The sequence below is a fragment of the Janthinobacterium sp. UMAB-56 genome (assembly GCF_900095265.1).
Lineage (GTDB): Bacteria > Pseudomonadota > Gammaproteobacteria > Burkholderiales > Burkholderiaceae_D > Janthinobacterium.
This window is the reverse complement of sequence record NZ_LT607660.1, coordinates 113,096-170,766: the sequence shown is the minus strand read 5'-3', so window position 1 is coordinate 170,766 and position 57,671 is coordinate 113,096. Positions and strand designations below refer to the sequence as shown.

Annotated in this window: 44 protein-coding genes (2 of these 44 running past the window's edge); 18 read left to right on the top strand and 26 right to left on the bottom strand. The window is 63.1% G+C overall.

The window, feature by feature from the left end; all coding sequences use genetic code 11:
* Both K0F85_RS18380 and bamE read left to right on the top strand, forming a co-directional pair.
* On the top strand, positions 1-486 hold the 3' portion of the coding sequence (locus K0F85_RS18380) for a hypothetical protein (protein ID WP_219117400.1). The gene continues 315 nt to the left of window position 1, outside the view; 486 of the gene's 801 nt are visible here — the last part of the coding sequence; its start codon lies off the left edge, out of view; it ends in the stop codon at positions 484-486.
* Complete coding sequence (bamE, locus tag K0F85_RS18375; RefSeq protein WP_219117399.1) at positions 483-791, top strand: outer membrane protein assembly factor BamE; 309 nt, start codon at positions 483-485, stop codon at positions 789-791. Before K0F85_RS18380 ends, bamE begins: the two co-directional genes overlap by 4 nt.
* Positions 792-825: 34 nt before the next feature.
* On the opposite strand, the gene K0F85_RS18370 is transcribed toward bamE, so the two are convergent.
* From K0F85_RS18370 to K0F85_RS18360, 3 genes are all read right to left on the bottom strand, one after another.
* On the bottom strand, positions 826-2,487 hold the full coding sequence (locus K0F85_RS18370; protein ID WP_219117398.1) for a PAS domain-containing methyl-accepting chemotaxis protein: 1,662 nt from the start codon (positions 2,485-2,487) through the stop codon (positions 826-828).
* A 437-nt stretch (positions 2,488-2,924) separates the two neighbouring features.
* Positions 2,925-5,078 carry a DEAD/DEAH box helicase gene (locus K0F85_RS18365; protein WP_219117397.1) on the bottom strand — a complete coding sequence of 718 codons (2,154 nt, stop codon included), beginning with the start codon at positions 5,076-5,078 and terminating at the stop codon, positions 2,925-2,927.
* Positions 5,079-5,349: 271 nt separating this feature from the next.
* Positions 5,350-6,195, bottom strand: coding sequence for an alpha/beta fold hydrolase (locus K0F85_RS18360; protein ID WP_219117396.1), 846 nt, complete (start codon positions 6,193-6,195; stop codon positions 5,350-5,352).
* Positions 6,196-6,329: 134 nt separating this feature from the next.
* Between K0F85_RS18360 and K0F85_RS18355 the strand changes: the two genes are divergently transcribed.
* A complete protein-coding gene (locus K0F85_RS18355) occupies positions 6,330-7,946 on the top strand; it encodes a M28 family peptidase (protein ID WP_219117395.1) in 1,617 nt (538 codons plus the stop codon).
* Positions 7,947-7,984: 38 nt separating this feature from the next.
* On the opposite strand, the gene K0F85_RS18350 is transcribed toward K0F85_RS18355, so the two are convergent.
* The 3 genes from K0F85_RS18350 to K0F85_RS18340 all read right to left on the bottom strand — a co-directional run bounded on the left by K0F85_RS18350 (position 7,985) and on the right by K0F85_RS18340 (position 12,527).
* The gene (locus K0F85_RS18350; RefSeq protein WP_070217725.1) at positions 7,985-8,401 is read right to left on the bottom strand and encodes an SRPBCC family protein; all 417 of its coding nucleotides are present in this window, start codon (positions 8,399-8,401) and stop codon (positions 7,985-7,987) included.
* A 152-nt stretch (positions 8,402-8,553) separates the two neighbouring features.
* A complete protein-coding gene (locus tag K0F85_RS18345) occupies positions 8,554-9,252 on the bottom strand; it encodes a dienelactone hydrolase family protein (protein ID WP_219117394.1) in 699 nt (232 codons plus the stop codon).
* A gap of 92 nt (positions 9,253-9,344) precedes the next feature.
* On the bottom strand, positions 9,345-12,527 hold the full coding sequence (locus K0F85_RS18340) for a polymer-forming cytoskeletal protein (protein ID WP_219117393.1): 3,183 nt from the start codon (positions 12,525-12,527) through the stop codon (positions 9,345-9,347).
* Positions 12,528-12,642: 115 nt separating this feature from the next.
* On the opposite strand from K0F85_RS18340, the gene K0F85_RS18335 reads away from it, so the two are divergent.
* The gene (locus K0F85_RS18335) at positions 12,643-13,647 is read left to right on the top strand and encodes a GlxA family transcriptional regulator (protein WP_219117392.1); all 1,005 of its coding nucleotides are present in this window, start codon (positions 12,643-12,645) and stop codon (positions 13,645-13,647) included.
* An 11-nt stretch (positions 13,648-13,658) separates the two neighbouring features.
* Here the strand turns inward: K0F85_RS18335 and K0F85_RS18330 are convergent, their stop codons facing one another.
* Entirely contained in the window at positions 13,659-13,892 is a 234-nt protein-coding gene (locus tag K0F85_RS18330; RefSeq protein ID WP_219117391.1) for a hypothetical protein, read from the bottom strand.
* A gap of 120 nt (positions 13,893-14,012) precedes the next feature.
* The gene (locus tag K0F85_RS18325) at positions 14,013-15,119 is read right to left on the bottom strand and encodes an S-(hydroxymethyl)glutathione dehydrogenase/class III alcohol dehydrogenase (RefSeq protein ID WP_034753481.1); all 1,107 of its coding nucleotides are present in this window, start codon (positions 15,117-15,119) and stop codon (positions 14,013-14,015) included.
* A gap of 282 nt (positions 15,120-15,401) precedes the next feature.
* Here K0F85_RS18325 and K0F85_RS18320 point away from each other — a divergent pair, with 282 nt between their 5' ends.
* Complete coding sequence (locus K0F85_RS18320; protein ID WP_219117390.1) at positions 15,402-16,853, top strand: sorbosone dehydrogenase family protein; 1,452 nt, start codon at positions 15,402-15,404, stop codon at positions 16,851-16,853.
* Positions 16,854-16,998: 145 nt separating this feature from the next.
* Positions 16,999-17,442, top strand: coding sequence for a thioesterase family protein (locus K0F85_RS18315; protein ID WP_219117389.1), 444 nt, complete (start codon positions 16,999-17,001; stop codon positions 17,440-17,442).
* Positions 17,443-17,618: 176 nt separating this feature from the next.
* On the opposite strand, the gene K0F85_RS18310 is transcribed toward K0F85_RS18315, so the two are convergent.
* A complete protein-coding gene (locus tag K0F85_RS18310) occupies positions 17,619-18,122 on the bottom strand; it encodes a DUF3016 domain-containing protein (protein WP_219117388.1) in 504 nt (167 codons plus the stop codon).
* A gap of 433 nt (positions 18,123-18,555) precedes the next feature.
* Between K0F85_RS18310 and K0F85_RS18305 the strand changes: the two genes are divergently transcribed.
* On the top strand, positions 18,556-20,067 hold the full coding sequence (locus K0F85_RS18305; protein WP_219117387.1) for a response regulator: 1,512 nt from the start codon (positions 18,556-18,558) through the stop codon (positions 20,065-20,067).
* 267 nt (positions 20,068-20,334) lie between these two features.
* Here K0F85_RS18305 and K0F85_RS18300 read toward each other — a convergent pair whose 3' ends face one another.
* Positions 20,335-22,281, bottom strand: coding sequence for a GAF domain-containing sensor histidine kinase (locus K0F85_RS18300; RefSeq protein WP_219117386.1), 1,947 nt, complete (start codon positions 22,279-22,281; stop codon positions 20,335-20,337).
* A gap of 185 nt (positions 22,282-22,466) precedes the next feature.
* On the opposite strand from K0F85_RS18300, the gene K0F85_RS18295 reads away from it, so the two are divergent.
* From K0F85_RS18295 to K0F85_RS18275, 5 genes are all read left to right on the top strand, one after another.
* A complete protein-coding gene (locus tag K0F85_RS18295) occupies positions 22,467-24,014 on the top strand; it encodes a C13 family peptidase (protein ID WP_219117385.1) in 1,548 nt (515 codons plus the stop codon).
* Between the two features lie 42 nt (positions 24,015-24,056).
* Positions 24,057-24,425, top strand: a complete 369-nt coding sequence (czcI, locus tag K0F85_RS18290) for a cation efflux protein, CzcI family (RefSeq protein ID WP_219117384.1) — start codon at positions 24,057-24,059, stop codon at positions 24,423-24,425.
* A 105-nt stretch (positions 24,426-24,530) separates the two neighbouring features.
* Entirely contained in the window at positions 24,531-25,763 is a 1,233-nt protein-coding gene (locus K0F85_RS18285; protein ID WP_219117383.1) for a TolC family protein, read from the top strand.
* Between the two features lie 12 nt (positions 25,764-25,775).
* Positions 25,776-26,981, top strand: a complete 1,206-nt coding sequence (locus K0F85_RS18280; RefSeq protein WP_219117382.1) for an efflux RND transporter periplasmic adaptor subunit — start codon at positions 25,776-25,778, stop codon at positions 26,979-26,981.
* 25 nt (positions 26,982-27,006) lie between these two features.
* Positions 27,007-30,189 carry an efflux RND transporter permease subunit gene (locus K0F85_RS18275; protein ID WP_219117381.1) on the top strand — a complete coding sequence of 1,061 codons (3,183 nt, stop codon included), beginning with the start codon at positions 27,007-27,009 and terminating at the stop codon, positions 30,187-30,189.
* A 31-nt stretch (positions 30,190-30,220) separates the two neighbouring features.
* Here the strand turns inward: K0F85_RS18275 and K0F85_RS18270 are convergent, their stop codons facing one another.
* Both K0F85_RS18270 and K0F85_RS18265 read right to left on the bottom strand, forming a co-directional pair.
* Positions 30,221-30,733: a hypothetical protein gene (locus K0F85_RS18270; protein WP_219117380.1), complete on the bottom strand. Its 513-nt coding sequence runs from the start codon at positions 30,731-30,733 to the stop codon at positions 30,221-30,223.
* Positions 30,734-30,855: 122 nt separating this feature from the next.
* Positions 30,856-31,092 carry a hypothetical protein gene (locus tag K0F85_RS18265; RefSeq protein WP_219117379.1) on the bottom strand — a complete coding sequence of 79 codons (237 nt, stop codon included), beginning with the start codon at positions 31,090-31,092 and terminating at the stop codon, positions 30,856-30,858.
* A 211-nt stretch (positions 31,093-31,303) separates the two neighbouring features.
* Here K0F85_RS18265 and K0F85_RS18260 point away from each other — a divergent pair, with 211 nt between their 5' ends.
* Positions 31,304-31,678, top strand: coding sequence for a hypothetical protein (locus K0F85_RS18260; RefSeq protein WP_219117378.1), 375 nt, complete (start codon positions 31,304-31,306; stop codon positions 31,676-31,678).
* Here the strand turns inward: K0F85_RS18260 and K0F85_RS18255 are convergent, their stop codons facing one another.
* Positions 31,679-34,723, bottom strand: coding sequence for a CHASE domain-containing protein (locus K0F85_RS18255; RefSeq protein WP_257572860.1), 3,045 nt, complete (start codon positions 34,721-34,723; stop codon positions 31,679-31,681). It lies immediately after the preceding gene.
* Positions 34,724-34,922: 199 nt separating this feature from the next.
* Between K0F85_RS18255 and K0F85_RS18250 the strand changes: the two genes are divergently transcribed.
* Complete coding sequence (locus tag K0F85_RS18250) at positions 34,923-35,669, top strand: AraC family transcriptional regulator (RefSeq protein ID WP_219117377.1); 747 nt, start codon at positions 34,923-34,925, stop codon at positions 35,667-35,669.
* A gap of 8 nt (positions 35,670-35,677) precedes the next feature.
* Here the strand turns inward: K0F85_RS18250 and K0F85_RS18245 are convergent, their stop codons facing one another.
* Positions 35,678-36,571, bottom strand: a complete 894-nt coding sequence (locus K0F85_RS18245; protein ID WP_219117376.1) for a sterol desaturase family protein — start codon at positions 36,569-36,571, stop codon at positions 35,678-35,680.
* Positions 36,572-36,652: 81 nt separating this feature from the next.
* Positions 36,653-37,366: a 7-cyano-7-deazaguanine synthase QueC gene (gene queC, locus K0F85_RS18240; RefSeq protein WP_219117375.1), complete on the bottom strand. Its 714-nt coding sequence runs from the start codon at positions 37,364-37,366 to the stop codon at positions 36,653-36,655.
* A 223-nt stretch (positions 37,367-37,589) separates the two neighbouring features.
* Here queC and K0F85_RS18235 point away from each other — a divergent pair, with 223 nt between their 5' ends.
* The gene (locus K0F85_RS18235; RefSeq protein WP_219117374.1) at positions 37,590-39,506 is read left to right on the top strand and encodes an autotransporter assembly complex family protein; all 1,917 of its coding nucleotides are present in this window, start codon (positions 37,590-37,592) and stop codon (positions 39,504-39,506) included.
* Positions 39,506-43,930, top strand: a complete 4,425-nt coding sequence (locus K0F85_RS18230; RefSeq protein WP_219117373.1) for a translocation/assembly module TamB domain-containing protein — start codon at positions 39,506-39,508, stop codon at positions 43,928-43,930. Before K0F85_RS18235 ends, K0F85_RS18230 begins: the two co-directional genes overlap by 1 nt.
* Before the next feature lie 192 nt (positions 43,931-44,122).
* Here the strand turns inward: K0F85_RS18230 and K0F85_RS18225 are convergent, their stop codons facing one another.
* From K0F85_RS18225 to K0F85_RS18215, 3 genes are read right to left on the bottom strand one after another with little or no spacing between them, the layout of a single operon-like run.
* Positions 44,123-44,362 (bottom strand): hypothetical protein, encoded by a 240-nt coding sequence (locus K0F85_RS18225; RefSeq protein WP_034753464.1) that lies wholly within the window; start codon positions 44,360-44,362, stop codon positions 44,123-44,125.
* A 24-nt stretch (positions 44,363-44,386) separates the two neighbouring features.
* Positions 44,387-44,539 (bottom strand): hypothetical protein, encoded by a 153-nt coding sequence (locus tag K0F85_RS18220; protein ID WP_219117372.1) that lies wholly within the window; start codon positions 44,537-44,539, stop codon positions 44,387-44,389.
* Positions 44,540-44,595: 56 nt separating this feature from the next.
* A complete protein-coding gene (locus K0F85_RS18215) occupies positions 44,596-47,103 on the bottom strand; it encodes a S9 family peptidase (RefSeq protein WP_257572859.1) in 2,508 nt (835 codons plus the stop codon).
* 189 nt (positions 47,104-47,292) lie between these two features.
* Here K0F85_RS18215 and K0F85_RS18210 point away from each other — a divergent pair, with 189 nt between their 5' ends.
* Positions 47,293-47,811, top strand: coding sequence for a hypothetical protein (locus K0F85_RS18210; RefSeq protein ID WP_219117371.1), 519 nt, complete (start codon positions 47,293-47,295; stop codon positions 47,809-47,811).
* Between the two features lie 6 nt (positions 47,812-47,817).
* Here K0F85_RS18210 and K0F85_RS18205 read toward each other — a convergent pair whose 3' ends face one another.
* From K0F85_RS18205 to K0F85_RS18170, 8 genes are all read right to left on the bottom strand, one after another.
* Positions 47,818-48,627 (bottom strand): hypothetical protein, encoded by an 810-nt coding sequence (locus K0F85_RS18205; RefSeq protein ID WP_219117370.1) that lies wholly within the window; start codon positions 48,625-48,627, stop codon positions 47,818-47,820.
* 88 nt (positions 48,628-48,715) lie between these two features.
* The gene (locus K0F85_RS18200) at positions 48,716-49,294 is read right to left on the bottom strand and encodes a nucleotidyltransferase family protein (RefSeq protein ID WP_257572858.1); all 579 of its coding nucleotides are present in this window, start codon (positions 49,292-49,294) and stop codon (positions 48,716-48,718) included.
* Between the two features lie 4 nt (positions 49,295-49,298).
* Positions 49,299-50,315 (bottom strand): DUF4424 family protein, encoded by a 1,017-nt coding sequence (locus tag K0F85_RS18195; protein ID WP_219117369.1) that lies wholly within the window; start codon positions 50,313-50,315, stop codon positions 49,299-49,301.
* The gene (locus K0F85_RS18190) at positions 50,315-53,146 is read right to left on the bottom strand and encodes an ATP-binding protein (protein ID WP_219117368.1); all 2,832 of its coding nucleotides are present in this window, start codon (positions 53,144-53,146) and stop codon (positions 50,315-50,317) included. The genes K0F85_RS18195 and K0F85_RS18190 overlap by 1 nt, the downstream gene beginning before the upstream one ends.
* 8 nt (positions 53,147-53,154) lie before the next feature.
* Positions 53,155-53,886 carry a hypothetical protein gene (locus tag K0F85_RS18185; protein ID WP_219117367.1) on the bottom strand — a complete coding sequence of 244 codons (732 nt, stop codon included), beginning with the start codon at positions 53,884-53,886 and terminating at the stop codon, positions 53,155-53,157.
* Positions 53,879-55,261 carry a hypothetical protein gene (locus K0F85_RS18180; protein ID WP_257572857.1) on the bottom strand — a complete coding sequence of 461 codons (1,383 nt, stop codon included), beginning with the start codon at positions 55,259-55,261 and terminating at the stop codon, positions 53,879-53,881. The genes K0F85_RS18185 and K0F85_RS18180 overlap by 8 nt, the downstream gene beginning before the upstream one ends.
* A 211-nt stretch (positions 55,262-55,472) precedes the next feature.
* Positions 55,473-56,237, bottom strand: coding sequence for a DUF3108 domain-containing protein (locus K0F85_RS18175; RefSeq protein WP_219117366.1), 765 nt, complete (start codon positions 56,235-56,237; stop codon positions 55,473-55,475).
* A complete protein-coding gene (locus K0F85_RS18170; protein ID WP_219117365.1) occupies positions 56,238-57,350 on the bottom strand; it encodes a DUF3108 domain-containing protein in 1,113 nt (370 codons plus the stop codon). It lies immediately after the preceding gene.
* Positions 57,351-57,499: 149 nt separating this feature from the next.
* Between K0F85_RS18170 and K0F85_RS18165 the strand changes: the two genes are divergently transcribed.
* Positions 57,500-57,671, top strand: the start of a protein-coding gene (locus K0F85_RS18165) for a PhaM family polyhydroxyalkanoate granule multifunctional regulatory protein (protein WP_219117364.1). Its footprint extends 545 nt past the window's final position; 172 of the gene's 717 nt are visible here — the first part of the coding sequence; the start codon lies at positions 57,500-57,502; the stop codon falls past the right edge of the window.

Genomic DNA, 57,671 nt, shown 5'->3' with positions numbered 1-57,671 from the left:
CCCGTGCGCCATGCGCAGGCCGCGCGCGAGGACGCCGTGCTGATCGCCAACCGCAAGGCGACCACCATGAGCTGGCGCGCGCAAGTCATCACGCCTGGCTTGCCGCCCGGCACGCGGCGCCTGGGCGACTTGCGCCTGGAGTGCCGCGCCGGCATGGATTCGGGGCTGATTTCAAATGACCCGCAAATCATCGCCTGGCTGTCCAGCATGCTCTACAACACGGACAAAGTGTGTTCCGAGCCGGACGGCAATTATTTATTTTTCACGGACCGCCCCCTGTTCGGCGTGACACTCGTGCGTGGCGAACGCAGGGTGGCGCTACCGTTCACCATGCTGTACGCGGGCGGCGAGCAAACCCCCGCTTCGCTGCCCTATTGCGATTGCCAGGTCTTGCTTGACCGCACGTATTACGCGCCACTGTGGGATAGCAGCTGGCCCGACGATACCCTGCTGGCATTTACTTACATGGACGAGGTGGCGCCATGAAGCCGCTCTCGCTGATCGTGCTGATGATGCTGGCCGCCTGTTCCGGCACGCGCGCCTTGCAGGCAAGCAAAAACGTACCGTACGCCACCCTGGAACAAACGGTGCAGCCGGGCAGCAGCACGCGCGAGCAAGTGCGCGCCGCGCTGGGAGACAGCACTGCCATCCGCTTCGACAGCGGCAATGAAGTGTGGATGTATACCTATCCGGCCGCGGCAGGCGCGCAGGGCGAATATGTCATTTTGTTCGGCGGGGATGGCGTGGTGAAGAAGGTGCGCAGCGGGGAAGTGTACCGGGTGCAGAAGTAAATCCCGCCAAGCTTACGCTGGCGGGATCCTTGTCTTAGCGTGCTTTCAACAGCGCGCGCGTCGCCATACCGGCGCCCACGCTGGGGCTGCGCCCCACGCCGGCAGCCTTGCGCTTCGGCGACGCCCTCAATTTGAAGATGCCGATCGACTGGGCCACGCTGTCGGTGCGCTGCGCCAGGCTGCTGGCGGCAGCGGCCGCCTGCTCCACCAGCGCCGCATTTTGCTGCGTGATGCCATCCATGTGGATGACGGCCTGGTTGACTTGCCCGATGCCCTGGTTCTGCTCGCGCGTGGTCGAGGAAATCTCGTCCATCACTTCCGTCACGCGGGCCACCGAGGCGATCACTTCCGTCATGGTGGCGCCCGCATTGCTGGTCAGCACGCTGCCCGCATTCACGGTGGCGATCGAATGGTCGATCAGATTCTTGACTTCCTTGGCCGCTGTCGCCGAGCGTTGCGCCAGGCTGCGCACTTCGCCAGCCACGACGGCGAAACCGCGGCCATGCTCGCCCGCACGGGCCGCTTCCACGGCCGCGTTCAAGGCAAGAATGTTGGTCTGGAAGGCGATGCCATCAATCAAGCCGATGATGTCGAGAATCTTGCGCGACGAGGTACTGATCTCGTCCATCGTGGTGACCACTTCGCTGACGATGGTGCCGCCCTTGGCGGCGACGGTCGATGCCTGCACTGCCAGGTCGTTGGCCGTGGCCACGTGGTCGGCGCTGTTTTGCACGGTGGACGTCAGTTCTTCCATGCTGGCCGCCGTCTGCTCGAGGCTGGACGCCTGCGATTCCGTGCGGCTGGACAAGTCCATATTGCCCGTGGCGATTTCCGCCGTGGTGATGCGGATATCCTCGAAGTTGGCGCGCACGTCACCGATGATGCTGTGCAAATTGATATTCGTCTGGCGCAGGGCCGCCATCAATTGCCCCATGTCGTCGTCGCGCACCTTGTCGATGACGCCCGTCAAGTCGCCACCGGCCATCTTGCGCGCCACGCTGATGGCATCGCCCAGGGGCGCGACCAGCGAATTGTGCAGATGGGCCCAGAAATACAGCATCAGCGCCACGGCAGCGGCGGCAGCACCGCTGAGCCAGCTGCGCGTCGCCGTGCTCGTATCGCCGTCGATACTCCACACGGCGCAGCCAAGGATGGCCAGCACCACGCCAAAGACGCTGCAATGCAGGGCCAGGTCTTGCGACAGGCTCAGCTTGCGCCACTCGGCCAGCTTGGCGGCCCAGCCCTGGCGCACGATGCGGCCATTGCGGATCGCCAGCCTGGCGGCGTTGCCCTCTTTGAAACTTTTATACAGGGCTGCCGCTTCGTTGATCTGCTCGCGCGTGGGCTTGGTACGCACGGACATGTAGCCGATCGGGCGGCCGTTTTCAATGACGGGCGTGATATTGGCGAAGACCCAATAAAAATCGCCATTCTTGCAGCGGTTCTTGACCATGCCGGTCCATGGCATGCCCGTCTTGATGGTATCCCACAGGTCGGCAAACGCTTCGGCCGGCATATCGGGATGACGCAGAATATTCTGTGGTGCACCCAGCAGTTCCGTTTCTGTAAAACCGCTGACCTCAATGAAATACTGATTGGCGTAATTGATGTTTCCCTGCAAATCCGTGGTGGAAACAATCGTCATGCCTTCATTTAATACGTATTCATTTTGCGTGATAGGCGTATTGACCCGCATCGTCGCTCCTCTATTTTTTTCAACTAGCATAACAAAAACATAAAAACAATATACCACATCAAGCACCCATGATATATCGCCTCGACGAGGCTGACACTGGTCAAACAATTTAATAAAAACCAATTGATTTATATTTTATAATTTACTTTAACTCAACTTAATTGACTTTATTGAAATATGAATTTCAAATTGCGCGCATACACAATAATTAATAAAAAATTATGTATTGATGCATAAGGCAATAAACACGCCGCTTGCGCCGATAAAAAAATGCCGAGGGCTCCCCGCAATGGCCGGCATATGGCTGAGCTCACCGGCAAGCATGCGGCGGCAATAATAATTATTTCTTGAGGGAAAATAAAAACTGGCGCGAACGCGCCAGCCTGGGAACTGTCTCTAATCCGCGACACAGGCGCCGGAGCGCCCGTGGGGATGGCTTACTTGTACGTCTTGCGCGGGGGCGACTTTGGACGCGCTGGCGCTGGCTTGCGCTCCGTCGTGCCGTCATCAAGGCTGATGCGCAGTTTCTGGCCCGAGACCACGACCGATTTCAGGTGGTCGAGGATTTCTGGCGGCATGCCTTCCGGCAAGTCCAGCACGCTGTAATTGTCAAAGATATCGATACGACCGATATGCTTGGCTTCCAGGTTCGCTTCGTTGGCGATGGCGCCGACGATGTTGCTTGGCGTCACAGCGTGCTCACGGCCCACTTCAATACGGTAAGCCGTCACGCCTGGGCGTGGACGTTCCTTCTTTGGCGCGCGCGGCGCGGGTGCTGCCTCGCCCGCGTCCGCTGGCGCATCCTTGAACGCTGGCGCGGACTTGGCGGCAAACGGCTTGCGCGGCGCGGCTGCTGGCGCCAGGTCCGGTGCCTCGCCGTCGCGGCTGATGCGCAGTTGCTGGCCCGCCACCCACACGGTTTTCAACTGGTCCAGCAATTCTTTCGGCATGCTGTCTGGCAAGTCCAGGACGCTGTAATCGTCATAGATTTCAATCCGTCCGATATTTTTCGAATCGATGCCCGCTTCGTTGGCGATGGCGCCCACGATATTGCCCGGTTTCACGCCATGCTGATGACCGACTTCAATACGGAAGGTCTGCATGCCGGCGTCGGCTGGACGGGAAATGCGTTCCTTTTTCGGGAAGGCCGGACGTTCGCTGCGCTCGTTGCGGTCGAAGCGGTCGCCCCGTTCCGGACGATCGTTGCGTTCGAAGCGGTCTTGGCGCACAGGACGGTCGTCTTGCCACGTGGCTTGCTCGCGCGCCTTGTTCTTGTCCAGCAACAGAGGCACATTGCCACGTGCCATCTTCGCCAGGGCGGCGGCGATTTCGATGGCGGGAATGTTTTGTTCGCGCTCGAAATCTTCGATCAGCGACTGGAACTGCTCCAATTCGCCCAAGGCCAGGGTTTCGCTGATCTGTTCCTTGAACTTGGCGATGCGCACGTCGTTGACGGCCTGGATCGTCGGCAGTTCCAGCATGCCGATCGGCTGGCGGGTCGAACGTTCGATGGCTTTCAACAAGTTCTTTTCACGCGGGGTGATGAACAGAATCGCTTCGCCGCTGCGACCGGCGCGGCCCGTGCGGCCGATGCGGTGGGTATAGCTTTCCGGATCGTGCGGCACGTCATAGTTGACAACGTGGCTGATGCGCTCGACGTCGAGGCCGCGGGCGGCCACGTCGGTTGCCACGAGGATGTCGATCTTGCCGTCTTTCAACTGCTGGATCGTGCGCTCGCGCTGCGCTTGCTGGATGTCGCCATTGATGGCGGCAGCCGAGAAGCCGCGTGCCTGCAGCTTGCCGGCCAGCTCTTCCGTACCCAGCTTGGTGCGGGCGAAGATGATCATGCCGTCAAACACTTCCGCTTCCAGGATGCGGGTCAGCGCGTCGAGCTTGTGCATGCCAGACACCAGCCAGTAGCGCTGGCGGATGTTGTCGGCCGTGCCCGTCTTGGCGGCAACCGTCACTTCGGCCGGGTTCACCAGGTAAGTGGTGGCGATGCGCTTGATGACGGAAGGCATGGTGGCCGAGAACAAAGCCGTTTGATGGCCGTCCGGGGTTTCTTTCAAGATACGTTCGACATCGTCGATAAAGCCCATGCGCAGCATTTCATCGGCTTCGTCCAGTACCAGCGTCTTGAGCTTGGACAGGTCGAGCGAACCCTTGTCCAGGTGATCGATGACGCGGCCAGGGGTGCCGACGATGACGTGCACGCCGCGGCGCAAGGCCGACAGTTGCGGGCCGTAGCTTTGGCCGCCGTAGATCGGCAGCACGTGGAAGCCGGGGATGTGGGCGGCGTACACCTGGAACGCTTCGGCGACCTGGATGGCCAGTTCGCGCGTCGGTGCCAGGACCAGGGCTTGGGGTGAGCTTTGTTTCAGATCGATGCGCGACAGGATAGGCAAGGCGAAGGCGGCGGTCTTACCCGTGCCTGTTTGCGCCTGGCCCAGCACGTCGCGGTTGGCGAGCAATAATGGAATCGTGGCCGCCTGGATAGGCGACGGTGTTTCGTAACCGACATCCTTGAGCGCGCGAATCAGCGGCTCGCTCAGGTTAAGGTCGGAAAATAAGGAAATTGGTGTATCAGACATGAAATCACTCACAAGTTCGCTCGAATCGCCCAATGCGAAAGAGTGTATCTGCTAGTTTACTCTTTACTGGACCTCACCGGGTGGCTGCATGCCGCAGAACGCCGTTTTTTGCGCCATATCTACCGAAAAAAGGCAGAAAAATCGGTGATCCACACGCAATTGGCGCGTGATTTTGCCAACATTAAATGATACACAACAATGTGCTGCCTGCGCCTGTTCTGCGCGGCAGCGGCAGCGGCGGGCGCCTCGACAGCATGGCGCCCGCCCCGTTTCAAGTGCGCAAGAACTCCAGCAAATCTTCATTCAAGCGGTCTTTGTGCGTCGTCGCCAGGCCGTGCGGCGCGCCAGCATACACGAGCAGCTTGCTACCGATAATGAGCTCGGCAGTGCGCCGCGCCGAGGCGGCAATCGGCACGATCTGGTCGTCGTCGCCATGGATCACCAGGGTCGGCACGTCGAAGCTGGCCAGGTCGTCGGTGAAGTCCGTTTCCGAAAACTGCTTGATGCACAGATAGGCGGCCGGCATGCCGGCCTGCATGCCTTGTCGCCAGAAGCTATCGCGCACGCCCTGCGACGGTGTGGCGCCAGGCCGGTTGTAGCCATAGAAAGCCTCGCTCAAGTCGCGGAAGAACTGGCTGCGGTCGGCCTGTACGCCGGCGCGGATGGCGTCGAATGCGCTGATGGGCAAGCCCTGCGGATTGTCCGGCGTCTGCAGCATCATGGGCGGCACGGCGCCCACCAGCACGGCGCCCGCCAGGCAGCGCGTTCCGTAGCGGCCGATATAGCGCGCCACCTCGCCGCCGCCCGTCGAGTGGCCCACCAGGGTGGCACCCTTCAAGTCCAGCACCTCGATCAGCGCGGCCAGGTCGTCGGCATAGGTATCCATGTCATTGCCGTCGAAAGGCTGGCTGGAGCGACCGTGGCCGCGCCGGTCGTGCGCGATGACGCGGTAGCCGTGCGAGGCCAGATAAAACATCTGGTCTTCCCAGGCGTCTGAGGACAGGGGCCAGCCATGGCTGAAGACGACGGGCGGGCCGCTGCCCCAGTCCTTGTAGTAGATCAGGGTGCCGTCGGCGGTACGCAGGGTATTGCTCGATTGCAAATCGGTGGCAGTCATGGAACGCTCCTAGTCGGTGGGCCAGCGGCCATTGTGGCCGCAATGGCGGGCGCACGCCGCGCGCTACGCCAGAGCATTGCGGTAGAGTAAGATTGCTGCTGCTTTACTTTCCCGTATTCACTTTTGGAGTTGTCATGCGCTTTCCCTTCGTCCTCGCCGCCAGCCTGTTCAGCACGGCCGCCCTCGCCCAAGCGCTCGTTGCCGAAGCGCCCCTGCGTGCCCATTTGTCCTTCCTGGCCGACGATTTGCTGGAAGGACGCGGCACGGGCCAGCGCGGCGGCGACCTGGCCGTGCGCTACCTGGAAACCCAGGCGGCCGTGGCCGGCCTGCAGCCATTGAAGGATGGCACGTACCGCCAGGCGCTGACCATCGTCGGCAGCAAGGCCTTGCCATCGAGCAAGGTGACCTTCAGCGCGGGCGGCAAGACGCTCTCGCCCGCCTTCGGCCAGGACATCGTCTTTGGCGCGGCGAATGGCCAGCAAACAGTGGCGTTCGACGCGCCCGTCGTGTTTGCCGGCTATGGCATCCGCGCGCCCGAGGAACGCTGGGACGATTTCAAGGGCGTCGACCTGAAAGGCAAGCTGGTCATCATGATGGTCAACGATCCGCAGCCGACTGCGGCCGAGCCGAACCGCTTTGCCGGCAAGTCCCTCACCTATTACGGCCGCTGGGTCTACAAGTACGAGGAAGCGCTGCGCCAGGGCGCCGCCGGCGTGCTGCTGATACACACGACGGCATCGGCCTCGTATCCGTGGTCGGTGCCTGCCAACGGTTTCGGCCACGAGCGCTTCAACCTGGCGGGCGCGGGCAATGCGGTGGAGGGCTGGCTGCAGGAAGATATGGCGCGCACGCTGTTCCAGGCCGCAGGGCAAGACCTGGACGCCTTGCGCGCGCAGGCCGAAACGCGTGCGTTCCATCCCGTGGCCTTGAATGCCACGGTCAAGGTGGCAGTCAATAGCCAGATCCGCAGCATCGAGCAATTCAACGTGGCCGGCATCGTGCCGGGCACGGACCCGAAACTCAAGGACGAAGCCGTGATCTATTCGGCCCACTGGGATCACCTGGGCAAGGATGACGAGGGCAGCAGCCGCAGCGGACAAAGCGACCATATCTACAACGGCGCCATCGACAACGCCTCGGGCGCGGCGGCCCTGCTGGCCATGGCGCAAGTGGCCGTGCAACAGCCGGCGCGCCGCACGCAGATATTCCTGTGGCCGGCCGGCGAGGAAACGGGCATGCTGGGCAGCACCGCCTACACGCGCAAGCCCTTGTGGCCCTTGGCGAAAACGGCTGCCGACCTGAACCTCGACAGCATGAACTTCGTCGGCAAGACGCACGACATCGGCGTGGCCGGCGCCGAGCGCAGCAGCCTGTATGCGAGCGCCGCCAGGGTGGCCAAGCGCATGGGCCTGCGCCTGGCACCGACCATACCCGACCTGTCCGGCGCCTTTTACCGGGCCGACCATTTTGCGTTTGCCAAGGCCGGCGTGCCCGCCTTCAACGTGGGCTCGGCCGTGTTTTCCGGCGACGGCTCCTTCGACTTCGTCCGGGAACCGAAAGCATCGGGCGAGCGCCTGGTGGCCTTCAAGAAGGATTACCACCAGGTCAGCGATGAATACCACCCGTCGTGGGACTTGTCCGGCATGGTGCAGCAGGCGCAGTTCACCTTGAATCTCGGCTATGAAGTGGCGAACGACAAGAACCTGCCTACTTGGAACAAGGACGAGGCGTTTGGCAAGGTAAAACGCTAGGCACCATGAAGAACACCGGCAAAAGCCGGTGTTTTCATTTAAATCGCCATGATGCGTTTCAGGTCGACGAATGCGGTCTCATACAGATGTTGAAACGCGCCCACCATGACCTCTTCCACGCCCTCTGCCGCGTCGAACTCGCTCGACCATTCCGCCACGCAGGAAGCGGCGCCCGGTTCGCCCGTGACGCGCAGGGTGGAACGGTAGTTCTTGACGGGGATCGGGCCCGAGACGATGGTATAGCTGTAGCTCTTGTCCGCTTCGCTGTAGCTTTGCAGGCGTTCGGCGATGATGGCGCCGTCCGTGGTTTTCAGGCGGCGCACGCGGCCGCCATGCTCGGACAGGCTGGTCTTGATGGAGCTCGACCATTCAGCCAGCGACTGGAAGCCGCCGATAAAATCCCACACGCGTTCGGCGCTTGCCGCCAATGTTACAGAAACAATTACTTGGGCCATCTTTAATTCGGTTCCTCATCCAGGTTTGCCGGGCGCCGTGCCCGGCCGGCCGGAGTTGCCCGGCACAGCCGCTATTTTAGCGCCCATGCGGCTTTGCTGCTGAGCCGATAGCGACATGAACATCGGCGGCTGGCCAGCCTGGCGAGGAGGTCTTACAGATTTTCCGCCAGGAAAATCAAGGAATTGCCGTGCGCGTGGGCGGCGGCGCGCTGCTGGTAGCTGTCGCGGTGGTTGCAGTTGAAGCCGTGCTCGGCACCCGGGTAGATATGGATTTCCACGTCTTGCCGGTCTTCGAAGCGTTCGGCGATCTTTTGCACGGCCTCCGGTGGTATATGGCTGTCCTGGCCGCCGAAATGCATGAGCAGCGGCACCTTGATGTCGTCAGCCAGGTCCAGCTTGTTCTGGATGCCGCCGCCGTAATAGGCGATGGCGGCATCGACCAGGCCGGCCGCAGCCGTTTGGAACGACAGACGGCCGCCGAAGCAGTAGCCGACGGAGGCCAGCTTGCCCGTCACTTCCGGGCGCGCGCGCAGCACGGCGACGGTGGCGGCGATATCGGCGTCGGCATGCGCATTGTCGGTGGCCTGCATCAATTCCACGGCACGCTTCCAGCCTGCTTCGTCATAGCCCAGCTCGATGTGCGCGCCGGCGCGCCAGAACAGGTCGGGCACCAGCACCACGTAGCCATCGGCCGCGTACTGGTCGGCCACGGCGCGGATGTGCTCATTGACGCCGAAAATTTCCTGCAACAGTATGATGGCGGGGCCCTTGCCCACGTGCGGCACGGCCAGGTAAGCCTGGAAGCTGCCGTCCGGGCCGGCGATATCGATCCACTGCGATGTTGTGCTCATAGAAACTCCAGTCTGAGGTTGGGGGGGAATGCCACAGCCAGGCATGTTACTGGTTTTTCGCGCAGCCTGCGTCCGCCCCCCTTTGCCCAGACTCAATACAGCTCGCGCAGGTAAATCACGGGGCCCGACTTGAACACGCCGAAGACGGCGCGCCCCAGGGTACTGGGCAGATACGGCAAGCCGCTGACAGACACATCGACGCTGCCGGCCACGCCCGGCGCCAGCAAGAGCAGCTGTCCCTGGGGTGGAGGCAAGACGCCCTGCTTGAATACATACGTGCCATCTTGCACTTTCAGAATGCCATTGCACGCGCCAGCGCCTGAGGTGAGTCCTTTGTTGCAGTTGGCTAAAGTGACCCCGGCATGCCCGAACTGGGTGACGCTATCGGACACATTGCCCAGCCAGCCGTTATTCCAGTACTGGACCTGCACGGGCAGGCGGATCGGCAAGCGCTCGGAACCGTAGCTGTTGGGCACCATGATGCGGCCCGTGAGCACCGTCAGTTCCCCTTCCGTCCTGGGCGCAGCCGGGCCCGAGCTCACGACATCGCCGCTGGCATACGTGCTGCTGGCGCGAAACCGCACGCCCGTCGGCGGTGCCAGTGCGATCGTTCCTGCAGGCACGGCATAGGCGCCGGGAAAACGGTAGGCGATCGATTGCGTGGCGATGCCAAGAGTGAACTTGTCGAGCGCTACTTCCTTGACGGTCGTTTGCGCGCTGCTGCCGTCGGTGAGGCGGCTACCGGCCGGCGCCGCCGGCGGAAAAACGATTTTCTCGTCGGCCGGGGCCAGACCCTGCAGTGTGACAGGCGCCATCAGCGCCTTTGCCCGGCCATCGTAGTTGACGGTGGTTGCGTCCGCGGCATTACGCGCCTTCACACGCAAGTCAAACGGCTGGCCAGAATACACATACTTGCCAGCCGAACAGATCAGGGGAGCCACGCAGGCGGCAGGAAACTGCGGCTTGCTCACATCTGGCTGCGGCACGATTTCCGTTATAAAATGATGCGGAATGAACTGCACCTGGCCACTCGCGCCGCTTGCCAGCGGGGGAACGACGCCGTTGACGGCAGGCAGTTCCCATCCCAGGTAGTTATTCAAGCTGGCCGTAAATTGAACAAGCCCCACTTCCTTCCAGCCCATGCCCGTGGCGATCAAGACACCGCCGCTGAAGCCCAGGCTGCCATCGGCCGACGGCTCGGCGTGGCCGGTAAACGTGGGCTCGATGATAGTAAGTCCCAGCAGCACGGTTGGTGCTACCGATTCGCGGCCAAAGTTGGGCGTTGCCGCTTCCGCCGCATTCAGGGCCGACACACGGATGTCTTTTGCCGGCGCCACGGGCACCACGGACAAACCCGCCTGTTGCGGCGTGGAGATAGCGCTGAAGGCGAAATATTTTGGGCCCACGATGACCGTACCGCTCCCCGTCATCGTCAAGCCGCTGTCGCTGCCGCTGCTCGATGCATAGGTAGCAACCAAGCCCAGCGCACCCACGTCGGCGTATAGCATCTTCGGCGTGGCCAAGCCATTGGCATCGAAGGTCAACTGGATATTGGCCCCTGCGACGCTGCAGGAGTTGCCGGCATTGGCGTTGGTGGCCAGCGCCACATACGTGCCACCCTGTCCCTGTATGCGTGCCGGCAAGGTGCCAGAGGCGGGGTTGGCATAGGTGCATCTGAGGTTCAGCGTCTTGCTTTGTCCCGCAAACAGGGGCACGCAGGCGTTCGGATTCGATGATGACGCCTGCTTGGCGCTGATGTTGATGATTCCCTCTTCCTCGGCGTAGCGGGGCACACCGCTGATCTGTAGCGCGCTCGTGAGGAATGCCATCTGGCAATTGGTCGTACTGTTGTCGATACTGCTCTTGCATACCAGCGCGCCCGTCGTGGCCGGCACGCTCGTCAAACCCAGCTTCACATTGCTGGCGGCCGTCGTCTGCCCCACGCTGGACGTCACCATGCCCGTGGGCGGTTGTTTATTGTTGATTTGCGCCGTCGCACCGCCTGGCGTCAGGGTCACTTGCACGGCGCCCGTGTAGACGCTGCTGCAGCTGGCGTCGGCGCAGGCCGTCACCGTCACGGGCGCCGCCGCGCACGTGAGCGCCGAAGGCGGATGCGTGATCTGGAAGTGGTCGGGGCCCGCCTGCGTGCCGGGCCCGCATTTCGGCCCCATCGGTTCATTAAAGGCCCAGCCGCTGTTATTCGTCACGCAGCTGCACGGATTGGATGGCGTATACGTCTTGCAAGTGATGGTCTGTTGCACCCGGCCATGGTAACCCAGCGTGATGTGGTCGACCAGGGCGTTGCCGGTGATGTAGGCGTTGGAGGAATCCAGGGTCACGTTGCCGCCCTCTACATCGCCATTGACGCCATTGCCAGAGGCGATGCTCAGGGCATTCGATGCCTTCACATCACCCGTGACGAGCAGGCCGGACGCCTTCAAGTCGATGCTCGGCGACGTCAGATTGCCCTTGATCTGGCTGCCGGAACCGACGCTCAGCGAGGTGCTGGCCGTGATATCGCCCTGCACCTGGCTGTTGGCGGCATCGATGCTGACGACGGGTGCCTTCGTGGCACCCTTCAAGTTGCTGCCCGAACCCAGGCTGAAGGAATTGACGGCCGTCACGTCGCCCGTAATCGTGACGCTGGAACTGGTGGTGATGTTGCTGCCGTTGATGGGGCCAGTTATCGTCGAGCTTGACCCGATGCTCACACTGCCGCTGGCCTTCACGCTGCCGCTGATCGTGACGTTGGAACTGGTCGTGATGCTGCCGCCGTTGATGCTGCCATTCAACGTCGATTTGGAGGAAATGTCGATAGCGCCCGTGGCCGTGATATTGCCCGTCACCTTCACGGGCGTCCCCCCCAGGGAAACGGACGCCGCCGAGATATCGGCCACGAGCACCGTGCCGCCCTGCGACCCCACGCTGAAATTGCCACCGCTGGCCGTCAGGCTGCCACCCGTGATCTTCAGGTTGGACGGATTGACATTGCTGATGTCAAGATTCCGGTTGACCGTCAGGGCCGCCGTGCCGCTCATGCTCAAGCCCTGGTTGTAGCCGATGTTCACATCGCTGTTGACCGTCACGCCATAGCCGCTGGCAATGACGACGTTGTCGGTGCTGCCCATGCTCAGGCTGGCGCAAGTGTATTGGCTGCTGGACGCCGGCAGGCTGCAGCCGCCGACGGCGCCGCCATTGAAGTTGAGCGTGGCGGCATTGGCAAGGGAGGAGCCCAGCAGCAATGTCAGGGCGGCAAAAATGTGGAGTAAGCGCACGATATCGAGGAATCCGGTGGGTGGGGAGCCAGCGGGCGCGCGGATTATTTCATGCTAATCTACGCCATCGCTGTTGTTGCATTATGGCAGTATTTATCCCCCTCGCGCATATCGCATGATCAAGCCTAGACCCAAAGAATTTCCCCTGCGCACCGTCGACATCATCGTCTACCCCGGCTTCAAGGCGCTCGAAGCCATCGGCGCCATGAAAGTGTTTGATTACGCCAACACCCATTTGCGCCTGCGCAAGTTGCCCGGCGGGTACGACGTACGCATCGTGTCGACGGCCATCGGGCCTGTCGAGTCCGACACCCTGATGTCGCTGCACGCCAGCAAGGCGCTCGATGTGAACCGCCTGCCCGACCTGGCCGTCATCGTCGGCTGCCACCATGTCGAGCAAGTCTTGCAAGACATCCCCGCCCTCGCCGCCTGGGTGGCCGAGGCCGCTCCCCGCATCACTACCCTGGCGGCGCTGTGCACGGGCTGCTTCTTCCTGGCCGAAGCGGGCGTGCTCGACGGCAAGAGCGCGGCCACGCACTGGAGCGCCGTGGACAGCCTGCGCCAGCGCTATCCATTGATACAGGTCAATGCCGATGCGATTTTCGTGCGGGAAGGAAAATTCTGGACGTCGGCCGGCGTGACGGCCGGCATCGACCTGGCCCTGGCACTGGTGGAAGACGATTTCAGCCGCGATATCGCGCTCGAAGTGGCGCGCGACCTGGTGGTGTACCTGAAACGGCCCGGCGGCCAGTCGCAGTTTTCCGTACACCTGTCGAGCCAGATGACCACGCATCCGACCATCCGCCAGTTGCAGGGCTGGATCATGGAACACCTGGCCGAAGAACTCACGGTGCCGCTGCTGGCGGCCCGGCTGGCCATGAGCGAGCGCAACTTTACGCGCGTATTCCAGCGTGAAACGGCGACCAGCCCCACGGAATTCATCGAAACGGCCCGTTTCGAAGCGGCGCGCCGTTTACTGGAAGACAATGTCTCCTCCTTAAAACAGGTGGCCGTGCAGGCGGGCTTGCATAGCGAGGAAAGGCTGCGCCGCCTGTTTCAAAAGAAACTCGCCATCACGCCACGCGACTACCGCGAGCGCTTTTCCAGCACGGCGCGCTAGGCGCAGGAAGATCAGCGCGACTTGTTGCTGCGCACGTGGCGCGTGGCCAGTTGCTGGCGGTGCCAGGCCAGCGGCGTAAACATCAGCGCGCACAGCAGATAGGTGGCCAGCAGCGCCAGCCAGATGGCGGGCGTGGCGAGGATGGCGGCATTACTCCACCACAAGGCCAGCAGGGAGGATAGGGCCGCGCCGAGAAAGATGGGCAGCATGCGGCGCAAGGTCAGCAAATAGGCAGTGGCAAACATGGACGGCTCCCATCTCAGGTGACATAGGGATGCCTTCACACTAGCAGGGGCAGGCGACGAAGTACAGCCTGCCGCCCGCCCCGTCCGTCAAGTGTTGCGCAATGAGTACATACGATAAGATTAGTACAAGACCACGGAACGGATCGATTCACCGCTCTTCATCAAGTCGAAGCCCTCATTGATGCGTTCCAGCGGCAAGCGGTGCGTGATCAGGTCGTCAATGTTGAGCTTGCCTTCCATATACCAGTCGACGATCTTCGGCACGTCGGTCCGGCCGCGTGCGCCGCCAAAGGCCGAACCGCGCCATTCGCGTCCCGTCACCAGCTGGAATGGCCGCGTGGAAATTTCCTGTCCCGCCGCTGCCACGCCGATGATGAACGATTTTCCCCAGCCCTTGTGCGTGCACTCGAGCGCCTGGCGCATCAGGGTCGTGTTGCCGACGCATTCAAATGAATAATCGGCGCCGCCGTCGGTCAATTGCACGATGGCATCGACGACGTTTTCCACCTCGTTCGGATTGATGAAATGCGTCATGCCGAACTTGCGCGCGATGGCCTGGCGCGCCGGGTTGATGTCGATGCCGATGATTTTATCGGCGCCGACCATTTTCGCCGCCTGGATCACGTTCAGGCCGATGCCGCCCAGGCCGAAGACGGCCACGTTGGCGCCCGCTTCCACCTTGGCCGAGAACAAGACGGCACCCACGCCCGTCGTCACGCCGCAGCCGATGTAGCAGACCTTGTCGAACGGCGCGTCGGAGCGGATTTTTGCGAGAGCGATTTCCGGCACGACGATGTAATTCGAAAAAGTGGAGGTGCCCATGTAGTGAAACAACGGCTGGCCATTCAGCGAAAAGCGGCTGGTGGCGTCCGGCATCAGGCCGCGACCCTGCGTGGAGCGGATGGCCTGGCACAAATTCGTCTTTTGCGACAGGCAGAACTTGCACTGGCGGCATTCCGGCGTGTACAGGGGGATGACGTGGTCATCCTTTTTCAGGGTCGTCACGCCCGGGCCCACGTCGACAACGACGCCGGCGCCCTCATGGCCGAGAATGGCGGGAAAGATGCCTTCCGGGTCGGCACCCGACAGGGTGTAGTAATCGGTATGGCAAATGCCCGTGGCTTTCAGCTCGACCAGCACTTCGCCGGCGCGCGGGCCGGCCAGGTCGACTTCTTCGATCGTTAGCGGTGCGCCCGCCTTCCAGGCAATCGCGGCTTTGGTTTTCATGGGGTGTCTTCCTGCTCGGTTTCAGATGCGCCATTATCGGCTGCCGGCGGTCGCAGTGGAACAGCTGGCGCCGCGCTTGTCTGAAAACGCGGCGCATTTGTCCGATGCCGCCGTAGCGTGCAGCAGCGCACGGAAGCGCGGTGTGTGACAGGCGTACGCTTGTGCAAGCTCAATCTTGCGGGCACAAAAATGTGCATTCTTGACGCAACAGCATTCCCTTGATGCATCGCACCGACTCGCCCTCACTGACTCGCCATTTCATCGTTCCCGCAGGAGACTGACATGCGCAACTCGCTATTCCGACTGCCCATCACCTGGCCAGCGCTGCTGCTGGCATGCTGCCTGACCCTGCTGGCCGCCTGTGGCGGCGGCCAAGACGACAAGCCGGCCGGCGCCGCCACCGGCAGCCTGACGGTCAGCATCGGCGGCTTGCCGGCCGGCGTGGCGGGCGCCGTCACGCTCAGCGGTCCCGCGTCGTACAGCAAGCTGCTGACGGCGAGCACCACACTCACCAGCCTGGCGCCCGGCGCCTACATGCTCAGCGCCGCCAGCGTTGCGCAAGGCACGGTAGCGCTGGCCCCCACGCCCGTCACGCAGCAGGTGCAAGTCAATGCAGGCGCCACGGCCAGCGCCAGCGTCACCTATGCGGCCACGGCACCGCTGGCCCTGGCCCTGCAAGAGGTGGCCAGCGGCTTGAGTGCGCCCATCTTCCTCACGGCGCCGCCCGGCGACAGCCGCCTCTTCATTCTCGAACGCCCCGGCCGCATCCGCGTGGTCCAGAATGGCGATCTGCTGTCCATGCCCTTCCTCGACATCAGCGGCCTGACCAGCACCAGCGGCGAACGGGGCTTGCTATCCATGGCCTTCCATCCCCGATATGCCAGCAACGGCTATTTCTTCCTGTATTACACCAACCTGGCCGGCGATATCGTCATCGAGCGGCGGCAGGTGTCGGCGGGCAACGCCAACGTGGCCGATCCCCTGTCCGCCCTGACCATTCTCACGATACCCCACCCCAAGTTCAGCAACCACGTTGGCGGCTTGCTCAGCTTTGGCCCGGATGGCTACCTGTATGCGGGCACGGGCGACGGCGGCAGCGCGGGCGACCCGCCCGGCAACGCGCAAAATACCAACGTCCTGATGGGCAAGCTGCTGCGCCTGGACGTCAACGCCAGCACGGTGGCCCAGCCATACGCCATTCCACCGGGCAACCCGTTTGCCGGCATGCCCGGAGCACGCGGGGAAATCTGGGCGTATGGCTTGCGCAACCCGTGGCGCTACGCCTTCGACATGCAGACCCAGTTACTGTATATCGCCGACGTGGGCCAGGCCAATTGGGAGGAGGTCGATGTGCGTCCCGTGAGCCAGGCGGGCAACAATTACGGCTGGAACATCATGGAAGGCGCGCACTGCTACAACGGCAGCAGCTGCAAGCAGGAGGGGCTGGTCCTGCCCGCCATCGAATACAGCCACGATGCTGCCGGCGGTTGCTCGGTCACGGGCGGCTATGTGTACCGGGGCTCGGCCCTGCCGGAACTGGCGGGACAGTATCTGTATTCGGACTACTGCAGCGGCTGGCTAAAAAGCTTCAGCTACAGCAATGGCACGGCCTCCGCCGTGACAGACTGGGGCATCACCAACGTGGGCAACATCCTGTCCTTCGGCCAGGATGCGCAAAACGCGCTGTACATGCTGAGCGGTACGGGCAAGGTGTACAGGATCGTACGTAAATAAGCGTACGTAAATAAGCGTGCGCGAATAAGCGTGCGCAAGCAATCACGGCGGCGCTCGCCTTGGGTGGCATTTTTCGACGGGACGCGGGGAACCGGCTAGAATTGGCATTTCCGCCGCGCCCAGCGCCCTAGACCAAGAGAACACCATGGCCCGTTTGAAACTTGAATTTCCCGAAGACCAGTACTGCTATTCCTCGCAACTGACGGTACGCACCACGGACATCAATGCCGGCAACCATCTCGGCAATGATTCCATGATTTCCATGATTTCCGAGGCCCGCGCCCGCTTCATGTTCGAATTCGGCGTGCGCGACATTGAAGCGGACGGCACCGGCATCATCGTCACCGACCTGGCCACCACCTACCGCGCCGAAGCCCATGCGCGCGACCAGTTGCTGTTCGAAGTGGGCGTCATGGATTTCAATAAATATGGCGGCGACATCACCTTCCGCATCACCCGCCCGCGCGACAACACCCTGATCGCCATGGCCAAGTCCGGCTTTGTGTTTTTCAACTACAAGCGCAGCCAGGTCGTGCCCATGCCGGAAGACTTCGGCAGTAAGTTTCCGCAGGTGAACTGGATCGATTAAGGGAGAGATTCAGCGGGTCACCTTGCCGCCATGCCGCATGCTTGCCAGGAAGACATTAAACTGGAGCGCCATGCAAGCAGCGATAGCGGCAAGACTGTGCCTGGCCCTGCGGCAGAACGGCCAGCTGGCGCGCATCGAAGAGGCATACCTGCGCTGAACTAGCGAGGCACGCCCGTCTACTTGCGCGCCTGGCGCTTCACCTTGATGCCGAAGGTATCGCCATACCAGTCATCGATCATCAGCTTTTCATAGCGCAGCTTTTCATTGCTGAAGTAATGATTGATGCGACTCAGGTAAGACATGTCGGACAGGGCGGCATCGCCACGGCGAATGACCTTGCCATCCTGTTCCAGCACATAGTGCAGGCGCATGCGCGGCCAGTCGACCCGGCCATTCATGACGCGGATATCCTGGCCGGCACGCAGCGAGGGATTTTCACGTCCCGCCAGATCCACATCCGTGACGTCGATTTTCAAGTTCTGTCCGGACGGCAGCGATGCGCCCAGTTTCTCGAAATGGCGGCTCAGTTCCTTCAACACCTCGTCCCGCTCGTGCGGGTTGAACGGGACATCCGTGAATTGATCCGGTTTGCTGAAATGCACTTCAGTTGCGGCCCAGGCCGCGCTGCTGGCCAGCAAGGCCAGGCCGGCGATCAGGGCGCGCGTCGTTTGCTTTTGCATGATGTACCCTTTCAGGAAATGTGAGTGGCATGGAGACCACTTCTTATGCCTCTCCAATATAGCGCGCCGCATCCGTTTCTGATCCGAAATTCATACCTTGTTACGTTTGCGGTTGCCGCCAGAAAGGCCAGGCGCCTTATTTTTTGCAGATTCATTGGCAATATTAATTAAAACAAAGTATTGTCTTGAAAATATAGTTGCCTAAGCGATAAATTATAGATAGTGTGGGCAGCATGCTTTTCAAATGCTTTTTTAGCACGTGTGTTGCATGATTCTAGTCAATTGTTCTTGCTTATTGTTAATACTTAGCCGTCAGTCTACAATCGACAAAATGCGCCCGGAAAACGCGCAACGCCGGTAATGGCGCACAGGGATTCCTGGCGCGGGCGTCTCAGCATTGCGTCAGTTATGCCTTTTAGCGGAACTCGCCCTTATGTCATTTTTGTCTTCAGCCTCGCCCAAATTACCCCCCTGGAAAGTCCTGCTTGTCGACGATGAACCCGACATCCATGACATCACCAAACTGACGCTGAGCCGTTTTCGCCTGGAAGGGCGCGCCCTGAGCTTCGTGCATGCGTATAGCGGCGCCGAGGCCAAGCAGGTGCTGGCGCGCGAAGAAGGCATCGCACTGGTCTTTCTCGACGTGGTGATGGAACGCGAAGACAGCGGCCTGGAAGTGGCACGCTGGATGCGCGAAGACCTGGGCAACCAGTTTACGCGCATCGTGCTGCGCACGGGCCAGCCGGGCCAGGCGCCGGAAGAACGGGTGATCGTCAACTACGACATCAACGACTACAAGGAAAAGACGGAACTGGACCGCACCAAGCTGTTCACCACCACCTTTGCCGCCCTGCGCGCCTACCGCGACATCATGAAAGTGGAAGAGGCGCGCCTGGCCCAGCTGCATTACCGCGAAGGCCTCGAACGCGTGATCGCCGCCTCGTCGCATATCTTCAAGCAGCGCAACCTGCGCGACTTCGCCAGCGGCCTGCTGCAGCAAGTCGTCGCCCTGTTGCGTCTGGAAACGAGCATGCTGCTGCGCCTGCGCGGCGCCAGCGCCATCTCTGGCGAGCAGGACTATGAAATCCTCGCGCAGATCGGCGACCATGAAGCCGATGGCGGCATCCTCAGCCCTTCCCTGCTGTCGCAACTGGACCTCGCCAAGAGCAATAAAATCTCGCGCCTGCATGGCGACACCTATGTCGGCTACTTCCCGAACAGCAGCGGCAAGGCGTCCTTGCTGGTCTTGAAAGGCGTGGAGGAAATCTCCGACCTCGACGCGCAATTGCTGGAAGTGTTCTGCTCCGGCGTGGCGATCGCCTTCGACAACATCCTGCTGACGCAGGAAATCACCGATACCCAGGCCGAACTGATACTGCGCCTGGGCGACGTGGTCGAATCACGTTCGCATGAGGGCGGCAACCACGTGCGCCGCATGGCAGAAGTATGCCAGCTGCTGGCGCAGGCGTCCGGCATGTCCGAGGAAGAAACCATGGTGCTGCGCCACGCAGCGCCCATGCATGACATCGGCAAGATTTCCACGCCCGACGCCGTGCTGCTCAAACCGAGCAAGCTCGACGCGGCAGAATGGGAAATCATGAAGCAGCATCCGACGGTGGGCATGTCCATCCTCGACGGCTCGCAGCGTCCGCTCTTGAAGGCGGCCGCCGTGATCGCCCACCAGCACCACGAAAAATACGACGGCAGCGGCTACCCGCAAGGCCTGGTGGGCGAAAACATCCACAAATACGCGCGCATCGCCGCCGTCGCCGACGTCTTCGACGCCCTCATGCACAAGCGCTGCTACAAGGACGCCTGGCCGCTGGAACGTGTAGTGAGCTACCTGCGCGAAGTAAGCGGCAGCCACTTGGACCCGCAGTATGTGGAGTTGCTGATTGCGAACCTGGATGAAGCGCTTGCGTTGAATCAACGTTTCCCTGATTAGAAGGTCAGAGCCAAGTGCCCCCTGAGCGATACGCACGCCGGCAAAACACGCCTCGGCGCTAGCCCCCAATACGGGCGTTCCGGGCCAAGCGGACCTGAAAAATGTCGAGGGCAAGGCGCAGCGACGCAGACAGTACGCATGTACGGCAAGGAGCTGCAACGCCGCCATCGTCATTTTCTCAGGCCCGCGTCTCGGGCCCGCCGTTTTCAGGTTTTCAAGGACACATCATTGAAACCGCCGCCGGTGTCGGATTACGCGGCTTCGCCGCTAATCCGAGCTACGTGGTTCGAGTGGAAAACGAATTTTATAATGCAATCCCATCCCCGGCGCACTGACCACCTTCACCGTGCCGCCCAGCGGCCCCGTCACCAGGTTATACAGGATGTGCGCGCCCAGGCCGCTGCCACCGGAACCGCGCTTGGTCGTGAAGAAGGGGTCGAACAACTGGCCCAGGGTGGCGCTGTCCATGCCCATGCCATCGTCGCTGTAATCGAGTTCCAGCATCTCGCCAACCGCACGCACGCCGATCTTGATCTTGCCCGGCTCGCCTTCGACAAAGCCATGCACCAGTGAATTGACTACCATGTTCGTGACGATCTGCGAGACGGCCCCCGGATAGCTGCGCAGCTGCACCTCGGCCCCGCAATCGATCTCCACCCTGATCGGCTTGCCCTTGAGCTTGGGTTGCAGGGAGAGCAGGATTTCATCGAGGTATTTGCGCAAGTTAAAGCTGCGCAGTTCGTCCGAGGACTGGTCCACGGCAACCTGCTTGAAGCTGCGCACCAGCGCCGCCGCACGCTGCGTATTCGTCGTCATGATGCGCAAGGTCTGGTCGATGATGTCGAAAAACTGCCGCAAGCCATCTTCATCGAGCTGGCCGCCTTCCAGGTCTTCGCGCGTGAGTTTCAATTCCTGCACCAGGTGGCTGGTGGCCGTGACGCATATGCCCAGCGGCGTATTGATCTCATGCGCCACGCCGGCCACCAGCCGTCCCAGCGAGGCCAGTTTTTCCTGGCGCACCAGTTCCGACTGCGCTTCCTGCAAGGCGCTCAGGGCGCTGTTCAGGGCCGCGTTCTGCTCTTCCAGCGCTTGCTTGGCCTGGCGCCTGGCGCTGTCGGCCTGGATGCGGGCCATCGCCACGGCCACGTGGCTGGCCATGAAAGCCAGCACGTCCAGTTCCGCCTGGCCATACACGACAGATTCGTCGTAGCTTTGCACGATGATCACGCCATATTTGCGCTCGCCCAGCAGCATGGGCGCGCCCATCCAGCTGGCGATGCCGACATTGCCCAGCGGCTCGTCCATCTCGCCGCTGGCCACCAGCGCCGCATAGCTGCTTGCATCGAGCAGGCACGCCTTGCGCCGTGCCAGCACGTAAGAACTCATGCCGATGCCGTAATGAAAGCGTTTCACGGGCGCCTGCGCATCCTTCTCGTCGACGAAATACGGGATCGTGATGTCCTTGTTGTCCGGGTGGTACAGGGCGATGAGGAAATTCTTTGCCGTCACCAGTTCGCTGATGATGGCGTGCAGGCGCGCATACAGGGTGGTCGCATCGGCCGCCTGCGCCGACAGGTTGGCGATCTCATACAGCGCATGCTGCAGGTTTTCCGCGCGGCGCCGCTCGGCCACCTCGTGCGCCAGCAGGGCCGTGCGCTCCTGCACCGCCTTTTCCAGCCGGTCCATGCTTTGCATGCCTTGCAGCGCGCTCGATACGTGCGTGGCGATCAGCGCAAACAGCGCCTGGTCTTCCAGGCTGAAGCGGTGCTGGGCGTCGTAGCTCTGGATGACGATGGCGCCCAGCACCTGATGCTGCTGGTCCAGCAGCGGACAGCCTATCCAGTGCTCGGCCGCCGTACCGCCGCCCCAGGCACCGCCGCCGATGGCGCGCATGGCGTCGTCGTCGGCCGTCATCACCAGTTGCTTGCGGTTGACGATGACCCACGCCGTGGGCGACTGCTCGGCGCTGGCCAGGCGCACGCCCACGTCCGGGTCGGGTGCGGCGTCGAATTCATCGACAAAATACGGAAAGCGCACGAGGCCATCATCATGGTCGCTGAGCGCCACATAAAAGTTCGCCGCATACATGATGCGTCCCAGCGCCGCATGCACGGCCTGCAGGAATTCACTGATATCGCTGCAGGTGCTCGAGCGCTGCCCGATTTCCAGCAACACGGTTTGAACGGCTTCCAGGCGGCTGAGGCGGCTTTCCATGGGTAACTGTGTGCCTTGTGTAAGTATATGTTCTGAAAATCAATATTATCAGTTCAGCCCCGCCTTGGCACGGCATAAAACGCAGAATCTTGCCTTGAGGCTGAGCAACACACGCCACGCGCACATTTGCCACGCTGGCAATACAGTGGCAGACTAGGCGCCTTCCTACAGACCAGACCGTCCTCATGACTGCCACGCTACGCGCCTCGCTTCGCCCCTATACCCTCGCCGGCCTGCTGGCCTTTGCCGCGCTGGGCATGCCGCCGCTGTGCGCCGCGCCAGCCCGGACGCCTGCCGCGGAAACGGCCGATGGCGGACGCTATTTCGGCCCCCTCGTCGCGGGCAAGATGCATGGCCAGGGGCGGCTCGAATACGCGAGCGGCGCCTTCTACGAAGGGGGCTTCGCGCGCGGCGTGTTTTCCGGCCAGGGCAAGCTGCGCCAGGCGTCCGGCGTCGAATACATGGGCGCCTTCCGCCAGGGCGCCTTCGATGGCATCGGCCGCTACACCTCGCCCAAGGGCGAAATCTATGCCGGCAGCTTCGTCAAGGGCAGCTTCGAGGGGCAAGGCCGCTTCCAGGGCGCCGATGGCGCCACCTTCGAAGGCCATTTCAAACACTGGCGCCCGCACGGCGCCGGCAAGCTGACCGACACGGACGGCACCGTCTTCGAAGGCGAATTCGTCCAGGGCCAGGTGCTGGGCAAGGCTAAAGTCACCACCACTGACGGCATCCACTACGAAGGCGAGCTGAAAGACTGGAAATTCGAGGGTGAAGGCGTGTTGCGCACGGCCGACGGTGACGAATACCGTGGCAGCTTCAAGAATGGCCAGTTCGACGGCAAGGGCGTGCTGCGCTACGCCGTGGCGCAGGCGGACGGCCGGCGCGAAGACAGCGGCAACTGGACGGAAGGCCAGCTGGACGACCCTGCCTTAGATAAGCTCACGCGCGACAATATCGAACTGGCCCTGTACCAGCAGCGCAGCCTGCTCGACAGCGCCCTGGCGCGCATCGCGCCACGCGATGCAGCGAAGAAAATCAATCTCTACCTGCTGGGCGTGGCCGGCGATGGCGCGCAGGAAGTGTTCCACCGCGAAACGGCCTTCGTGCAGCGCCAGTTCGACCGCGATTACGGCACCGTGGGGCGCTCGCTGATGCTGGTCAACAGCCGCAACACGGTGGCGCAGCAGCCGATGGCCACGCGCACCAGCATAGCCGCCAGCCTCGACGCGCTGGGCGCGAAGATGGACAAGCAAAACGACATCCTGTTCCTGTTCCTCACCAGCCACGGCTCGCCCGAGCACGAACTGGCGCTGGCGCAAAACGGCATGGACCTGCACAGCCTGCCCGCGCAGGAACTGGCGTCCATGCTCAAGCACAGCGGCATCCGCTGGAAAGTCATCGTGATCTCGGCCTGCTATGCGGGCGGTTTCATCGCTCCATTAAAAGATGACAACACCCTCATCATCACGGCCGCGCGCAGCGACCGCACTTCGTTCGGCTGCGACGACCAGAACGATTTTACGTATTTCAGCGAAGCGTATTTCAAGGAAGCGCTGCCAAAGAGTGCCGGCTTTGCCGAAGCGTTCGACAAAGCCAGGGTGCTGGTACAGGCGCGCGAGGCGGCCGATTTCCGCGAGGGCGGCATGGAGGCCGAAGAGCATTCCGAGCCGCAAATGTTCCAGGGCAAGGCCATCGCCGCGCAACTGAAGGCGTGGCGCGCCCAGCCGCACTGACATGGGCACGGCCGTCCGCCTTTCTGTACAATAAGCGCACACATGAAAAAAATCTTCCTCATTTTGCTGCTGTTCGTGCTTCCGCTCCAGATGTCCTGGGCCGCGGCGAGCGCGTATTGCCTGCACGAGGAAGGCAAGGCGGCACAGCATCTGGGCCACCATAGCCACCAGCACAAGGCCGGGGCCGATAAACAAGCCAGTGTTGATAAAAAAGTGGCTGACCAGCAGAAAAAAGGCCAGCCGCACAGCGACTGCAACGTCTGCCATGGCATCGGCCATGCGTGGCTGCCAGCCGGCTCCAGCCTGCCCGTCGGCGACACCGCGTCCGTGAACGCGGACACTTCCCCCTTCTTTTACGCTTCCCACATCCCGGACGCTCCCAAGCGCCCTGACTGGTCATCGGCCGCCTAGGCCGACGGGACGTTTCAAGCACTGATCGCAATACGCGCGCCGGATAGACCCGGGCGCAAGCCGGTGCGTCCCGTCGAATTCTTTTTCCATTGCTTGGAGAATTCGATGCACCGATTCATCTTGTTACTTTCCGCTGGCCTGCTGGCCTGCAATCTTGCCCATGCGCAAGCACCTGCGGAAGCTGCCGGCCCCCTGACCTTGCCTGCCGCGCTGCTGCTCGCCGACAACGGCAACGCCACCCTGTCGGCCGCCCGCCATGAACTGGCCGCGCAAGGGGGCGCCCTGCAACAGGCGCGCGCCTTGCCCAATCCGGAACTGCAAACCGTGCTGGAAGACACGCAGCGCGCCACGCGCAGCACCACCGTGCAGCTGAACCAGTTGATCGAACTGGGGGGCAAGCGCGGCGCCCGCGCCGCCGTCGCCCAGCGCGGCGAAGACCTGGCGCAAGCGGGCCTGTCACTGCAGCAGGCAGACACGCGCGCCGCCGTCACTTCCGCCTTTGTCGACGTGCTGGCCGCCCAGGAAGGCTTGCGCCTGGCCGACAGCGCCCAGGCCCTGGCCGCGCGCGCCAGCGACATCACGGCGCGCCGGGTGACGGCCGGCAAGGCCTCGCCCGTCGAAGAAACGCGTGCCAAGGTTGCCGAAGCGAGTGTGCGGCTGGAACTGAACCTGGCCCGCAGCACCCTGGCCAGCGCCCGCAAGCGCCTGGCCGCCCTGTGGGGCAACGCCACGCCCCGCTTTACCCTGGCCGAGGGACGCCTGGAAAGCTTGCCGGAACTGCCCCCAAGCCGCGAACTGGCGGCGCGCCTGGCCCAGGCGCCGGCCGTGCGCCAGGCGCAAAGTGCACTGGCCCAGCGGCAAGCCATGCTGGACATGGAACAGCGGCGCGCCACGCCCGACGTCACCTTGAGCATCGGCATGAAGCGTTCGGAAGAGCTGGGCCGCAACCAGGCCATCATCGGCCTGGCCCTGCCGCTCCCCCTGTTCGACCGCAATGCGGGCAACAAGCTCGACGCCCTGCGCCGCAGCGACAAGGCCAGCGACGAGCTGGCCGCCGCCCGCATCGCCGTGCAAACGGCGGTCGCCGCCGCCGCCGAACGCCTGGCCACGGCCCGGCTCGACGTGGAAAGCTTGCGCCAGGACATCTTGCCTGGCGCCCAGAGCGCCTACGACGCGGCCAGCAAGGGCTTTGAGTTCGGCAAGTTTGCCTTCCTCGACGTACTCGATGCCCAACGCACCTTGCTGCAAGCCAAAAACCAATACCTGCGCGCGCTGACCGAAGCGCAGCACGCGGCCGCCGACATCGAGCGCCTGCTGGGCGCCCCCGCCTCCCTGTAAGGAAGACCATCCATGAACATCACACTCAACAAAAAGCAGGCGATCGCCATCGCTTCCATCGCGGCCGCCGGCATCGTGCTGACCATCCTCATCCTCGGCACGGGCAAATCCGACGCCACACCGGCTCCTGCCCTCAAGGCGGAAGCACATGCTGAAAAGAAAGATGAACACGGCCACGAAGAAGTGGAAGGCAGGCTGGAGCTGAACGCCGCCCAAAGCCAGGCGGCCGGTGTCGTCATCGCCACGGCAGCGCCCGGCCGCATCCAGACGACGGTGGCCCTGCCCGGCGAAATCCGTTTCAATGAAGACCGCACGGCCCACGTCGTGCCGCGCCTGGCCGGCGTGGTGGAAGCCGTGCAGGCGGACCTGGGCCAGCTGGTGAAAAAGGGGCAAGTGCTGGCCGTCATTGCCAGCACGGAACTGTCGGAACAGCGCAGCGCACTGCTGTCGGCGCAGCGGCGTTTATCGCTGGCCCGCTCCACGTATGAACGCGAAGAAAAACTGTGGCGCGAGAAAATTTCGGCCGAGCAAGATTACCTGCAGGCGCAGCAAGCGTGGCGCGAGGCGGAAATCGCCGTGCAAAATGCGCAGCAAAAACTCAGCGCCCTGGGCGCCTCCCCCAGCAGCAAGGGCCCGCTGAACCGTTATGACATCCGCGCGCCGTTCGATGGCATGGTGCTGGAAAAACATATCACCCTGGGCGAAGCCGTCAAGGAAGACGCGAACATCTTCGTCATTTCCGACCTGTCGACCGTGTGGGCGGAAATCGCCGTGCCGGCGAAAGACCTGGCCACCGTGCGCATGGGAGGCAAGGCGGAAGTGAAAGCCAGCGCCTTCGATGCCAGCGCGCAAGGCACGATCACCTATGTGGGCGCGCTGCTGGGCGAGCAGACGCGCACGGCCAAGGCACGCATCAGCTTGCTGAACCCGGACATGGCCTGGCGCCCGGGCCTGTTCGTCAGCGTGGAAGTGGTGTCCGGTGTAGCGGACGCGCCCGTCACCGTGCACAGCACGGCCATCCAGACGGTGGAAGACAAGCCCGTCGTCTTCGTGCAGGTGAAAGATGGCTACCAGGCCACGCCCGTGGTGCTGGGGCGCAGCGATGGCACATTGACGCACATCAAGCAGGGCCTGGCCGCCGGCACGCCGTACGCGGCGCAAGGCAGTTTTGTCCTGAAGTCCGAGCTGGGCAAGGACTCCGCCGGTCACGAACATTGATCACGCCAAAGCTAAGGAAACCATCATGTTTGAACGCTTGATCCGCTTCGCCATCGACCAGCGCTGGCTGGTGATGCTGGCCGTGGCCGCCATGGCTGGCCTGGGCATCTACAGCTATCAAAAGCTGCCCATCGACGCCGTGCCCGACATCACCAATGTGCAGGTGCAAATCAATACCCAGTCTGCCGGCTATTCGCCGCTGGAAACCGAGCAAAGGGTGACTTTTCCCATCGAGACGGCCATGGCCGGCTTGCCCAACCTGGAACAGACGCGCTCGCTGTCGCGCTATGGCCTGTCGCAAGTGACCGTGATCTTCAAGGATGGCACGGACATCTATTTTGCGCGCCAGATGATCAACGAGCGCTTGCAGGAAGCGAAGGAAAGCCTGCCGACCGGCATCACGCCCAAGATGGGCCCCGTTTCCACGGGCCTCGGCGAAATCTACCTGTGGACGGTGGAAACGCAAGACGGCGCGAAGAAGCCCGATGGCACGCCGTACACGCCGACGGACTTGCGCGAAATCCAGGACTGGATCATCAAGCCGCAGTTGCGCAATGTCACGGGCGTCACGGAAATCAATGCCATCGGCGGTTACGCCAAGCAATACCAGGTGGCGCCCTACCCGGAAAAACTGGCTGCTTACGGCATCAGCCTGCAAGACGTGGTGACGGCGCTCGATCGCAACAACAGCAACGTGGGCGCCGGCTACATCGAACGGCAGGGCGAGCAATTGCTGATACGTGCGCCGGGACAGGTGGCATCGAAAGACGACATCGGCAACATCGTTGTCGCCAATGTGCAAGGCGTGGCGATTCGCATCCGCGACGTGGCCGACGTGGTGCTGGGGCGCGAACTGCGCACGGGCGCGGCCACGGAAAATGGCCGCGAAGTGGTGCTGGGCACGGTCTTCATGCTGATCGGGCAAAACAGCCGTGCCGTGTCGCAAGCCGTCGACAAAAAGATGCTGGAGATCAACCGCAGCCTGCCAAAAGGCGTGCACGCCGTCACCGTGTATGACCGCACGGTCCTCGTCGACAAGGCGATCAATACGGTGAAGAAAAACCTGCTGGAAGGTGCGGTCCTGGTAATCGCCATTTTGTTTTTGTTCCTCGGCAATATCCGCGCGGCCGTCATCACGGCGACGGTGATTCCGCTGGCCATGCTGTTCACATTTACGGGCATGGTGCAATACCATGTGAGCGCCAACCTGATGAGTTTGGGGGCGCTGGACTTCGGCATCATCATCGATGGCGCCGTGGTCATCGTGGAAAACTGCGTGCGCCGCCTGGCCCATGCCCAGCAGAGACTGGGACGGCCCTTGACCTTGCAGGAACGTTTTGACGAAGTGTTTGCGGCATCGCAAGAAGCGCGCCGTCCTCTGCTGTACGGCCAGCTGATCATCATGGTCGTGTACCTGCCCATCTTCGCGCTGACGGGGGTGGAAGGGCGCATGTTTACGCCGATGGCCCTGACGGTGGTGATCGCCCTGCTGGGCGCCATGCTGCTGTCGATCACCTTCATTCCCGCCGCAGTGGCACTGTTTATCGGCGACAAGGTCGCGGAAAAAGAAAACGCCCTCATGCGCGCCGCAAAACGCTGGTATGCGCCGCTGCTGGACAAGGTGATGCGCAACACGCCCGTCGTGCTGACGGGCGCGGCGGTGGCCGTAGTGCTGTCGGGCTTGCTGGCCACGCGCATGGGCAGCGAATTCGTGCCCAGCCTGAACGAGGGGGACATCGCCATCCAGGCCTTGCGCATCCCCGGCACCAGCTTGAGCCAGTCGCTGGCCATGCAGCAGCAGCTGGAAAGCAAACTGATGAAAAACCACCAGGAAATCGCGCGCGTGTTCGCCCGCACGGGAACGGCCGAGATCGCGTCGGACCCCATGCCGCCGAATATTTCCGATGGCTACATCATGCTCAAGCCCCGCGATCAGTGGCCGGAAGCAAAGAAATCGCGCGAGCAATTGCTGGCGGAAATCGAAGCCACGGCCACCAGCTTGCCAGGCAACAATTATGAGTTTTCGCAACCGATCCAGCTGCGCTTCAATGAACTCATTTCCGGCGTGCGCAGCGACGTGGCAGTGAAACTGTTCGGCGACGATATGCTTGTCCTCGACAGCACGGCGGCGAAGATCGCTGGCGTGCTGGGCAAGATTGCCGGCGCCACGGAGGTGAAGGTCGAGCAGACGACGGGCTTGCCCATGCTGACGGTGCAGATCGACCGCGAGCAGACGGCCCGCTACGGCCTGAACATTGCCGACGTGCAAGCGGCGATTGCCACGGCCATCGGCGGGCAAGAGGCAGGCACCCTGTTCCAGGGCGACCGCCGCTTCGACATCGTCGTGCGCCTGCCCGACAGCCTGCGAAGCGACCTGGAGCAGTTAAAACGCCTGCCCATCGCCTTGCCCCTGGGCGTGGCGGCGGAAGGCCGCGCGCGCTTCATCCCGCTCGGTGAAGTCGCCAGCCTGCAAGTGGCGCCTGGGCCGAACCAGATCAGCCGCGAAGACGGCAAGCGCCGCATCGTCGTCAGCGCGAATGTGCGCGGACGCGATATCGGCTCCTTCGTGGCCGACGCCACGCAGCAGCTGCAAGCGCAAGTGGCCATTCCCCCCGGCTACTGGACCAGCTGGGGCGGCCAGTTCGAGCAATTGCAGTCGGCCACGAAGCGCCTGGAGCTGGTGGTGCCGGTGGCACTGGCGCTGGTGTTCGTCTTGCTGTTTGCCATGTTCGGCAAGGTGAAAGATGGTTTGCTGGTCTTCAGCGGCATCCCGTTCGCCTTGACGGGCGGCATCGTCGCCCTGTGGCTGCGCGACATTCCCATGTCGATCTCGGCAGCTGTCGGCTTCATCGCCCTGTCCGGCGTGGCCGTGCTGAACGGGCTGGTGATGATCGCCTACATCCGCCAGCTGCGCGAACAGGGCATGCCCTTGCAGGAGGCCATCAGCGAAGGGGCGATCACGCGCCTGCGGCCCGTGCTGATGACGGCGCTGGTAGCCTCGCTGGGCTTCGTGCCGATGGCCATCGCCACGGGCACGGGCGCCGAAGTACAGCGTCCGCTGGCCACCGTGGTGATCGGCGGCATCCTGTCGTCGACGGCACTGACCTTACTGGTGCTGCCGCTGCTGTACCGGCTGGCGTACCGCCGGCAGGAGGAGGTGGAAATGCAGGCCGCGCACGAAGGCGCGGCGGTACAGCTGAGTAAATAGAGACGCTAGAGACGCGCGCTACCGCATCAGCTTAAGCCGGCTTGCGGTAGCCGCCTTCGATCCAGTTCGCCGCCGCAGTGGCATTGAACTTGAACGCAGCCGAGGTACGCACCTTGGCGATCTGTTCGCCATCGGCATCGTAGGCGCTCAATTCCGCGTACGGGTGGTCTTCATCGGGGACGATGTCGAACATCACCTTGATTTGGCCCTCGTCGGTGGCGACAAACAGGTTTTTGTGCAATTGCGCATGCAACTGCTGCTCGTGACGGCGCAACACTTCCGAGGCCGTCTTCACCAGCGTATTAAACGCGTTGACGTCGAGCGGTTTCGGGTTTTTCTTGTCGCGGCCCATGGTCCACGGCCCCACCAGGGCCGGCTCCGGCTCGCCATCCTTGATCATGGCCACGGCCCAGCCTTCATCTTCCTCGTTCTTGATCACGCGCGCCGTCCAGCCATTGCCTACCCACAGGCGCGGCTCCTGGATAGGGGCGTCATTGTCTTGCTCGGCTGCTTCGTCGGAAAAGTCGGGAAAATCGGTACTCATGGCGGTGCTCGTGATGGAGGGTCGGGGCTAGCATGATAGTCGAAAACGCCCACCCGTGCCGCCTTGCCGCAAGCGCGACGGAACGTCACACGGCACGCGCCAGCCTGCCACCACGGCATCGCTCAGCACATGGACATGGCCGGCCGGTTGGGCCAGGTCAGCGGTGGACCAGGCGGTACCCAGCGCGGGTCGATGGCCGGCAGCGGCGCATGATAATTGAACGGGGTGATGATGATCGGCGGTATCGCCGATGGCGCGCCAACGGGCTCGGCGCAGGATTGCGTGGCGCTACGCTGGCGCATGATTCGATGGTCGCGGGGGGATAGCGATTGATCCCCGGTATCTGCAAACAAAAGCATGTTGCCCTCCTTGCGGGACTGAGGTGTTCAGTATAGGACGGCTTGCGCGCATTACAAGAAAAGAAATCTTGTTCTACATCAGCGTTTTCTGGCCGCCAGCACCTTCCATACCGTGATATTGACGGCCTGTCGCACGCCGCTGGCGGCAAGCCAGCCGTGCTCCTACAGTACAAGCATGCAACACCCCATTCCCCACACACTGAGGCTTACCATGAAAAAACTGCTCACCTTCGTCCTCATCGTCATGCTCGCCTGCCTGTTCCTCGACAAGATCGGCGGCAGCGACATGCACATGCAGTTGCACGGCGACGATATCGACGGTCCGCTGGAGTGGTTGTTCGGCCTGGTGTTTGCGGGCGGCGGCTTGCTGATCGCCGCCATTGCGCTGGTGTGCGCCGCCATCGTGACAGGAGTCGTCCTGGCTGGCGTGGGCGTGGTGCTGATCGCCGTCGTGGCCTTGTGCGTAGCGCTGGCGCTGGCATTGAGCACGCCTGTGCTGCTGCCGCTGCTGATACCCGTCGTGATCGTCTGGCTGATCATCAGCCGCAACCGGAAGCAATCGCAAGCGCGGCAGCACAGCCTGTAATCACTGCGCCATGTACTTGCTGAGCACGCCGCCGCTGCCGCCATCATTCTGTTCGATGCGGTTGCGCCCGCCCCGCTTGGCCCGGTACAGCGCTTCGTCGGCGCGCGCCAGCACGGCATCGCAATCGGCATCGGTGCCCACCAGTGCGGCCATGCCGATACTCACCGTGATACTGATCGAGATGCCGCCATCGGTGGTCAAGGCGCTTTCCGCCACGCGCCGGCGCAGCCGTTCGGCAAACACGGCCGCCGCCGCCAGGTCGGTGCCCGGCAGCAAGATGGCGAATTCCTCGCCGCCCACGCGGCCAGAGACGTCGACCTTGCGCTGCGCCTGACACATCAGCGCGCCCAGGTGGCGCAGCACGGTATCGCCCACCGCGTGGCCATACTCGTCGTTGACGCGTTTGAAGTGATCGATGTCGAGCATCAGCACGCTGGCACAGCTGGCCAGTTCGCGCTGCAAGCGGGCATGCTCGTTTTCCAGCGCCGCCATGAAGTGGCGCCGGTTCGGCAAGCCGGTGAGGAAATCGGTGGTAGCCAGCTGCAACAGTTCCGCATTCATGCGCTTGCGCTCGGTGATATCGAGCGAGGACACCATGACAAAGTCCAGACTGTCCGCATGGCCGGGCATCACCAGCAAGCTCAGTTCATTCTGCCGCGCCGCTCCATCGAGACGCACGAAGCTGCTCTCGCACTCGTACAGGTGGGCGCCGCCAGCCAGCGCCAGCAAGGCATCACCGAAACGGGGCAAGGCGCTGTCATCGAAATTCTGTGCCAGGCCCAGCGCGCCGCGGCGCTGGTCTTCCTCGTTGGCGCGCACCTGCGCCAGCGCGGCGCCGTTCGCGTCGATGATGCGCACCAGCCGCGCCAATCGTTGCAGCGCCCCCGGATTGGCCTGGAAGTGGGCGCCAAGGTCGTGCACGCCCGCTTGCTCAAGAGCATCGAGCGCGGCGCGCACGGCCGACCAGTCCTGTTCCCACAGGGCCACGGGCGCATGGTCATACAGGCTGCGGAAACGCGCTTCGCCGGCGCGCAGGGCCAGCGCCACCTGCGCCTGTTCGATGGCCATGCCGGCCAGGTGCGCCGCCTCGCTCAGCCGTGCCAGATGTGCCGCGCCCGGCAAGGTGGGCTGGCGGTGATACGCCATCAGCACACCGAGCAGCTTGCCCGAGCCGCCACGCACGGGCTCGGCCCAGCACGATTGCAGCTGGGCCAGCCAGGCCGGCTCCATCGTCGCCTGCGTATCGGCAGCGGCATGCAGATCACCCACGATCACGCGCTGGCCGTCGCGCAGCGCCTGCGCGGCGATGCCATGCACGCCGTGCAGGGTGTCGAGGTTATGCCCATGGCTGGACAGGTTGAAAAACGCAGGCAGGCTCGGCGCCGCGCCCAGCACCAGGCGGTGACGGCTTTCATCGAGCAGCAAGATGCTGCACAGCATGGCAGGATGGTCGGCTTGCACGCTCAGCACCACGCTTTCCAGCACGCGTTCGAGCGGCGCACCCGTGGCCAGCATTTCCAGCACCTGGCGTCGCGTGTGCTCGCGCCGTTCCATCTGGCTGCGCTCGCTGATATCGCGGAAGGTCCACAAGCGCGCCTGTTCGTTACCCAGTTGCATGCTGCGCACATATTGCTCGACCACCCGCCCATCGCGCAGGTGCAGCACGTCGCGCCGCTCGCGGTGGCCGTGCGGCGCATGGGCACGTGCCCCCAGGAACGGCGCCGCCTGCTCCAACTGGCTTTCCACATGGCGCACCAGCGCCGAGCCATCGGCTTGCCAGTCGAGCGCGTCGGACACTTGCCACAGCTCGCGGAAGCGCCGGTTCGAGGTGTAAATGCGGCCTTCGATGTTGTCAACCAGAATGCCGTCGATGGTCGAATCGAGGATGCTGCGCAGCATGGCCTGGCTGCGCTGCGCGGCCTCGGCCATCGCCAGCACGCTCGCCTGTCCCTGCTCGAGCTGGGCGGTCAGCTCGCTCGAACGCGCCAGCGCCGCCTGGGCGCGGGCACGCCCCGCCGCCAGCAGCCAGGCCGCCAGCGCCAGCACGACGCTGGCCAGCAAGCCGGTCCAGGCCACTACGCGCGGCCGCGCCAGCAACTCGCCATCGAAGCCGGGCATGGCGCGCACGCGCAAGGTCCATTCATGGCCGGCGATGGTGATTGCTTGCTGCGACAGCAGGCTGTCCGAGGCGGCAGACGACAAGGCGCCCGGCAAGCTGTCATACATCAGGGCCGCCTGGGCCAGTTGCACGCCATCATAGATTTCCAGGTCAAGTTGGCGCGCCCCCTCGCCGCCCACGCCCGCCATCAGGTCAGCCATGCGGAAGGGCGCAAACACCCAGGCGCGCAAGGCGGCGCGCCGCTGCGCCACGTTGGCATGCGGCAAGCCATTGTCATACACGGGCAGCACCACCAGGAAGCCATGCGCCTGAGCGCCGTCGCCATCTTGCACCAGGTGGATCTTGCCCGTCATGGCGGCTTGACCCGTGTCGCGCGCCTGCTCAAGCGCGGCGCGGCGCACGGGCTCATACCAGAGGTCATAGCCGAAGGCCAGCAGGTTGCTCTCGCTTAAAGGCTCCAGAAAGGTGATGGGCGCATGCCAGGCACGCTGGCCATGCGGACGCACGGCATAGGCAGGATAGCCTTCCGCGCGCACGCTGGCCTCGTGCCGCGCCAGCGCGGTACCGGGCAACAGCGGCACGTAGCCGATACCATGGATGCCGGGAAAGTGGCGATCGACCTGCTGCACCGCCAGATAGGCGTGGAATTCGCGGCGCGTGACGTCCTGCGAACTGGCATGCAGTCCCTGCACGCCGTGCAGCACCTGGATGTAGGTCTGCATGCGGACGACGATGTTGCCCACCAGTTCGCGCACGCGGAAGTCAAAATCGGCCTGCACCTGCTGCTCGCTGGCGTCGCGGGCATTGCGCCAGGCGCCATACGTCAGTCCCAGGCACAGCGCCAGCACCAGCACGGCCAGCACGCGCGGTCCCACCCAGTGCGACACTGGCCGGGCAAACCACGATGAAGATGTGCGTGTAGGCATGGCAGGCTGACAAGCAGAACGGAGATCAAACCGCTACACGGCCAGCAACAGGGCTGGCAGCGGGCTGCACGATTACCATCGGTAGTCGATGAGAATGATAGTACGTTACAGCGGGCGCCCTTGCAATGCTGAGTAATGTGTCAAAAAGACCACATATTTCGCAGGTGCAATGATGTGTACTCCAGGAAAATCCGATGCCGTGAAAACCATCGCACTAGCCGCTGGTATGATCGCCCCGCCATCCACCAAGAAGGAGACTCGTTTGCAGCAAGATAGCTGGCAGGGAAGCTTATGGCTGGCGCCGGACTTTGCCATCTTGCATGGCGCAGTGGGCGCCACGGCGAGCCACGCCCACTATGCACATCAGTTGATGCTGAGCACGGGTGCGCCCTTCATGGCGGAACTCGACGGCAAGCTCCACACGGCGCAGCACTTGCTGGTCGAGAGCCTGCGCCCGCACGCCATCCTGAGTGCGCCAGCCCCCATGCTGACCATCTATGCGGAACCGCAGCGCCTGAGCGGCGCGGCCCTGCTGGCAGCCGTCGGCAGCGCAGGCGCACCCAGCCTGGACAATCTGGCCGCCGCGCTGCAGGCCCAGCCACGCGAGCATTTGCCCGATCCCCGCTTGCGGCGGGCGCTGGACAAGGTCGATGCGCTGTTATCCGGCAAGGTCAGCGCGACGGTCATCGCCGAGGCGGCCCATTTGTCCCTGAGCCAGGTGGAACGCCTGTTCAGCGCACAGCTGGGCTTGCCCGTGCGGCAACTGGTGTTGTGGCGCCGCTTGCGCCTGGCCATCCGTTTTATATTGCTCGGCAGCACCCTGACGGATGCGGCCCACGGCGCCGGCTTTGCCGATGCCGCGCATTTTTCGCGCACCATGCGCAGCCTGTTCGGCGTGCGCGCCGACCGCAGCTTGCGCCAGCTCAACGTCAAGCTGCTCGACTGACTTGTCGCCTAAGACCCGTGGCGCAAGCCCACCGGCAGCTCGGGCGCACGCACGCCCTCTTCCGCGCGCAGCGGTTCGATCAATTGCGCCCCATACGCGAGCGGGTAATCGGGGCGGCTGCCGATGCCCAGGTCCTCGCCCCGCATGCGGTAGCCGGGCGCATCGAAACGCGTGCCCAGCAGGCGGTCCCAGCAGGTAAAGAACAGGCCGAAATTCACGTCGCCCGCCGTGCCGTATTTCATGTGGTGAAAACGGTGCAGTGGCGCCCAGGCAAACACGTGGCGCAGCGGGCCCATGCGTATGTCGACATTTGCGTGCTGCAATAACAGCTGGATCGCCACGGCAAACGCCAGCACGGCCATGACACTCCCGGGGATGCCCAGCAACAGCAGGGGCAGCATGCCGCCCACCGCCTCCAGCAGCAAATGCAGCGGGTGTTTCATCCAGCCATTGAAGCCGTACATACGCTGCACGCTATGGTGCACGGCGTGCAATTTCCACAGGAAATAGTAGCGGTGGCTCAGGTAATGCACGAGCGTGATGCCGCAGTCGGCGATGAGGATGGCCAACAGCAGTTGCGCCCAGAATGGCAGTTGGACCGGCCAGAATGCGCCCAGCGCCACCTGCCCTGCCAGCAGGGGAAAGATCGTCAGGCCCAGCAGGTACAGCGCCTCGTTGACGAGCGCGTGCAGGACGTCGCGCCAGCCGTCGCCCTGAGCGTGGTTCCACGCGCCGTCATACGGCAGATAGCGTTCGGCAAGCAAGGACGTGAGCAGGGCCAGCAGCAGCAAGGGCGGCAAGACCCAGTGAGAGTAGTGGCAAACCGCAATCAGGCAACTGGCGGCGCCGATGAAGCCGGCCCAGAACACGGGACCGTACAGCGCGGCAAAGAAGGATTTCATGGCAAGGCGCTCCTGTGGCAAAAACCACAGCATGGCCTTCCACCCTGCCGCGCCGCTTGAAGAAACGGCGCAAACTATTGACTACTGCGCAGCTTTTCTCGCCGCGTATTGCTGGTAGCCATTCGCACGCAGGGCACAGGCGGGGCAGGTGCCGCAACCATAGCCCCAGTCGTGCAGCTCACCCCGCTCGCCCAGGTAACAGGTATGCGTGCCGCTGCGGATCAGGTCGACCAGCGGCTGGCCACCCAGGTCTTCGGCCAGGTCCCAGCTTTGGGCCTTGTCCAGCCACATCAGCGGCGTTTCCAGTTTCAAACGCGTGTTCATGCCCAGATTCAGGGCCACTTGCAGGGCCTTCATCGTGTCGTCGCGGCAATCCGGGTAGCCGGAGAAATCCGTCTCGCACATGCCACCCACGAGCACCGTCAAGCCGCGGCGATAGGCCACGGTGGCGGCCACCGTCATGAACAGCAAGTTGCGCCCAGGAACAAAGGTGTTCGGCAAGCCGTTTTCCTGCATGACGATCTCGACGTTCTGCGTCATGGCCGTATCGGAAATGGCGGAAATCAATGACAGGTCGATCATGTGATCCTGGCCCAGTCGGCGGTCCCACTCGGGCGACTGCTGGCGCATTTGTTCGAGCACGCCGGGACGCACCGTCAGTTCGATTGCATGACGCTGTCCATAGTCAAAGCCGATGGTTTCCACTCGGCTATAGTGCTTCAAGGCCCAGGCCAGGCAGGTGGTGGAATCTTGTCCACCGCTAAAGAGCACCAGTGCGGAGTCCGTTGCTAGCATAATTTCTTTCTTTTCAGTTTTACTCTGTTGCAATCGTGCGCGGGGAAACCTGATTCCTCGCGCAAAAAATACTTATTCGTCCGCCATCAGTTTACCTATTCCGGTAACATGCAGTCAGCATTTACTCAACTGGAGCACCATGTTTTCTGCACGACCCATACGGCATACGGCTGCCGGCAAGGCGATACGACCACGAATTTTGGCACAAGTAGTGACAAAAGTAATGGGTCAACTGACACTGGCGGCCGCCGGCAGTGTCATCTTGACATGCCCGATCGCCCAGGCCCGCGCGCAGGAAGCGACGCAAGAGCGCGCGCCAGAGCTCCCGCAAGACGCCGTTGCAGACAGCCCCGTCAGCACGGAAGCGGCGCCCGCCCCGCTGCAGTACGAGGTCAAGGTCAACGCGCCAGGCGACCTCGACGAGTTGCTGGAAAAAAACCTGGACCTGGAACGCTTCCGCGGCAACCCGCGCATGGACCGCGAGCAATTACAGCGCCTCGTGCGTGATACCCCTGAGCAAGCCAGGAACCTCATCGCCACGGCCGGCTACTATACGCCCGTCGTCACGGTGCGCGTCGACACGACGGGCGCCAAGCCCGTCGTCATCGTCGACGTCGACCCGGGAGCACCGGTGACCATTGACAAGGTCGAGCTGGAATTGCGCGGCTTCGATCCCACGCCGCCGCTGGCCGCCTCCGAACCGTATGATACGGAAGCGCTCAAGCGCAGCTGGCCGCTGAAGACGGGCAGCGTGTTTCGCCAGGCCGACTGGGAATCGGCCAAGCGCGCGCTGCTGCGCGAAGTGGTGCAGACGCGCTATCCGCGCGCCCAGCTGGCCGATACGCAAGCCGTGGTCGACCCGGAAACGCACACGGTCTCGCTGCTGGTGGTGCTCGACAGCGGCCCCGAGCTGCGCTTCGGCGAATTGCGCATCGAAGGCTTGAAACGCTACCCGGAAGCCATCATCCGCAACCTCGGCAAGATACGCCCTGGCGAGTACTACAGCGAATCGGCGCTGCAATCGTTCCAGGCGCGCCTGCAGGACACCGGCTACTTTGCCAGCGTCGAAGTGAGTGCCGACATGAGCAGCATCCTGGGCGAGCAGATCGAGGCAGGCCAGGAAAGCCAGCAAGCCGAGGTCGCCGGCGCAGACGCCCAGCCCGCCAAGCGCGGTCCCGCGCCGCTGCTGCCGCTGGTGGTGCGCGTGACGGAAAACAAGCAGCAGAACGTCAGCGCCGGTCTCGGTTTCAGTACGAATACGGGTAATCGCGCGCAGCTCAACTATGACAACCTCAACGTGTGGGGCACGCGCTTCAAGAGCGCCCTCACCATGGAAACGAAGAAACAGGCGGCGCACGCCAACTTCTATTTCCCCACCACCGCGCGCGGCTACAACGACAGCGCGGGCGCCTCGTTCGAGCGCAGCGACATTTCCAACGAAATCACGGCCGTCACCACCATCTCGGCCAAGCGCAACTGGGGCGGCACCAACCTCGAGCGCAGCCTGACGTTCGAGTTCCTCAGCGAAGACAAGACCGTCGTGGGACTGGAGCAGACACGCAGCAAAAGCTTGCCGCTGACCTATGCCATCACCAAGCGCAGCCTCGACAGCCTGCTATTTCCCACCAAGGGCTATGTCATCAATGCCCAGGTGGGCGGCGCCCTGCTGCCGGTGCTGACGGACGAGCGCTTCGTGCGCGTGGCCGGCAAGACCGTGTATTACCGTCCGCTGGGCGAAAAAGGCGAGCTGATCTTGCGCGGCGAAATGGGCGCGCTCGGTTCGAAAGAAAAACGCGGCGTACCGGCCGTCTACCTGTTCCGCGCAGGCGGCGACCAGTCGGTGCGCGGCTATGGCTACCAGGAACTGGGCGTGAGGGAAGGCGATGCCACCGTCGGCGGGCGCTATATGCTCACCGGCAGCGCCGAATACCAGTACTGGTTCAAGCCCAAGTGGGGGATTGCCGCCTTCTATGACGCCGGTAACGCAGCCGACACGGTGAAGGCGGCCATGACGCCGAAATCGGGCTACGGCCTGGGCGGACGCTACAAGAGTCCCGTCGGCCCCATCAATGTCGACGTGGCGTATGGCCATGCCGTTCAAAAATACCGTTTGCACTTCTCTCTGGGATTCACTTTCTGATGTCTGATATTACTACCGAGTCCCACGACGCCACGCCGCCCCCGCCGGCGAAGAAACCGCGCCGGGCGCTGCGCTACCTCTTGATCGCCGTCGCCAGCCTGGCCGTGCTGCTGGGCGCCGCTTTCTGGTTCCTGGGCCGCGAATCGACCTTGCAGATGCTGGTGCAAAAAGTGGCCAGCGCCAGCGGCGGCGAGATCGAAGTGTCGGGTGTGTCCGGCTCGCTCTACGATCGCATGCACCTGGGTCACGTCAGTTACCGCAGCAAGACGCAGCACATCACGGCCGACAACATCGACATCAACTGGTCGCCGTTCCAGTTCTTCTCGGAAGGCATCGCCATCAGCGAACTGCACGTCGCCAGCCTGTCCGTGGAAAGCACGGCGCCGTCCGAGGAAGCATCGACGATGCCGGCCAGCCTGGCCTCGCCCTTCCAGATCGGCATTGCCGACGCGCGCCTGGACAAGGTGACGCTCATCAGCGCGGGCGGCAATACGGTGTTTGAAAAAATCCATTTCAGCTTGTCGGGCGACAAGACGCAATGGCAGTTGAAAGACGCTTCAGCGCTGACGCCGTTTGGCCAGGCCACGGCCAGCGCGACGATTGCCGCCACGCAGCCGTTCAAACTGTCAGGCAAAGCCGGCTTGACGCAGCTCAATGCCGCCGCCGGCGAAAAACCGGCCGCCCTGAATCTGCAGCTGGGCGGCGACCTGAATGTGCTGAACGTGACGGCCAAGGGCAGCGCGGGCGCGGCCACGGCCGACGCCCAGCTGGCGCTGGCGCCGTTCGACCCCGTCATCATCCTGCACTCGGCCAGCATCCGTGGCCGCAACATCAATCCGGGCAAGTTCGACGCGACCCTGCCACAGGCGGACCTGAGCCTGGAACTCGACGCCGCCATCGACACCCGCCCCAACGCGCAAACCGTGTCGGGCAAGCTGGCTATCCTCAACCATGCCACACCGGGCCCCATCGACCAGCAAAAGCTGCCGCTGCGCCAGTTCGAGGCGCGCCTGGGCGGCACCTTGACGGCCACGACTTTAGAATCGGCCATCATCGACTTCGGCAACGCGGGCAAGTTCACGGGCAGCGGCAAGCTCAAGCGCGACGCCGCCGACGCTCCCATCGGCACTGCACAACTGACCTTGCACACGGACAAGATCGACTTGCAGCACATTTACAGCAGTATCAACAGCACGAAGATCGTCGGCGATATCGTGCTCGACAGCGACGGCAAGACGCAGACCCTGCGCGCCAAGCTCGGTGAAGCCAAGCTGCGCCTGGACGTGGAAGCCACCCTGGCCGATTCCCTGGTGCAACTGCGCAAGGCAACCTTGCAGGCAGGCAAGAGCAGCGTCAACGCGACGGGCCAGATCAGCCTGAAGGACGAACAGCCCTTCAAGGCCGTGGCCAATGCCAGCCGCCTCAATCCCGCTGACTTCGGCGCCTTCCCCGTGGCCGACCTGAACCTCGACGTGCGCGCCTCTGGTCACGTGGCACCGCAATGGCTGGCGAATGCGGACTTCACCGTGCGCCCCAGCAAGCTGCTCGACCAACCCCTGTCAGGCAAGGGCAAGCTGACGGCCGATGCAGCCCATTTCAGCGGCATCGACGTGCAATTGGCACTGGGCAAGAACAACGTGACGGCCAAGGGCAACTTTGGAGGCGCCGGCGAAAAGCTCAACTGGAATGTCGATGCGCGCCAGCTCACCGCCCTGCAGGGCGACTTGCTGGGCAGCGTGCTGGCCAGCGGCGTGGTGCAAGGCACCTTGCAGCAGCCGCGCACGACGTTTGTTGCCGATGCGAAGGGATTGGGCCTCACCAGCGGCAAGCGCCCCGCGCCTGACAGCGCCATCCACGCCAGCGGCGAGGTGGGCTTGACGGGGCCGAAGCAGGAAACGGAATTGAAAATGACGGGGTCCTTGCAAAAGATCAACCCGGCCGCGTTTGGTGCTGCACTGCCCAATGGCAACGTGAATGCGGATTTCAGCGGCGGCGGCCGCCTGAGCGGCGATTGGCAAGTGGCCCTCAACCTGGCACTGCGCGAATCGACCCTGCAAAACGCGCCGCTGGCCGGCTACGCCAAACTGTCGGCCAACGCGAAACGGGTCGACAGCGTGGATGCGGAACTGCGCCTGGGGCCGAACAGCCTGCTGGCCAAGGGTGCGCTGGGCGGCGCCACCGACAAGTTGACGTGGAAACTCGATGCGCCGCAACTGTCGAGCCTGGGCCCGCGCTTTGCCGGCGTGCTGCAGGCAGCCGGCTCGGTCAGCGGCAAGATGGACGCACCGGCCGCGCAACTGACGCTCGACGGCCGTGACCTGACCTTATTTGGCGACCAGCAACTGAAAGCCGTGAAAGGCAGCGCCAGCGTGGGTGCCGGCCAGGGCGCGCTCGCCCCCATGGTCAGCGCGCTGGAGATCACCGGCTACAGCACGCCCTCCTTCAAGCTGGCCAGCGCCCGTCTGGGCACGACAGGCACGCGCGGCAACCATACGCTCAGTTTGACGGCGCGCAATGACGATTTTGATGCCACCGTGCACATCCGGGGCAACCAGAACGGCGCCAACTGGACGGGCACGATCGACAGCCTGCAAAACAAGGGCCGCTATGCGCTCGTGCTGCAAGCGCCCGTGCCGGTGAAAGTGGCCGGTCCCGCCGGCAGCGGCGTGGCGGGCCTGGGCCAGCCGGAACAGATCAGCGTGGGCAACACCGTCATCAAATTGCCAGCAGGCAGCATCACCATGCAAAGCCTGGTCAAGAACGGCCCCCGCTGGACCAGTTCCGGCCAGGCCGCTGGCGTGGCCCTGACCTATCTGGCGCAAGTGATCCCCTCGCTGCAAGCCAATGCGCGCAGCGACCTGACCCTGGGCGCGCAATGGTCGCTCGACATGCAAGTACCAACAGCCAAGCAGAAAGACCCGTCATTGGCCGGCATGCTGCATATTTACCGGGAAAAAGGCGACGTGACGGTGGGCGTGGAACAGCCGCTGGCGCTGGGCTTGCGCACCCTCGATGCCCGCGTCGACGTGGCCAACCAGCAACTGCGCCTGGCCGTGAAACTGGACGGCGCGCGCGCGGGACAGAGCGATATCAATGCCACCGTGCAAATGCTGGGCGGACGCATCAGCAATGACAGCGCGCTCTCGCTGACGGGCACCACCAACATCGCTTCGCTGGCGTGGCTGGCGCCGTTGACGGGCCAGCCGGGCCTGGAGCTGGGCGGTGCCTTGAAGGTCGCCTTGTCTGGCAGCGGCAGCATCGGCGCGCCGCAATTGAATGGCGACATCAGCGGCAGCAAGTTGCTGGTGAACTGGGCCGACCAGGGCTTGAAATTGCGCAATGGCGTGTTGCAAGCCAAGCTGGCCGGCGATCAACTGCAATTGCAGCGCCTGAGCTTTGACGGCGGCGATGGCAAGGTGCAGGCAGACGGCTGGGTACGCTTTGCGAATGGCGAAGCGAGCCTGGAACTGAAACTGATGGCCGACCGGCTGCAGGCGCTGTCGCGTCCCGACCGCACCTTGATCCTGTCCGGCAACAGCACCCTGGTGCGCAACGACAAGCGCTTCAGCTTTGAGGGCAAGTTCAAGGCCAACCGCGCGCTGATCGAACTGGCACCGCAAGATACCCCCACGCAAAGCAGCGACGTGGTGGTGCTGGGCAAGGAAGTCAAGGGCAGCAAGGGAGCACCATCCTTGCCCCTGAATATCGACCTCGAATTCGACCTGGGCAACGCCTTCCACTTGCGCGGCATGGGGCTCGACGCCGACCTGGCGGGCAATATACGCGCCCGCGTCATCAACCGCGCCGCGCCGCGCGTGACGGGCAGCATCAAGGTTGCCAACGGCCAGTACGCCGCCTACGGGCAAAAGCTGTCGATCGAACGGGGCTTGATCGCCTTCACCGGCGCCTACGACAACCCGTCCCTGAACATCCTGGCCGTGCGCAAGCGGCCGGAGGGTGAGGCGCTGTCGGAAACGAATGTGGAAGCGGGCGTGGAAGTGCGCGGCACGGCGCAGGCGCCGACGGCCAAGCTGGTCTCCACGCCGAGCGTGTCGGACAGCGACAAGCTGGCCTGGCTGATCCTGGGCCACGGCGCGGAAACGGCGGCTGGCGATGAAATGGCCCTGCTGACGACGGCCGCAGGCGCCCTCTTCGGCGGCTCCGGCGGAGGCTTGCAAGGCAAACTGGCCAATTCGCTGGGTCTCGACGAAGTGGGCCTGTCGCAGGCGCAAGGGCTGGAAAGCACGGTCGTCACCGTCGGCAAGCGCCTGTCGTCGCGCGCCTACCTGACGTTCGAGCAAGGCACGAGCACGGCGACGAGCCTGGTCAAGCTGCGCTACAAGCTGAACCGCCGCATCACCCTGCAATTCCAGACCGGCACGAACAACGCCCTGGACGTTTTGTACACCTGGGCGTTTGATTGACCCAACGCCGTCAAAACCTACTGCGCGTCGTGATTTGCGGCCTGCGATGCTCACTGTGCTAAAGCACAGCTGCGCTTCTCTGCCGCAACTCACTGCCGCTCGCTACGGTTTTTTTGGGCGTTGGCTTTGGAATGCAATAAAACACAAAGGGCGCCTCGGCGCCCTTTTCCTTGATCTGCCGCAAAGGCGATCTTATTCTGCCACGTCGAGCCCCCGCTCGATCATGCCTTCGACGTAGGCGCGCAGATATTGTTCCAGCGCGGGGCCGGACAGCACGTTAGCCGTCAGCGCGCCGTGCGGCGAGCCTTTCAGCACGCCGTCGTGGTACACGCGCGCAATCCAGGCCACGTCCGCGCCCTGGGTGTAATCGAGTTCATAGTCGAACGATTCTCCGCTGACTTTGCGTGTGTAGACTTCCTTGACAATTGCCATCTAAAACAGCCTTTCTTGACGAGATTAACTGGGATGCGGGTGCGGCACGGGATCGTCCTGCGGCACCGGATGCACAGGCCCCGGGCGGTGCCCGGGCGCTTCCTGCGGCTCCGGCGCCGGCATGGGTTCATCGACCGGCGCCGGCTCGGGCGCGCGGTGGGCATGGATGACTGACATGGCTGGCCTCCCTGCAGACAAAGGAAGACCATACCACGAGATGCCCGCCGCTGCCCTTATTTGCCTGCCGGCTTGACGTCGGCGGCCACGGGGGCGGCGTTCTTCACATATTTCTCCAGCCAATTGTTGCTTTCATACAGCATCTGCATGATCGACTCGCGCGCGCGGTAGCCGTGGCTCTCGTTCGGCAGCATCACCAGGCGCGCCGTGCCGCCCAGTCCCTTGATGGCCTGGAACATGCGCTCGCTCTGGATGGGGAAGGTGCCCGAGTTGTTGTCCTGCTCGCCGTGGATCATCAGCAACGCATCCTTGATCTTGTCCGCATAGTTAAATGGCGACATGGCCTGGTAGACGGCCGGCGCCTGCCAGAACGAGCGCTCTTCCGCCTGGAAGCCGAACGGCGTCAGGGTGCGGTTGTAGGCACCGCTGCGGGCAATGCCGGCACGGAACAAGCGCGTGTGCGCCAGCAAATTGCCCGTCATGAAGGCGCCATACGAGTGGCCGCCGATGGCGATGCGGTTGCGGTCCGACACGCCCCGTTTGACTACTTCCTCGACGGCTGCCTCGGCATCGGCCACCAGTTGCGGCAGATACGTGTCGTTTGGCTCCTGCTCGCCGGTGCCCACGATGGGGAAGGATGGATTGTCGAGCACGGCGTAGCCCATGGACAGGAAGGCGGCCGGTCCCCAATAGCTGACGGCGTTGAATTTGTAGGGCGAACCCTTGGTCTGGCTGGCGGCGCTGGCCGACTTGAATTCCTGTGGATACGCCCACATCAGGGTCGGCAACGGGCCGTCGCGGCGGGCGTCATAGTTCGGCGGCAGCATCAGGGTGGCCGTCAAGTCCACGCCGTCGGCGCGCTTGTAGCGGATCAGCTCTTTCTGCACGTCCTTCAGTTGCGGCAGCGGATGGGCGAAATGCGTGAGGGCCTTCAGCTGCGCGGCGCCCTGCAGCTTGAGGTTGCGCACATAATAATTCGGCTGCTCGGTGGGCGATTCGCGCGTCGACAGCAAACGGCTGCCATCCTCGTCCAGCACGGCCACCACGTTTTCATAGTAGGGCGCGGCACTCTGGAACAGCCGTTCCTTCTGTTTCGTCGCCAGGTTCAGGCGGTCGATGAAGGGGCGGTCGCCTTCCTTCGAGGCGCCCTGGCCGTCGAGCAGGATGGAACCATCTGCGGCGATGAGCAGGCGCGGCAGGCCGGCCGCATCCGCGCGCATGACGGGCTGGCCCGGATCGTTGTAGCGGTCTTCGAAGGAACCGGCGTACACGAGGTCGCCGGGCGTGCCCGCAACGGCGGACGGCTGGTCCGGCTGGATGCGCCACTGCTTGACGGCGCGCGTCTTGTACCACGCTTCGCTCAACAGGGCCAGATCGCCGCGGCCCCAGGCCACGCCCGCATAGCGCGAGCCGAGCTTGGCCAGCACGGCCGGCTTGTTGGTGAACGGCGCCGCCTGCGTGTAGACAATGTCGCGGATCTCGGCCGCCTTGGCCGGGTCGCCGCCATCCTGCGCTTCGGCCCACACCAGGGTGGCTGGCGCATCGACCCGCCAGCTGACGGAGCGCACGCCGGCGGACACGGCATCATTGCCCGGTGGCAGCCCTTCCTCCAGCGGCAGGGTCGCCACCGCATGCAGCACCTTGCCATTCAGGTCGCGCACGTCTATCTTGTGGCCGAAGTCATGCGCCGGCACGATATAGGAATACGGGCGCACGATGCTGGTCGTCAGCAGGTGCTTGCCATCGGGCGACGCCGTCACGCGCGAGAACTGGCCCGGCTGCCCGACCAGGCGCTGCTTGCCGGCCACGTCCAGCAAGGCCAGCTGGATGGTCGTGTAGTGTTCGAACAGCTGGGCATCCTGCTCGTTTTTCAGCAGGTCGGGATAGGTGCGCAATTGCTTGACGCCGCCGCCGGGCATGCTGTCCTGGATGGATGGGCCCGTCGGAATGCCGCTCGCCACGGGCGCCGCACCCAGCTTGGCCGGTTTCAGTTGCACCAGCAGGGTCTTGCTGTCGGGCATCCAGGAAAAGCCGCGACCGTACACGGCCGACAGCGATTGATTGCCCAGCTTGCGCGCCGCTTTCGTCTGCACGTCGAGCAGCCACAGCTCCACGCCGGACTCCTTCACACCCTTGGCGGGATCGGCAAAGGCGATGTGCGTAAACGCCAGGTAGCGCTGGTCGGGCGACCAGGCCAGGTCGGCGATGCGGGGCGCGGCGGGCAAGCCGCTGACCTTGATTTCCTTCTGCGTATCGATGTCGAGTAAACCCAGTCCCGTGTAAAAACTGAAACGGCTGGCCGAATACGTGCGCGGATTGATGCGCAAGCCCGCCAGCTTCAGTTCCGGCTGCGCCACTTCACTGATGCTGGGCAGGGATGGCGCGGGCAGCACGGCGGCCAGGTTGCGTTTCGGGCTCAGGCTCAGGGTCGGCGCGCGCGGCGCATCGACGATGGCTTGCAGGGGCGCCGGCGGGGCTTGATAAGCGCCATCTTGCGCCATGGCCAGGGAAGACGAGGCCATCAGGCCGACAGTGAGGGGCAGCAAAGGCAAACGAGTAGACATGGAACTCCAGTGTATGAAGGTGGCGACAACAAGCGAGTGCACCGCACCGCTCATGACGGCGCATTGTGACAGGGCATAGTGCGTTCATGCCATGTAAATGTCAACCAGCAACTTTTACCGTTTGACAAGCTTCGCCGCCCGCCCCCATCTCGCTTACAATCGCTGTTTTACCCGCTCCCGAATGCCTACATGGAAACCACTACCCTCGCCTTGCTGCTCCTGGTCCCGCTGCTGGTCTGGCGCATCTATTCGCGCCTGAAGAAACTGGTGGCGCGCCAGAAATCGCAGCTGTGGCGGCACTGGAGCGTGGCGATCGCCTTTCCTGCGCTGCTGCTGTTCCTGGCGACGACGACCAAATTCGACGTCTTGCCCCTGTCCAGCCTGGGCGCGGCCGCGCTGGCCGGTGGCTGGCTGGGCGTGCTGGGCTTGAAGCTGACACGCTTCGAGCAAGTCGGAAAAGATTTCTTTTTTACCCAGCACCGCTACCTGGGCCTGGCCATCACGATGCTGTTCATCGCCCGCTTGCTGTACCGTGGCATGGAAATCTACCTGAACACGCGCCTGGACGTGCCCGTGCCGCCGCCGCCGTTCGGCCACAGCCCGCTGACCATGGCCGCCTACGGCCTGGTCATTGGCTACTACGCCATTTACGCCTGGGGCTTGCTGCGCTGGCGCCAGCGCAACAAGCCCTTGCAAGCTGCCGAATAAGCCGGGTCAGTAGTACTGGCACAGGCCAGCACAACTGGTCGCCGCCAGCGCCTGGCGTATCGTCGCCAGCGCCGGCACCAGGCTTGGATCGAGGTCCGTGTCCGCATCAGCCAGGCTGCTCAGCAGGCGCTCGCGCAAGGGCGGCGCCATCAGATTGGCATTCGCCGTGGCGTGCTGCGCGGCCGCTTCCAGCATCATTTTCTTTTGCGCCACGGTCCAGAACGGCACTTGCACGAACTGCACGACGGTCGCAAACATGGTGCTCGATCCCTTGCTGAAGGCGCGGGCGCGCAAACGCTCGGGACCGCTCACCGCATGCGCCGGCTGGGCACTGAATTCCTGCTCCATCAAGCGTATCAAGTGTGCATGGCAATGCATGCCAAAGGCAAAGAAAGTACTCATTTCATCGCCATAATTGGCCAGGTTCTGCGTCACTTGTTCCTTGCGCGCCTGCTGCAGCTCCGTGCCCGACAACGGCAAGGGCCGCTCGAGGTCAAACCTGTAATATGCCTTGCCCAGATTAGTGGCCCGCTCGCACAGGGCCACGCTTTGCTCCATGTCTTGCAGCGCCGCGACGGGCGCCTGGAACAGGCGCGGCCCGTCGGCGATGTTGGCAAACAACTGCGCCACGGCAGGATCGCGCAGGCGCGGCAAACCGCTCTGCGATGTCGCCGTGGCCATCAGCGCTTCCAGGCGCGCGCTGGCTTGCTGGAAATCGGCATAGCTGTCGGCCCAGGCGGCAGGCGCCAAGAGGATGGAGGAAAGGCAGAACAGGCGGCCGATGCGGCGCAACGGCGTGGAAATCGACAAGGTCATGGGATCAGGAAAATGCTATTGGATAATTGGCAATTATAGGCAATCTGTATCCACAGTGCATTTTTGTGCGTTTTACACCATCACTTGCTCAGGCGATGATGGTGACGCGCGGCCAGCGCGCGGCATAATTTTTACTGGCCAGGCGCTGCGCATAACCATCCAGGCTGATACGCGCCGGGTTGCGCCGGATCACCATGTTGAACAGGTCGTCGAGGCCATGCGGCGCGACAATGCCGATCTCTCCGTCAGGCTGCAGATACAGGCCGACTGCCGTGGCAAACTCGGGCCAGGACGCGATGGCGTCATTGAGCGACAGCAAGGGCGGCACAGCGTAGCCAAAGTACTCTTCGAACCACAGGTGCACCCGCGCCTGGTTGCACACTTCCCATGGCACGCCGGGCAACAAGGTTTCCAGGCGCTGGCGCAACTGCACCTCGCTTTCCGCAAGCAAATCTTCCGCATCGAAATACGCCACGTCGACGTCGCTCAATGCCGACGCTTGCGCATCACCATGCAAGGCATCCAACACGAGCTTGCGCACGGCGCCGGCGCCGATGCAGCAGTCAGGCAAGCCCAGTTGCGCCACGGCTTGCAGTGCCTGCATGCACCACGGCGTGGCGCTGGCGATGGCGCGCAGGCGCGCGGCCAGCGCCTCCTGCCCACTCATGTACTCACGGCCGTATCTGCGGCGCCACGCCGTCGTGCTCGCCACTGATCCCGACATTGCCGAAGTACACGTCCAGATCCTGCTTCGGGTGGAAGTTGCGTAGCTTGACTTGCAAGGTGGTGGGGTTGATTTTGGTGAAGGTGCCAGGGAAGCACAGGCTGATCAGCTCGTCCGGCTTGCCCTTGATCAAATTCAAGGTAAAGTCTTCGATGCCATTCTTCCAGGTATTGCCCGTCGTCAAAATGTACGAAACCCAGACGGCATTGACGAAGCCACCTTCGCCCTGTTTCGCCGACAGGCGGTTCCAGGTCTTGTAGAAGGCCTGGTCGCCGCAGTATTTCTTTTCAAATGTATTGCCATCGCCCAGGTAGGAGGCGCCCGGACCGGCCGCGACGAACGGTGCATATTGATGGCGCACGCGCACGACTTTACCGGCAGGAAATTTCTGCTGCCACAGGTAGATGACTTTCACGCCCCAGGCCGGTACCCATTCCTCATCATACAGCTGGGCCAGCAAGCCTTCGCGTATCATGATCTTGCTCTGCGCGGCTGTCAGCGGCGCCACCTTCTTGTCGAATGGCGTGTGCGAGGGGAAATAGGCGATCTGCGCGTCCGACAGACCCAGTTGGCGCAGGCGGGCCGTCACGTCGTTGCTGTCGAGCTTGGCGACGAAGGTGGTTTGATAGTCCTTGCGCCGGCCGTCCACCTCGACGGAAAACTGCTGCGGCTGGCCATAATACGTGGGCGAACCATGGTAGCCGGCCGCGTATTCGGGCAGCGGGAAGAAGATCGTCTCTTCCACATCCGTTTTCGACTCGTTGAGGAATTCGTACTCGACCTTGATCAAGTCCGCGCTCACGCTGAGCACTTCCTTTTTCATGGCCACGGCATCCGTCTTGCCGAACAGGATGCCGCCCGCGCTCACGGAGCCGATGCCGTCATTAGCCACGGCCGGCGCCGAACACGTCAGTGCCAGCGCGAGTGCAGCAGCGGCAGCGGCCGGCAAGCGACTGTAGCGCATCACGCCGCCTTGCCCGCTACGGGCTCGATGCGACGCTGCAGCACGAAGATCGGTTGCGCCCATAGGCTATCCTTTTTCTTCTTGCTGGTGATCAAAGTGAGCTCCGACGGATCATACACATCCGTGTTGTGCGTCAACGGCGTCGTCATCAGGTATTGCGCTTCCGTATTTTTCAGGAATTCGCCGACCAATTGAATATTGCGGATATCGAGGTGGGCAAACGGCTCGTCGATGAAGACGAAGCCGCCGGAACCATCTTCCGATTTCAGCAAGCCGATCAACAGCACCAGCGACTTCATGACTTGCTGGCCGCCCGACGCTTCGCCATCGTTCATACCGATGACACCCTTGCCGTCGAACTTGAAGCGCACGTGCAAGCCCGCCTGCGACAGTTGCACATCGTCGTTTTCCAGGCGCACCGGATCGGCATGCACTTCGATGCCGGCCAGTTCGCCCAGTTCCTTGATGTTCTTGCTGTAAGTCTTGATGGTGTAGCGCAAACGCTCCATGTAGGCGCCACGCGCATTGCCCGTCGCTTCGATGGCGCGGTTATTCTGGTAGCGGCGCTCGTCCGTCTCCGACTGGCGGCCATGCAGCTGGTCCGACAGGCGGTGGTGCTGGTCGATGACGGTGGCGTCGAGTTCCCAGTCGTCGCGCGCCAGGCTGTTTTGCAGGCTGGCCACGCGCAGATCGACCTGGTGCGCATTCTGGTGTTCGGCCACGAGCGCCGCTCGGCGCGCGGGACGACGCCAGCTCTTCGGTAAGTGGCGCCACGCATGGCGCAGGGCCAGCAAGGCGCGCGCATGCTCGGCGCGCTGTTCAATTTGTTTCTTGTAGCCGAGGCGCGAACCAGCTTCCGCTTCGGACAGGGCCAGGCGCGCGTTTTGCCAGACAGTGTCGGCACGCGTGCGCGCCACGGTGGCATTCTTGGTGAGATTTTGCAGCTCGCCCAGGCGGCCGCCCACTTCCAGGCGCTCTTCCTTGAGCGGCTTGGAGTTGCGCAGCGCTTCGGCAAATTCATCCTGGCGCGCACTGAGTTCCTTGGCCGCGTCGACGCCGGCGATGCGCGCCTTCAAGGCGCCCACTTCGGCCGCCAGCTTCGAAATCGCCAGGGTCAGCGTATCTTCCTGCCCTTCCAGGCCCGGCAGCGAACGCAGCAGCGCTTCCAGGCGGCCGCTGCGGCCAGCCTGGCCGAAGCGGTAGCGCGACGCTTCCACGAACAAGGATCGCCCGCCGCGGCGTTCGCGGTGATACGCCTCGGGCGTGATCCACTCTTCGTGGTTGCCCAGCTTGAAGCCCGCTTCGACGGAATCAACACGCGCAATGCGCGACAGCTGCTCGATCAGCCAGCTGGGCACGGGCGCGGAAAATTTCACCACGGCCAGCAAGCTCTCGTCCTTGGCGACGGGCGCCGTGACGAGGTCGGGCACGATGAAGTGGCGATAGCGTTCCTTCTCCGCCAAACGGTAAGCGGCAGCCGCATCCTTGGCTTTATCGAGCAAGACGACCGAGGCGTAACCTCCCAGCACGCCTTCGACGGCGCCCTGCCAGCGGCTGTCCGTCACTTCAACGATGTCCGACAACATGGCGTGGCTGATGCCCGCGTCGCGCAGCGCGCGGCGCATGCCGCGCACATTGTCCGGCTCCGGCATGGCCGTCTTGCCTTGCAACGCGGCAATCGTCGCCTGCTCGCCCGCGATGCGCGCCGACAGGGCGTCGCGCTGCTGGCGCTGCTGCAGCAATTGCGCTTCTTTCTGTTCCAGCTGCGCCGCCACTTCGGCGATATCGCTGCCCGAGTCCGCTGCCAGCTTGTGCAAACGGTCTTTCTGTTCCAGCAGGCTGTCCAGCGGTTTCAGCTTGGCATTGATCAAGGACAAGCGGCTCTGCAAGCCGATCGATTCCTGCTCCAGCAAGGTTTCATTCATCTGCGCGTCGGACAGGGCCTTGGCCTGCGCCGCCAGCGCATTGCGCTTGTCCGTCAGTTGCTGGTCCGCCTGCGCCATTGGTTTGCGCGCATCGCGCAATTGCCGGCTGGCGATGGCCGCCTTTTCGCGCGCTTCGTGGTACTGCAGGCTGGGCAGTACTTCTTCCAGCAGGTTGCGGCGCTCTTTGTGCAGACCTTCCCACTGGTGATAATTGGCCACGCGCAGGCGCAAGCCTTCCAGGTTGGTCTTGGACGCTTCCAGTTCCGTCTCGAAGCGCTTCAGCTCCACTTCCGTATCGCGCTGGTGGCGCTTGGCTTCATCGTAGGCGTCCAGCACTTCCTTGTCGCCGAAGACCTGGAACACCAGGTCGAGCAGCTGGCGCGGCGCGTATTCGCACAGCTTGTCCGTTTCGCCCTGCTCCAGGGCCAGCACTTTCGACATGGCCGGCGACAGGCCCGCATTGGCCAGGCGCTTTCGGTAGTTTTCCACGCCCAGCCAGTCGTTGGCGTCCGTGATGTCCTCGATCTGCACATTGCCCGGACGCATCAGATACTGGCGCTTCCAGTCGCCGCCATTTTTCTGGATCTGGCAAAACAGGGTCACTTCATCGTCGCTGAAGAAGCCGGAACTGCGGAAGGGGCGGTTCGACAGCTGCTTGCCCACGTTCTTGTTGTCGACCACGGCGCGCAGCCAGGCCGTCTGCTGGCCCGAGTGGCGCGCATAGTGTTTATACGTGCGGCCCATCGAGCAGTCGAGGCCGAACAAGGTGCGCAAGGCGTCGAGCAAGGTGGTCTTGCCCGAACCGTTCTGCCCCGCGATGGTGATGATCTTCGCGTCGAGCGGAATATTCTTGATGCGCTGCCAGTAATCCCAGTGCACCAGTTCAAGTGATTTGATATGAAACATGGGCGCTTTCAGTGAGGGAGGTCGGGCGAATCGGCGTCACCGGCATCGCCGGCGTCGGGCAGGTCGCCGCTGTCGACGGACAGCTCGGCATCGAGGTCGACAGCCACCAGGCGCGTCGGCGCCCGCTTGAATACGTCGGCCAGGGCGCCGTTGATGATGCGCTCTTTCAAGACGTCCGTGTCCATCATCAGGTCCAGCAGCGGACCTTCCAGGATAAAGTCGCCGCGCCGCTCGATGAAGCCCAGCTTGGCCAGCGTGCCCAGATTCATGTCCATGCGCGTCTTCTTGCCCAGCTTGTCGCCGAAGTCCGACAGCAGCGCCTTGTAGGAAATGCCGATCGACGCGTCTTCCGCGCGCGGCAGCGGCTTTTCCGTGCCAAACATGTCATTCTGATCATCATCGGCGTGCTGGTGCGTTTCCTGGCGTTCGCGCTTGGGCAGGATGATCTGCGCCCACAGCACCACCAGCAAGGCCACGCCATCGCGCGCCAGGCCGAAATTATTGTTTTGCCACACATCACGCGCGCCGAAAATCTTTGGCTCGATGGTGCGCGTCAATGCCAGGGTGACATGGTCGGCATACACATTGTCGAGCAGCTTCAGGCCGCAGGCCAGCAGGCGCGCATCGATCTCGGCGCGGAACAGCTCGTCTGACAGCACGCGCTTGACGAGCTTATCGTCGCGGCGCAGGGTTTGGTGCGTGAGCAGGCGCGCAATCAGGATTTGGGAATCGTCATTCATCGGCAGTGCCGCTATCTAAATCAAGTGAAACATTCAGTGAAAGCGAGGCGATCGACATGGCCGCCACGTGGGGGTCGGTCAGTTGGACCATCTCGTCGGTCGGTGTAAAGGTGATCGGCAAGCGGGCCAGTTCGGCCGTCGAGCCTTGCAAGCTCGCTTCGGACACATCGCCCAGCAGCGGCAGCATGGAGGCGCGGTACGAGGCCACGGCAAAGCTGGCCGGCAGCAGAGAATCCTGCACGGGCACGCTTTTCGGCCCCTCTTCGCCTATGCTGGGGAAATTGCCCAGGCTGGCGAAGTTCGACAGGCGTTCGAGCAAGTCATCGAGTTCGAGTTGCATGGCGGGACCGTCGCTGATGGTGGTGGGCGCGTCCTCTCCGCTGGGCAGGCCCGTGTTGATGACACCCGCCGTCCGTTCGGACAGCAGTTCCGTTTCGGCCACGTCGATCATCTCGGCCGGCGTGGAAAACAGCGGCACGACAGGCTGGTCGATGGCGCCCTCGGCCAGGCTGGCCAGGTCTTCGTGCAGCAAGAGCCAGCGCTTGATGTCCGTGGTCGACAGGCCCGACTGGCCCAGGTGCACGCGCTGGCGCTCGATCTGGTTCAGCGCGCGCGAAAACATGCCTTGCATGTTCAACAATTTACTTTGTGCGCGGCCGATCGCTTGCGCCGCCTTGTGCGTGGCGCTGTCCGCGTTTTCATCGGAAGTGATGGCGACGAGAATTTCCGAACCTTTTTCCACCCAGTCGCAAGCCATGTTCCACTTCGCCTGCGCCGTGCGCAAGCGGAATTCGGAACCGGAGGCGATGGCGTCCGAGAATTCTTCCGTCAAGTCCACCAGGCGTCCCAGCAAATGCTGGAGTTGCTCGACCGACACGCCGCCCACGGCTTGCGCGCCCGCCACCTGCGACAGGAGAAAGCCCATTTCCGCTTCGTCTTCCGTCTGGCCGAGGCCCAGCAAGCTGTCGATGGCGGACAGCACATTGCGCGCCATCGGGGTCACGCGGTACACGCCCTGCTGCGCATCCCAGGCCAGCAACTGGTTGGTGCGCAAGCGCAGCAAGACCGTTTCCAGGCTTTCCGGCAGCAAATAGGCCAGCTTGGTGTTGATATCGGCGCGCGTATAGGCGGACGTGGCCGCATCGGACGCCAGTTCGCGCAACACCAGCAGACGCACCAGCACGCCATCGAAACCGCCATGAAACAGGGCCGTAAACACTTGCAGCAAAGGCTGCGCCCGCTTCAAGTGAAAAACCTGCTCGATTTCATCGGCCGAAATATTGGGCTGGAAATGCGCCTGCAAGGAATCGTGATGCTCTTGCTCTGTCTGATTTGCATCCGTTGCCACGGCTGCACTTGCCATTATATCAATCATTCTTTTCCGGATGAGTGTTCAGCGGGCGGCGCAGCGGGCTAACGCGGCACTGCGGGGCGGGGGCGTCAGTATATCAGTTCTGACATGCCATTTAGCGTGCGGGAGGGGGCGCTGCGGACGCGGCGCAACACAGCCGCGGTGCCGTGCCGGGCCAGGAAGGCAAAACAGAGAAGCAAACACGGCATGCATGGCCCCGCACATTGGTGAGCACTTACTTTTTAATAATCTTTTGCAAGGTTTGCTCGACATAATCGCCACCGTCCGCATCGGCGAACGTCACCTTCACGGGATACCATTCCAGCGACGGCGCCAGCCACAGGTCCACTTGCTGGCCCTTCTTGTCCGGCGGCGGCGCCTTGACCAGATGGATGGCGGTGACTTCCCCCAGGCCCGTGGCCACCGGCTCTTCCTTGACGACCTTGAAGGTCCACGGTTCGGCATCATGCGCGCCAGCCACGAAGAAAGCCCATTCCGAGCCGGGGACGAATTTTTCGGGCGCGGCGCGCGCCACGCTGGCCAGTTGCCAGACGGCGCTGTTGCGGTCCTGCTCGCCGCCTTTCAGCGGATAGGTTTCATCGCCTTCGCCAAAGACGATGGTCTTGCTGTCGCGCTTGAAGGTAGTCGTGACGGCATCCTTGCGGAAGCGTTTTTCCACGAATTGGAAGGGCGCCAGTCCATAATCGTCGACCGTGCCTTCGCTGCGCTGCTCCAGGATCTTGCCAAACAGGGCAGCCTTGGTTTCGGCCAGCAGCGTATACTTGCCGTCGCCCACGCGCCAGTTGCTGACCGATTCGCCGGACAGCCCGATGCCGCGCTGCCTGGCCTTGATCGAATAGACGAGGTCTGCCGATGGCACCAGCTTGTACGCGCGCTTGATGGCGGGATGTTCCACGGGCGCATCGGCCATGGCGGGAGAGAAAGTGGCAGCCAGCACGCTGGCGAACAGAATGCGTTGCAGAGTCTTCAAAGTCGTCATTTATTTTCCTGTAGCGTCATTGACGCGAATTTGGGTCACGGTTTGCGTGGTCAGCGCCCCGCTCGCTTCGGTATTGCGTATTTGTACCGGATACCATTGCATGGACGGCGCCAGCCAGATATCGAGCTGCGACGAATAGGTGCCGGGCTTCGGTGGCCGGCGCAAATGCCAGGTCACCAGGCGGCCCATTGCTGTATCGAGTTCTTCCTCGCCCACCAATTGGAAGCGGAACACGGTCGCTTCCTTTTCCTCGCCGACGAGGATGTCGATATTACCCGCCAATTGATTGACGTCGGCGCGGCCGATGGCGGCCAGCTGGAACGGCACGCTGGCCTTGTCCTGCGCCCCCACCTGCCATGGCGCCGTGGCCGTCGAGGCCGAAAAGGTGATGGCCTTGGCGTCGCGGTTGAAATGCGTGGCCGTTTGCGCGCGGCCCCTGCGTTTCTCCGTCGCCGTGACGGGCACGATACCGCTGCCATCGATCACGCCCTCGCTGGTCAGCACCAGCAGGTTGATGCGCGTGATCAGCATGCTCAAGCCCACTTCCAGCTTCAGCTGATACGTGCCGCCCCTGTTTTCCCACGCCATCGCGGCCACGCCCTGCCACTTGGTGCCGTCCGCATCGCGCCGGTCCACGTGCAGGTCGAACTGGGCCGACGCGGGCGCATTCGTCTTGTAGTGCCGTGACTGCTCGACGGGCGGTGGCGGCGGTGCACTGGCCGGCACCGGCGCAGCCGCCACGGCTGGCACCGGCGCCGTGATAACCGGGGCCGCCACTGCGGCTGCCTCGGGTATGGCCGGGCCTGCCGGCACGTCACTGGCAGGCGCAGTCAACTGGGCAATATCGCTAGCCGGCAGCGCCGTCGGCGGCGGCGGTGGCGGCAAGCGAGGCTCGGGCAAGGGCAACAACTTGGGCGGCGGCGGTGGCGTCACCGGCCTGGGCGGCTCGGCGATCAATGCCATGCTGACCACCTGCGCTGGCTCTTGCCGCAGCGGCAGCATGCGGGCATGCGAGGTGAGCCATTCCAACGCCACGTAATGCAGTGCACCGATGACCGCGACAAAGATGACGGTGCGGCGGCGCGGTGGCGAAAAGAAGGAGTCAGGCATCATAGGCGGTAGTGTAACGCTTTCACCCCACTTCCCGCTTCTTGCCCGCGCTCAACTCCTGATCTTTTATGTAAGAAAATGTTGGCGCCATTGCGTCAGTTGCAAGCTGATATCTGCTACGCTAGGGGCATCCACCTACCAGGAGATTTCGCATGGCAAACCCGCAAATGCCCCAAATACCGGGCGCAGCAGTTGTGACCGATACCCTCGACTTCGTCAAAAACCTGTGGGGCAGCATGAGCGTGCCCGGCATGGGCATGCCCGGCATCACGGCGCCCACCATGTCGGTGGAAGAGCTGGACAAGAAAATCAGCGACTTGAAAG

Bases quoted from the DNA above. Each gene is read 5' to 3' on its own strand.
- K0F85_RS18295 (WP_219117385.1), top strand. From the start codon at position 22,467: ATGACTGCCACGCTACGCGCCTCGCTTCGCCCCTATACCCTCGCCGGC.
- K0F85_RS18285 (WP_219117383.1), top strand. From the start codon at position 24,531: ATGCACCGATTCATCTTGTTACTTTCCGCTGGCCTGCTGGCCTGCAAT.
- K0F85_RS18355 (WP_219117395.1), top strand. From the start codon at position 6,330: ATGCGCTTTCCCTTCGTCCTCGCCGCCAGCCTGTTCAGCACGGCCGCC.
- K0F85_RS18170 (WP_219117365.1), bottom strand. From the start codon at position 57,350: ATGATGCCTGACTCCTTCTTTTCGCCACCGCGCCGCCGCACCGTCATC.
- K0F85_RS18205 (WP_219117370.1), bottom strand. From the start codon at position 48,627: ATGACCTTGTCGATTTCCACGCCGTTGCGCCGCATCGGCCGCCTGTTC.
- K0F85_RS18270 (WP_219117380.1), bottom strand. From the start codon at position 30,733: ATGAGTACCGATTTTCCCGACTTTTCCGACGAAGCAGCCGAGCAAGAC.
- K0F85_RS18275 (WP_219117381.1), top strand. From the start codon at position 27,007: ATGTTTGAACGCTTGATCCGCTTCGCCATCGACCAGCGCTGGCTGGTG.
- K0F85_RS18180 (WP_257572857.1), bottom strand. From the start codon at position 55,261: ATGATTGATATAATGGCAAGTGCAGCCGTGGCAACGGATGCAAATCAG.
- K0F85_RS18320 (WP_219117390.1), top strand. From the start codon at position 15,402: ATGCGCAACTCGCTATTCCGACTGCCCATCACCTGGCCAGCGCTGCTG.
- K0F85_RS18260 (WP_219117378.1), top strand. From the start codon at position 31,304: ATGAAAAAACTGCTCACCTTCGTCCTCATCGTCATGCTCGCCTGCCTG.
- K0F85_RS18350 (WP_070217725.1), bottom strand. From the start codon at position 8,401: ATGGCCCAAGTAATTGTTTCTGTAACATTGGCGGCAAGCGCCGAACGC.
- K0F85_RS18195 (WP_219117369.1), bottom strand. From the start codon at position 50,315: ATGCGCTACAGTCGCTTGCCGGCCGCTGCCGCTGCTGCACTCGCGCTG.
- K0F85_RS18335 (WP_219117392.1), top strand. From the start codon at position 12,643: ATGATCAAGCCTAGACCCAAAGAATTTCCCCTGCGCACCGTCGACATC.
- K0F85_RS18200 (WP_257572858.1), bottom strand. From the start codon at position 49,294: ATGAGTGGGCAGGAGGCGCTGGCCGCGCGCCTGCGCGCCATCGCCAGC.
- czcI (WP_219117384.1), top strand. From the start codon at position 24,057: ATGAAAAAAATCTTCCTCATTTTGCTGCTGTTCGTGCTTCCGCTCCAG.
- K0F85_RS18310 (WP_219117388.1), bottom strand. From the start codon at position 18,122: ATGCAAAAGCAAACGACGCGCGCCCTGATCGCCGGCCTGGCCTTGCTG.
- queC (WP_219117375.1), bottom strand. From the start codon at position 37,366: ATGCTAGCAACGGACTCCGCACTGGTGCTCTTTAGCGGTGGACAAGAT.
- K0F85_RS18370 (WP_219117398.1), bottom strand. From the start codon at position 2,487: ATGCGGGTCAATACGCCTATCACGCAAAATGAATACGTATTAAATGAA.
- K0F85_RS18245 (WP_219117376.1), bottom strand. From the start codon at position 36,571: ATGAAATCCTTCTTTGCCGCGCTGTACGGTCCCGTGTTCTGGGCCGGC.
- K0F85_RS18315 (WP_219117389.1), top strand. From the start codon at position 16,999: ATGGCCCGTTTGAAACTTGAATTTCCCGAAGACCAGTACTGCTATTCC.
- K0F85_RS18175 (WP_219117366.1), bottom strand. From the start codon at position 56,237: ATGACGACTTTGAAGACTCTGCAACGCATTCTGTTCGCCAGCGTGCTG.
- K0F85_RS18230 (WP_219117373.1), top strand. From the start codon at position 39,506: ATGTCTGATATTACTACCGAGTCCCACGACGCCACGCCGCCCCCGCCG.
- K0F85_RS18265 (WP_219117379.1), bottom strand. From the start codon at position 31,092: ATGCTTTTGTTTGCAGATACCGGGGATCAATCGCTATCCCCCCGCGAC.
- K0F85_RS18220 (WP_219117372.1), bottom strand. From the start codon at position 44,539: ATGTCAGTCATCCATGCCCACCGCGCGCCCGAGCCGGCGCCGGTCGAT.
- K0F85_RS18235 (WP_219117374.1), top strand. From the start codon at position 37,590: ATGGGTCAACTGACACTGGCGGCCGCCGGCAGTGTCATCTTGACATGC.
- K0F85_RS18325 (WP_034753481.1), bottom strand. From the start codon at position 15,119: ATGAAAACCAAAGCCGCGATTGCCTGGAAGGCGGGCGCACCGCTAACG.
- K0F85_RS18300 (WP_219117386.1), bottom strand. From the start codon at position 22,281: ATGGAAAGCCGCCTCAGCCGCCTGGAAGCCGTTCAAACCGTGTTGCTG.
- K0F85_RS18345 (WP_219117394.1), bottom strand. From the start codon at position 9,252: ATGAGCACAACATCGCAGTGGATCGATATCGCCGGCCCGGACGGCAGC.
- K0F85_RS18215 (WP_257572859.1), bottom strand. From the start codon at position 47,103: ATGTCTACTCGTTTGCCTTTGCTGCCCCTCACTGTCGGCCTGATGGCC.
- K0F85_RS18190 (WP_219117368.1), bottom strand. From the start codon at position 53,146: ATGTTTCATATCAAATCACTTGAACTGGTGCACTGGGATTACTGGCAG.
- bamE (WP_219117399.1), top strand. From the start codon at position 483: ATGAAGCCGCTCTCGCTGATCGTGCTGATGATGCTGGCCGCCTGTTCC.
- K0F85_RS18360 (WP_219117396.1), bottom strand. From the start codon at position 6,195: ATGACTGCCACCGATTTGCAATCGAGCAATACCCTGCGTACCGCCGAC.
- K0F85_RS18330 (WP_219117391.1), bottom strand. From the start codon at position 13,892: ATGTTTGCCACTGCCTATTTGCTGACCTTGCGCCGCATGCTGCCCATC.
- K0F85_RS18280 (WP_219117382.1), top strand. From the start codon at position 25,776: ATGAACATCACACTCAACAAAAAGCAGGCGATCGCCATCGCTTCCATC.
- K0F85_RS18255 (WP_257572860.1), bottom strand. From the start codon at position 34,723: ATGCCTACACGCACATCTTCATCGTGGTTTGCCCGGCCAGTGTCGCAC.
- K0F85_RS18305 (WP_219117387.1), top strand. From the start codon at position 18,556: ATGTCATTTTTGTCTTCAGCCTCGCCCAAATTACCCCCCTGGAAAGTC.
- K0F85_RS18210 (WP_219117371.1), top strand. From the start codon at position 47,293: ATGGAAACCACTACCCTCGCCTTGCTGCTCCTGGTCCCGCTGCTGGTC.
- K0F85_RS18225 (WP_034753464.1), bottom strand. From the start codon at position 44,362: ATGGCAATTGTCAAGGAAGTCTACACACGCAAAGTCAGCGGAGAATCG.
- K0F85_RS18365 (WP_219117397.1), bottom strand. From the start codon at position 5,078: ATGTCTGATACACCAATTTCCTTATTTTCCGACCTTAACCTGAGCGAG.
- K0F85_RS18185 (WP_219117367.1), bottom strand. From the start codon at position 53,886: ATGAATGACGATTCCCAAATCCTGATTGCGCGCCTGCTCACGCACCAA.